The organism is Bradyrhizobium genosp. P, assembly GCF_049949265.1.
Classification (GTDB): domain Bacteria; phylum Pseudomonadota; class Alphaproteobacteria; order Rhizobiales; family Xanthobacteraceae; genus Bradyrhizobium.
Window position 1 is genome coordinate 2,536,408 of sequence record NZ_CP188195.1, and the last position, 57,062, is coordinate 2,593,469.

The 57,062-nt window shown below is 62.4% G+C and carries 50 protein-coding genes and 4 pseudogenes (2 of these 54 only partly in view); 26 read left to right on the plus strand and 28 right to left on the minus strand.

Annotated features, from left to right (window positions below; translation table 11 throughout):
- Positions 1-278 carry the 5' end (the start) of a hypothetical protein gene (locus ACP2YO_RS12295; RefSeq protein WP_426441105.1) on the minus strand. It extends 1,750 nt beyond the left edge of the window, so the window shows 278 of its 2,028 coding nt (coding positions 1-278); its start codon is at positions 276-278; the stop codon falls past the left edge of the window.
- The gene (locus ACP2YO_RS12300; RefSeq protein ID WP_426441106.1) at positions 278-1,585 is read right to left on the minus strand and encodes a hypothetical protein; all 1,308 of its coding nucleotides are present in this window, start codon (positions 1,583-1,585) and stop codon (positions 278-280) included. The genes ACP2YO_RS12295 and ACP2YO_RS12300 overlap by 1 nt, the downstream gene beginning before the upstream one ends.
- A 332-nt stretch (positions 1,586-1,917) precedes the next feature.
- Here ACP2YO_RS12300 and ACP2YO_RS12305 point away from each other — a divergent pair, with 332 nt between their 5' ends.
- From ACP2YO_RS12305 to ACP2YO_RS12315, 3 genes are all read left to right on the plus strand, one after another.
- A complete protein-coding gene (locus ACP2YO_RS12305; RefSeq protein WP_426441107.1) occupies positions 1,918-2,220 on the plus strand; it encodes a transposase in 303 nt (100 codons plus the stop codon).
- A gap of 397 nt (positions 2,221-2,617) precedes the next feature.
- Positions 2,618-4,159, plus strand: coding sequence for a Fic family protein (locus ACP2YO_RS12310; RefSeq protein WP_426441108.1), 1,542 nt, complete (start codon positions 2,618-2,620; stop codon positions 4,157-4,159).
- A 520-nt stretch (positions 4,160-4,679) separates the two neighbouring features.
- Positions 4,680-5,429, plus strand: coding sequence for a MetQ/NlpA family ABC transporter substrate-binding protein (locus ACP2YO_RS12315; RefSeq protein ID WP_426441109.1), 750 nt, complete (start codon positions 4,680-4,682; stop codon positions 5,427-5,429).
- Here ACP2YO_RS12315 and ACP2YO_RS12320 read toward each other — a convergent pair.
- Entirely contained in the window at positions 5,426-6,823 is a 1,398-nt protein-coding gene (locus ACP2YO_RS12320; RefSeq protein WP_426441110.1) for an FAD/NAD(P)-binding protein, read from the minus strand. The two genes, ACP2YO_RS12315 and ACP2YO_RS12320, sit on opposite strands and share 4 nt — an antisense overlap.
- A 1,142-nt stretch (positions 6,824-7,965) precedes the next feature.
- On the opposite strand from ACP2YO_RS12320, the gene ACP2YO_RS12325 reads away from it, so the two are divergent.
- The 4 genes from ACP2YO_RS12325 (at position 7,966) to ACP2YO_RS12340 (ending at position 10,839) form a co-directional block, all read left to right on the plus strand.
- A complete protein-coding gene (locus ACP2YO_RS12325; protein ID WP_426441111.1) occupies positions 7,966-8,919 on the plus strand; it encodes an aliphatic sulfonate ABC transporter substrate-binding protein in 954 nt (317 codons plus the stop codon).
- 305 nt (positions 8,920-9,224) lie between these two features.
- Positions 9,225-9,749, plus strand: a complete 525-nt coding sequence (locus ACP2YO_RS12330) for an OsmC family protein (RefSeq protein ID WP_426441112.1) — start codon at positions 9,225-9,227, stop codon at positions 9,747-9,749.
- An 11-nt stretch (positions 9,750-9,760) separates the two neighbouring features.
- A complete protein-coding gene (locus ACP2YO_RS12335) occupies positions 9,761-10,219 on the plus strand; it encodes an LLM class flavin-dependent oxidoreductase (RefSeq protein ID WP_426441113.1) in 459 nt (152 codons plus the stop codon).
- Complete coding sequence (locus ACP2YO_RS12340) at positions 10,204-10,839, plus strand: LLM class flavin-dependent oxidoreductase (RefSeq protein WP_426443152.1); 636 nt, start codon at positions 10,204-10,206, stop codon at positions 10,837-10,839. Before ACP2YO_RS12335 ends, ACP2YO_RS12340 begins: the two co-directional genes overlap by 16 nt.
- On the opposite strand, the gene ACP2YO_RS12345 is transcribed toward ACP2YO_RS12340, so the two are convergent.
- Both ACP2YO_RS12345 and ACP2YO_RS12350 read right to left on the minus strand, forming a co-directional pair.
- Positions 10,836-11,111, minus strand: coding sequence for a helix-turn-helix domain-containing protein (locus tag ACP2YO_RS12345; RefSeq protein ID WP_426441114.1), 276 nt, complete (start codon positions 11,109-11,111; stop codon positions 10,836-10,838). The two genes, ACP2YO_RS12340 and ACP2YO_RS12345, sit on opposite strands and share 4 nt — an antisense overlap.
- Before the next feature lie 193 nt (positions 11,112-11,304).
- Positions 11,305-12,501, minus strand: coding sequence for a Fic family protein (locus ACP2YO_RS12350; protein WP_426441115.1), 1,197 nt, complete (start codon positions 12,499-12,501; stop codon positions 11,305-11,307).
- A gap of 334 nt (positions 12,502-12,835) precedes the next feature.
- Between ACP2YO_RS12350 and ACP2YO_RS12355 the strand changes: the two genes are divergently transcribed.
- Together ACP2YO_RS12355 and ACP2YO_RS12360 are read left to right on the plus strand one after the other, a co-directional pair.
- Positions 12,836-14,254, plus strand: coding sequence for a hypothetical protein (locus ACP2YO_RS12355; RefSeq protein ID WP_426441116.1), 1,419 nt, complete (start codon positions 12,836-12,838; stop codon positions 14,252-14,254).
- Between the two features lie 216 nt (positions 14,255-14,470).
- Positions 14,471-14,935, plus strand: a complete 465-nt coding sequence (locus tag ACP2YO_RS12360; protein ID WP_426441117.1) for a hypothetical protein — start codon at positions 14,471-14,473, stop codon at positions 14,933-14,935.
- A 139-nt stretch (positions 14,936-15,074) separates the two neighbouring features.
- Here ACP2YO_RS12360 and ACP2YO_RS12365 read toward each other — a convergent pair whose 3' ends face one another.
- On the minus strand, positions 15,075-15,272 hold the full coding sequence (locus ACP2YO_RS12365) for a hypothetical protein (RefSeq protein ID WP_426441118.1): 198 nt from the start codon (positions 15,270-15,272) through the stop codon (positions 15,075-15,077).
- A 797-nt stretch (positions 15,273-16,069) separates the two neighbouring features.
- On the opposite strand from ACP2YO_RS12365, the gene sfnG reads away from it, so the two are divergent.
- From sfnG to ACP2YO_RS12405, 8 genes and pseudogenes are all read left to right on the plus strand, one after another.
- A complete protein-coding gene (gene sfnG / locus ACP2YO_RS12370; RefSeq protein WP_426441119.1) occupies positions 16,070-17,170 on the plus strand; it encodes a dimethylsulfone monooxygenase SfnG in 1,101 nt (366 codons plus the stop codon).
- Between the two features lie 22 nt (positions 17,171-17,192).
- Complete coding sequence (locus ACP2YO_RS12375; RefSeq protein ID WP_426443153.1) at positions 17,193-18,110, plus strand: ABC transporter ATP-binding protein; 918 nt, start codon at positions 17,193-17,195, stop codon at positions 18,108-18,110.
- Positions 18,110-19,000 carry a branched-chain amino acid ABC transporter permease gene (locus tag ACP2YO_RS12380; RefSeq protein WP_426441120.1) on the plus strand — a complete coding sequence of 297 codons (891 nt, stop codon included), beginning with the start codon at positions 18,110-18,112 and terminating at the stop codon, positions 18,998-19,000. Before ACP2YO_RS12375 ends, ACP2YO_RS12380 begins: the two co-directional genes overlap by 1 nt.
- Before the next feature lie 3 nt (positions 19,001-19,003).
- Positions 19,004-20,086 (plus strand): branched-chain amino acid ABC transporter permease, encoded by a 1,083-nt coding sequence (locus ACP2YO_RS12385; protein WP_426441121.1) that lies wholly within the window; start codon positions 19,004-19,006, stop codon positions 20,084-20,086.
- Positions 20,087-20,088: 2 nt separating this feature from the next.
- Entirely contained in the window at positions 20,089-21,420 is a 1,332-nt protein-coding gene (locus tag ACP2YO_RS12390) for an ABC transporter substrate-binding protein (protein WP_426441122.1), read from the plus strand.
- A gap of 60 nt (positions 21,421-21,480) precedes the next feature.
- Positions 21,481-22,266: an ABC transporter ATP-binding protein gene (locus ACP2YO_RS12395; protein ID WP_426441123.1), complete on the plus strand. Its 786-nt coding sequence runs from the start codon at positions 21,481-21,483 to the stop codon at positions 22,264-22,266.
- Positions 22,267-22,291: 25 nt separating this feature from the next.
- A complete protein-coding gene (locus ACP2YO_RS12400; protein ID WP_426441124.1) occupies positions 22,292-23,488 on the plus strand; it encodes an acyl-CoA dehydrogenase family protein in 1,197 nt (398 codons plus the stop codon).
- Positions 23,489-23,724: 236 nt separating this feature from the next.
- Positions 23,725-24,075 (plus strand): annotated as a pseudogene (locus tag ACP2YO_RS12405) (hypothetical protein); the annotation flags it as partial.
- 250 nt (positions 24,076-24,325) lie between these two features.
- Here the strand turns inward: ACP2YO_RS12405 and ACP2YO_RS12410 are convergent.
- Both ACP2YO_RS12410 and ACP2YO_RS12415 read right to left on the minus strand, forming a co-directional pair.
- Positions 24,326-24,799 (minus strand): hypothetical protein, encoded by a 474-nt coding sequence (locus ACP2YO_RS12410; RefSeq protein ID WP_426441125.1) that lies wholly within the window; start codon positions 24,797-24,799, stop codon positions 24,326-24,328.
- 18 nt (positions 24,800-24,817) lie between these two features.
- Positions 24,818-25,246: an adenosylcobinamide-GDP ribazoletransferase gene (locus tag ACP2YO_RS12415; protein ID WP_426441126.1), complete on the minus strand. Its 429-nt coding sequence runs from the start codon at positions 25,244-25,246 to the stop codon at positions 24,818-24,820.
- A 54-nt stretch (positions 25,247-25,300) separates the two neighbouring features.
- Between ACP2YO_RS12415 and cobT the strand changes: the two genes are divergently transcribed.
- On the plus strand, positions 25,301-26,314 hold the full coding sequence (gene cobT / locus ACP2YO_RS12420; protein WP_426441127.1) for a nicotinate-nucleotide--dimethylbenzimidazole phosphoribosyltransferase: 1,014 nt from the start codon (positions 25,301-25,303) through the stop codon (positions 26,312-26,314).
- 1,467 nt (positions 26,315-27,781) lie between these two features.
- Here cobT and ACP2YO_RS12425 read toward each other — a convergent pair.
- Positions 27,782-28,326 (minus strand): annotated as a pseudogene (locus tag ACP2YO_RS12425) (IS6 family transposase); the annotation flags it as partial.
- A gap of 142 nt (positions 28,327-28,468) precedes the next feature.
- On the opposite strand from ACP2YO_RS12425, the gene ACP2YO_RS12430 reads away from it, so the two are divergent.
- The gene (locus ACP2YO_RS12430) at positions 28,469-29,401 is read left to right on the plus strand and encodes a polyprenyl synthetase family protein (RefSeq protein WP_426441128.1); all 933 of its coding nucleotides are present in this window, start codon (positions 28,469-28,471) and stop codon (positions 29,399-29,401) included.
- An 11-nt stretch (positions 29,402-29,412) separates the two neighbouring features.
- Here ACP2YO_RS12430 and ACP2YO_RS12435 read toward each other — a convergent pair.
- The 9 genes and pseudogenes from ACP2YO_RS12435 to ACP2YO_RS12475 form a co-directional block, all read right to left on the minus strand.
- Positions 29,413-29,675, minus strand: a pseudogene (locus tag ACP2YO_RS12435) (IS30 family transposase); the annotation flags it as partial.
- Between the two features lie 87 nt (positions 29,676-29,762).
- Positions 29,763-30,665: a terpene synthase family protein gene (locus ACP2YO_RS12440; RefSeq protein ID WP_426441129.1), complete on the minus strand. Its 903-nt coding sequence runs from the start codon at positions 30,663-30,665 to the stop codon at positions 29,763-29,765.
- Entirely contained in the window at positions 30,662-32,212 is a 1,551-nt protein-coding gene (locus ACP2YO_RS12445) for a hypothetical protein (protein ID WP_426441130.1), read from the minus strand. Before ACP2YO_RS12445 ends, ACP2YO_RS12440 begins: the two co-directional genes overlap by 4 nt.
- Before the next feature lie 91 nt (positions 32,213-32,303).
- Positions 32,304-32,467, minus strand: a pseudogene (locus ACP2YO_RS12450) (polyprenyl synthetase family protein); the annotation flags it as partial.
- A 153-nt stretch (positions 32,468-32,620) separates the two neighbouring features.
- The gene (locus ACP2YO_RS12455; protein ID WP_426441131.1) at positions 32,621-33,964 is read right to left on the minus strand and encodes a cytochrome P450; all 1,344 of its coding nucleotides are present in this window, start codon (positions 33,962-33,964) and stop codon (positions 32,621-32,623) included.
- Positions 33,964-34,809, minus strand: coding sequence for an SDR family oxidoreductase (locus tag ACP2YO_RS12460; RefSeq protein ID WP_426443154.1), 846 nt, complete (start codon positions 34,807-34,809; stop codon positions 33,964-33,966). Before ACP2YO_RS12460 ends, ACP2YO_RS12455 begins: the two co-directional genes overlap by 1 nt.
- Positions 34,796-35,104, minus strand: a complete 309-nt coding sequence (locus ACP2YO_RS12465) for a ferredoxin (protein WP_247803975.1) — start codon at positions 35,102-35,104, stop codon at positions 34,796-34,798. Before ACP2YO_RS12465 ends, ACP2YO_RS12460 begins: the two co-directional genes overlap by 14 nt.
- 1 nt (position 35,105) lies before the next feature.
- On the minus strand, positions 35,106-36,395 hold the full coding sequence (locus ACP2YO_RS12470) for a cytochrome P450 (protein ID WP_426441132.1): 1,290 nt from the start codon (positions 36,393-36,395) through the stop codon (positions 35,106-35,108).
- A gap of 91 nt (positions 36,396-36,486) precedes the next feature.
- Entirely contained in the window at positions 36,487-37,659 is a 1,173-nt protein-coding gene (locus tag ACP2YO_RS12475; RefSeq protein ID WP_426441133.1) for a cytochrome P450, read from the minus strand.
- Positions 37,660-38,428: 769 nt separating this feature from the next.
- Here ACP2YO_RS12475 and ACP2YO_RS12480 point away from each other — a divergent pair.
- The 3 genes from ACP2YO_RS12480 to ACP2YO_RS12490 all read left to right on the plus strand — a co-directional run bounded on the left by ACP2YO_RS12480 (position 38,429) and on the right by ACP2YO_RS12490 (position 42,360).
- The gene (locus ACP2YO_RS12480) at positions 38,429-38,647 is read left to right on the plus strand and encodes a hypothetical protein (protein WP_426441134.1); all 219 of its coding nucleotides are present in this window, start codon (positions 38,429-38,431) and stop codon (positions 38,645-38,647) included.
- A gap of 392 nt (positions 38,648-39,039) precedes the next feature.
- Positions 39,040-40,014, plus strand: coding sequence for an AAA family ATPase (locus ACP2YO_RS12485; RefSeq protein WP_426441135.1), 975 nt, complete (start codon positions 39,040-39,042; stop codon positions 40,012-40,014).
- A 6-nt stretch (positions 40,015-40,020) separates the two neighbouring features.
- Positions 40,021-42,360, plus strand: a complete 2,340-nt coding sequence (locus ACP2YO_RS12490) for a S8 family peptidase (protein WP_426441136.1) — start codon at positions 40,021-40,023, stop codon at positions 42,358-42,360.
- 232 nt (positions 42,361-42,592) lie between these two features.
- Here the strand turns inward: ACP2YO_RS12490 and ACP2YO_RS12495 are convergent, their stop codons facing one another.
- The 5 genes from ACP2YO_RS12495 to ACP2YO_RS12515 form a co-directional block, all read right to left on the minus strand.
- Positions 42,593-42,988 carry a hypothetical protein gene (locus tag ACP2YO_RS12495; RefSeq protein WP_426441137.1) on the minus strand — a complete coding sequence of 132 codons (396 nt, stop codon included), beginning with the start codon at positions 42,986-42,988 and terminating at the stop codon, positions 42,593-42,595.
- 146 nt (positions 42,989-43,134) lie between these two features.
- Entirely contained in the window at positions 43,135-49,128 is a 5,994-nt protein-coding gene (locus ACP2YO_RS12500) for a DUF3320 domain-containing protein (RefSeq protein ID WP_426441138.1), read from the minus strand.
- Between the two features lie 516 nt (positions 49,129-49,644).
- A complete protein-coding gene (locus ACP2YO_RS12505) occupies positions 49,645-50,958 on the minus strand; it encodes a DUF2130 domain-containing protein (protein WP_426441139.1) in 1,314 nt (437 codons plus the stop codon).
- Between the two features lie 21 nt (positions 50,959-50,979).
- Positions 50,980-51,204, minus strand: a complete 225-nt coding sequence (locus ACP2YO_RS12510) for a helix-turn-helix domain-containing protein (protein WP_426441140.1) — start codon at positions 51,202-51,204, stop codon at positions 50,980-50,982.
- A gap of 20 nt (positions 51,205-51,224) precedes the next feature.
- The gene (locus ACP2YO_RS12515) at positions 51,225-51,581 is read right to left on the minus strand and encodes a hypothetical protein (RefSeq protein ID WP_426441141.1); all 357 of its coding nucleotides are present in this window, start codon (positions 51,579-51,581) and stop codon (positions 51,225-51,227) included.
- 83 nt (positions 51,582-51,664) lie between these two features.
- Here ACP2YO_RS12515 and ACP2YO_RS12520 point away from each other — a divergent pair, with 83 nt between their 5' ends.
- The 3 genes from ACP2YO_RS12520 (at position 51,665) to ACP2YO_RS12530 (ending at position 52,870) form a co-directional block, all read left to right on the plus strand.
- Positions 51,665-51,895, plus strand: coding sequence for a hypothetical protein (locus tag ACP2YO_RS12520; protein ID WP_426441142.1), 231 nt, complete (start codon positions 51,665-51,667; stop codon positions 51,893-51,895).
- A 337-nt stretch (positions 51,896-52,232) separates the two neighbouring features.
- Positions 52,233-52,526 carry a hypothetical protein gene (locus tag ACP2YO_RS12525; protein ID WP_426441143.1) on the plus strand — a complete coding sequence of 98 codons (294 nt, stop codon included), beginning with the start codon at positions 52,233-52,235 and terminating at the stop codon, positions 52,524-52,526.
- 200 nt (positions 52,527-52,726) lie between these two features.
- Complete coding sequence (locus ACP2YO_RS12530; RefSeq protein WP_426441144.1) at positions 52,727-52,870, plus strand: hypothetical protein; 144 nt, start codon at positions 52,727-52,729, stop codon at positions 52,868-52,870.
- 136 nt (positions 52,871-53,006) lie between these two features.
- On the opposite strand, the gene ACP2YO_RS12535 is transcribed toward ACP2YO_RS12530, so the two are convergent.
- Together ACP2YO_RS12535 and ACP2YO_RS12540 are read right to left on the minus strand one after the other, a co-directional pair.
- Positions 53,007-53,768, minus strand: a complete 762-nt coding sequence (locus tag ACP2YO_RS12535) for a hypothetical protein (protein ID WP_426441145.1) — start codon at positions 53,766-53,768, stop codon at positions 53,007-53,009.
- 2 nt (positions 53,769-53,770) lie between these two features.
- Complete coding sequence (locus tag ACP2YO_RS12540) at positions 53,771-54,310, minus strand: RNA polymerase sigma factor (RefSeq protein WP_426441146.1); 540 nt, start codon at positions 54,308-54,310, stop codon at positions 53,771-53,773.
- 184 nt (positions 54,311-54,494) lie between these two features.
- Between ACP2YO_RS12540 and ACP2YO_RS12545 the strand changes: the two genes are divergently transcribed.
- Entirely contained in the window at positions 54,495-54,986 is a 492-nt protein-coding gene (locus ACP2YO_RS12545) for a hypothetical protein (RefSeq protein ID WP_426441147.1), read from the plus strand.
- 892 nt (positions 54,987-55,878) lie between these two features.
- On the opposite strand, the gene ACP2YO_RS12550 is transcribed toward ACP2YO_RS12545, so the two are convergent.
- From ACP2YO_RS12550 to ACP2YO_RS12560, 3 genes are all read right to left on the minus strand, one after another.
- A complete protein-coding gene (locus tag ACP2YO_RS12550) occupies positions 55,879-56,151 on the minus strand; it encodes a hypothetical protein (RefSeq protein ID WP_426441148.1) in 273 nt (90 codons plus the stop codon).
- Positions 56,152-56,295: 144 nt separating this feature from the next.
- The gene (locus ACP2YO_RS12555; protein ID WP_426441149.1) at positions 56,296-56,751 is read right to left on the minus strand and encodes a pseudoazurin; all 456 of its coding nucleotides are present in this window, start codon (positions 56,749-56,751) and stop codon (positions 56,296-56,298) included.
- Between the two features lie 109 nt (positions 56,752-56,860).
- Positions 56,861-57,062, minus strand: partial view of a hypothetical protein gene (locus tag ACP2YO_RS12560; protein WP_426441150.1) — the end only. 398 nt of this gene lie beyond the right edge of the window; only the last 202 of its 600 coding nucleotides appear in the window; the start codon falls outside the window, past its right edge; the stop codon is at positions 56,861-56,863.

The following is a 57,062-nucleotide window of genomic DNA, read 5'->3' on the forward strand; positions in this document are numbered from 1 at the left end:
ATGTTCCAACGTAGGCTCCGATCGGGCGCCGCATGCCCTCGATCGACCAGCACGCAAGCAAAACACTGAGAAAGCTTTTCTTCGCGTTCGATCAGATAAGCTTTTGGCGTCTCGTTGGAATTGCTCTGAATAGACAAAAACCGAGCGAGGCACTGTTCTTCGAATAGCTCGGCATCGAAAGTGAAACTCGTTGTCACGCAGCCCAGCGGACGGCCAAACGCCTCCTCGCCACGCCACAAGTCGAGCAACCGCGCCCGCGTCTGTTCGGCGGCCTTCATCAGAAGGCCTCCAATTCGGCAAGGAAGTTTGAGAAGGTTGGAATTCTATATTCATGCACATAATCCGCATGGATGTCAGGCGGTTCACGCAACGTGTAGCCAGAGCGTAACAAGACCTTGCCGCGCGCTGTGCGTTCGAACCATGGGCGCTTCCCGTTTGGCGGTTTATCGCACTGGACTTGCTTGTGGTGATCGAGGGTAGCTTCGAACAAATCTCCAATAGTCTGAACGTTGTCGAAACGCTCCACTCCCTGTGCAAGACCGTTCTTGTCCCATTCCAACAGTGTCGGATGAGAACGAATACGCGCAAGACTGGGGCCCAGGGTCGCGAGCGCAGATTTTGCGGTCTTGGAATTAGAAAATTCAGCCACGTCGACTGGCGCGCCGCCGTTGCTCGTTGCACAATAGCGAAGCCCATCGAAAGCATTGGTGATCGATCTTCCAAATGCCTCATAGGCATCGATCGCGGTGAGCAATTGATTGAGATCGGTAGAGGCACTATTGCTCAGTTTGCGAACAAACGGCGCTTCGTCTCTGCGTGCGCCCACACCGCCGCGCGCGATAACTGCGTCTTTGAGTGGGGTGATCATCTCAAGTGGGCCGGAAAGCGAAGTGATGCGGTTCAGCAGCACTTTCCTCTCATGTTTCCCAGGCAAGATTGGGTCGAGTCTCACCGCCAACTCACGCCAAAACTCACCCGATTGATAGGTCGTATGGCCTTTGTCCATACCCTGAGATACGGCCCGACGGAGCCGATCCCGGAATGCGCGGCCGTCGCCTCCCGAGGATTCGATGATGCCTTCGAGACCCTGATCTTTTGCCCACGCTTTGATCAGCTCGTAACCGCCATCGTCGAGGAGCCCATCTTCCGTTAGAATTCCGATATTGCGCGCGAGCCGACGAAAGACGCCCGTAAAGCCGAACGCCGAGGGCGTCTTGAGATAAGCTGTTGCATTCACAGGTCGCGTGTTGCGTAAGGCCTGCCTGACCTTCAGACCGCCGGGAACGCTGGATACTCCTGAAAGCGAGTCTTTCGCGCGAACAAACGCTTCGACGACGAACCATTCCCATACCAGCCACGGCGGCGTTATGTCGTCTGCTGCGGTTGCATCGAGGTCCCAGCCGTCGCAGACGCAGGCTCCGAGCGCCATGGCTGTCAGGAAGCGCGGATGGCCCATACGGACGGTAACGGCTGGCAATAATCGATCAGCGAGGCGATCATATCCAGGCTGTAACCCCAGCGGATCGATACTGCCTTCGGCCTCTTCTGAAGGGTCGAGTTCAGAACTAAACGGCGCCTTCAGCATACAGCAATTCACCAGTCTTCTATTTTTTGGCATCTAACCGGAGCTGCACGATCACGCCCAGCTTTGTCCGGAATCGGATGCTTTATATGGTTGTATGCTAACGCGGCGCAGTTGCAATGTCTGCAACTATCAACAACATGTTGAATATTAGGAGGTTGCCGGCGCATCTTAAAACGTTCGCTATCCGAACGTGTCGGCGGCGATCGCGTCCATCGCTTTCTTGTGGTCGTCGGACTTGAAGAGATGCCCGTAGCGATCCATGGTTACTTGCAGGGTATCGCTCCGGCGAGGGCCGCCTTGCGCGGTGCGATGGAGGGTGAAGACATAGGCGTATGACTGACCATACGCCTAATTCGAAGATCTCCCGGCTGGAAATTGTCTCGACGGGCGCTCGACGCCGTTGGACATTAGAAGAAAAGCAGCGGATCGTTGCCGAGAGCTATGGCGGGCCACGATTGGTGTCAGTGACAGCTCGGCGCAACGGGTTGTCTGCGAGCCAATTGTTCACGTGGCGCCGGTTGGCGCGCCAGGACTGGCTGAGCGGGGATGCCGTGCCGGCGCTTGTTCCTGTGGAGATCGCCGTTACTGTGAATCGGCGTGGGGTCCGGACGCCGATCGGCACGTTAAGGCACTGACATCATTGGTGTGCGGGGGGGGCATTTGGATGGCGCCGAATCACAGCAAGGACTCGGTAGAGCAGCGATATTGACCGCGCGACATCCCGGTTTGGATGAGCCGCCCCCGAGCGTGCCCGCTACCCGACATATCGATGGTTAAGCTCTCGCGAGTTCCAGGCGTCGAGGCGCCCGCAGAGCCCGCGTCGGTCCGCAGCCCCAGTCCGAGAAGTCCATTCCGGCTCGTGCCAAGTTCCAATGCGGAGCGGAGTGGGGAGAAAGCTATTCCAATGCCGCAGGTGGTCGAGCGCGAAATTTCATAAGAAAGTTGGGTAGTTACGAATTTTCACAGAACGTTACGTTTTTTCATGCTAAGTCGGTTTCTAGAATATAGATTCATGCTTGGGATCGAATTTTCATGGGAAGTGCCCCTGAGTACCATTTTTCGGAGCCTGTAACGATTTTTCATGGCTCCAGGCTGCCCGAACGCGCCACGCCTGTCGGATACGCCGCGCTGATCGATGCCCATGGCTTGAAAGTCCCGATGCCTCGCACGCTGTCCGCCATCGGGCCGCGCCATAAGGAATATCAACAAGACGGCTGGCACATTTACACGCCGCGCCACGCGCCGCCGGCCAGCCTCGAAGGACATCTGACGTTCGCCCTCAAATACGAAGGACTTGACCTGCTGGTCCTGAAAGCCCTGTTTCAGGCGACGGGACCAGAACCGATCGAGGCCATGGTCAGGGAAACGCCGACCGGCACCTATGCTCGACGCAGCTGGTTCTTGTACGAGTGGCTGCTCGGCAAGACGCTCGATCTGCCGGCGGCGGAGAAAGGCGTATATGCGGAGATCGTCGATCCCGATCTGCAATGGGCGGCGGCCGGGATCACCTCCACGCGTCACCGCGTCAAAAACAATCTGCCCGGGACGCCGTCCTTCTGCCCGATGATCTTTCGGACAGACGCCTTGCGCGAATTCACGAAACGCAACCTGCCAGAGCGCGCGCGCGAGGTTATCGCCGACGTGCCTGCGGACGTACTGGCCCGCACGGCCGCCTTCCTGCTGCTGAAGGACTCGCGCTCAAGCTTTGAGATCGAAGGCGAGCATCCGCCGCAGGAGCGCATTCAACGCTGGGGCAGAGCCATTGGCGAAGCCGGGGGCAAGCCGATCGACCTCGACGAACTGCTGCGCCTGCAACGCATCGTCATCGGCGACGACCGCTTTGTGCTGCTGGGGCTGCGCAACGAGGGGGACTTTGTGGGCGACCGGGACCGCGACACGGGCACGCCCTTGCCGGACCATATCAGCGCAAGGCATGAGGACCTGCCGTCCCTGATTGAGGGTCTGGTCGCGTTCGACCGCAAAGCAGCGCCGGATCTGGACCCGGTCCTTGCCGCCGCCATCCTCGCGTTCGGGTTCGTCTATGTTCACCCGTTCGCGGACGGCAACGGCCGCCTGCATCGCTATCTGATCCATCACGTTCTGGCGGAACGCGGCTTCAATCCGCCCGGCATGGTGTTTCCAGTCTCCGCCGCGATCCTGGATCGCATTAACGATTACCGGCGCACTCTTGAAAGCTATTCGGCCCGCCTGTTGCCCTTCATCAAATGGGAGCCGACGGACAAGGGGAATGTTCGCGTCCTCAACGATACGGCCGATTTCTATCGCTTCTTCGATGCCACGCCTCACGCCGAATTCCTCTATGAATGCGTGGCAAGGACGATCGATACCGATCTGCCGGCGGAAGCCAGATATCTGGAAGTTTACGACACGTTCAGGCGTAGCGTGACAGAGATCGTCGACATGCCGGACGGCACGGTCGACTTGTTGTTTCGCTTCCTGCGCCAGAACAAGGGTGTTCTGTCGAAACGCGCCCGTGAAAACGAATTTGCCAAACTGATGGACGATGAGGTCGCCAAGATCGAGGCGAGCTACGGGAATTCCTTTCCTGAGTAGTTGCAGACGAGAACCGGCGCGATGATGAGAGCCCTTGGGCGTCCGCGGTCAACAGACCCGCGGGAAATCTTGGGCCGATATCCAGAGCTATTCTGCAATCGATCTCTTGTTCTTCAGCGAGTGGAGCGGCGTATTGCGGCTTCCTAAGCAGCGGCCAATTCGGTGGCTGTAAATAGGCGCCGAAGGTTGGGTCTGACTCACTTCCGATGATTTTCGCTGGCGACCTCGGGTTCTCCAATAGGGAATCAACGCCATGCGAACCGGCTTTCGAATACGTCACGTGTGCCTCGTGGGCTGGCGTTTGACAGCGTAAGTGATTCAACGGACTCGATAATTTTGACATTGCGTTCGGACATGGCGGCGGCCAATTGTCCGTTGTGCGGGATGCTTTCGCGCCGAATTCACAGTCGCTATCTTCGACAGGTAGCCGACTTGCCCTGTGATGAACACGGAGTGGAATTGAGACCATGAAGACTTTGTTTCGCCTGGCGCAGGCAGCAGGTGTGCTGCTTGCATTGCATTGACGGCCAGCGCCGTCGCGGATGAGTTCCTCAAGATCGCGGCCAGTGCCGGACCGGTCGGGCAACTGGCTCAGTTTGCCGCCAAGCTCGCCAAGGACAAGGGCCAGGACGTCAAGATCGTCGAACTGTCCGATTGGGTTGCACTGAACGAGGTGGTCAACAGCGGCGACGTCGACGCCAATTTATTCCAGCACGGCACCTATCTGGCGATTCAGAACAAGCAACGTGGCTTCAATCTGGTTCAGGTGGACAAGGTCGGCGTGATCGCGCCGGTCGGGCCATTCTCGAAGAAGATCAAGTCTCTCGACGAGATCAAGTCCGGCGACAGTGTCGCGATCCCGAACGAGCCGCTGAACGGCGCCCGCGGATTGATCCTGCTCGAGCGCGCCGGGTTGATCAAGCTGGCGCCGGGCAAGGGCTTTGCGGTGAGCCGGTTCGATATCGTCGAGAACCCGAAGAACCTGAAGATCGTCGAGCTCGACCCGGCGCAGACCTATCGCTCGCTCGACGACGTCACGCTCGCGCTTGTTAATATTACTTATCTGATACCCGCCGGCGGCGATCCAAAATCGGCACTGGTCATCGACCGCACTGTGGACGACGGCCTGGTGTTGCGCTTCACGGCGCGACCGGACAAAAAGGACGATCCGCGCCTGGAGGCCTTCATCCAGGTCTTCAACTCGCCGGAAGTGAAACAGTTCATCGAACAGAAGCTGCCGGCGTTCATTCCGGCCGGATTCAGCAGTTAGACGCTGGTAAGCTCTCGATGAGGCTCGGGCGATGGCTCGCTTTCGCTGCTGGCTAGCCGCGCCGCGAGGGCGGCACATTGGTTGCGGATATCGGGGATCGCAATGATCTCCCAGAAGGCGGCGCGGGTCAGCGGGCCTATTGCGAATAGCCGGTGCGATCGGACACCGTCGCGATTGATGATCGCGCAATCGGCATCTGTGTCGATGCCGATACAGAGCGGATCGACGCGAGCGAGTCCCTGGTCGAACAGGCTGCGTACCGCCGGATTGGGAGTAGCGCGCGGATCCTTGACGATGCCGGTGCAATCCACGACCGCGCCGACCTGCATGTCGCGGATATCGGCATCGCCGCGTCGGCGATAACTGATCCGGACTGCGGCGTCGTTCGGTTCGACGCGGATCGCTTTGGCGGCCATCAGGGTGAGTTGTCCCGTATAGAGCGCCTGGGTGATGCGGGCCTCGACCTCGGGTGCCATACGGTGGCGATGCACATCCCACCAGGCGCGCGCGTGCTCCAGGAAGCGGCGCCTGGAGGTCGGCGGGAGCTCGCGCCATAGCCGCTGGGTGTAGGGACGGAGGCCGTCGATGACACCGCGCCAGTCACCTCCCTCAGCGACATGCCGGTCAATGCGGTCCCGAAGCCAGCGCAGCAAGCGGCCGATGCCGGCGCCGAACGGAACCTCGGTCTCCGCGATACGCACAGCATCGACGCGGCGATGAGGTTTTGCGAGCAGGCCTCGCCGCGACATCGCGATGATCGGCCCTCGGTGCCCATCGCGGAGCAGCGACAGGACGTAGTCGACCATCGTCAGTCCGGTGCCGAGGATCAGAACGGTCGCGTCGGGGGAGATGGGAGCAGCTGAAGGCGGCGCCCAGGGATCTGCATGACCCGGACTGCTGGCTCTTGTGTCATGTCCGGTCGCGAGGACGAGGGTGTCCCCGAGAAGCGCGCGGCCATCCTCCAGAGTGACCAGGACGTCGGCGTCGCTTTCGCTGACGCCGACGCAAGTGCCATGTACGATCGAGAGAGGTGGCGCGTCCGCCTGATCCGATGCCTGCTGTTCGAGCAGGCTCGCGATGTAGTCGCCATAGATGCGCCGAGGCACAAAGCAATAGGGATCTGGACACGCCGGCACAACCACCTCGCGTGAGACCAACCAGCGCCAGAAGTGATCCGGCTGGTCCGGCAGCGCGCTCATATTGGCGACGCGCACATTGAGCAGGTGGTCGGGGTTGCCCGTATGGTATGCGATGCCGCGGCCGATTTCGGGGCGCTGCTCGAGCAAGGTGACGCGAAGGTCACGCACCGGCTGGTGCAGTAGCTGATAAGTCAGCAGGACGCCGCTTGCGCCACCGCCGATGATGATCACGTGACGCCCGCCGGAACCCGTCATGCCGTCGCTCTACCGATCAGCCGGTCGCACACGATGTGCGGTGCCAGGGATTATTTTTCAAAGTGCCGATACATGACCTAGTCGTGGTGCTGGACCGTCGGTGTCCAGCATGGAGTTGGGCAGTGCTTTCGGCCCAACCCGGTCGATGCGAGAGGCGCGGTTAGCCGTGCGGCCCGAACAGAAAGAGGTCGTGGAGACTATCCCGTCGATCGGCCGCCGCCGAACGCGCGAGTCTTCGGCGCCATCTCTGTACTCGCCGGGTCATGCGACGAAGAACCTGAAGCCAAGACGGTGCCGGCTGCATAAACTCTCCTCCGCATTGCAGGTGTCTTGGAAGATAGCATGTCTTGGTGCGGGCCGGACGCGAATGTTGGCGGTGCCAGCAACTTTGAAATCAAAAGCGCGCGCCGCGTCGCCTTGCAGGAGGATAATTTCCTCGGCGAATACGCGGATGAAAATTCATTTTCTGTAGACCGATGCAGACGCCTGTGAATCGGGCGAGATGCTGTCATGTTCGGCGTTCCGCATGTGACATCGGTGATCGTTTTCAAGCCTAAACGGCATATTGAGCTGGGAGCGGACTCGTTCCGATCCGCAAGCAGCGGGAATCGACATCGCCATAACCTTCCTGCTCTCCGGCCTGCCGCAAACGCGGTGTCGCGCCGAGGCGCCAACTTTGGATACCCATTTCATTGACGGGGGTACCATTCTGCCGGATATTCGAGCCAGCAGGTTGTGCTGCTCAGGGTCACGCGATGCGAACGAAGGACGGACAGTTGATGTGTGACATGCGACGCCGCATGCCCCATCGCTGCGTCTCGGCGGCGACCGGTGTCTGTTGTTGATCGTACCGACAAATCCAAGTCCATCGACAGTCAGACAGGAGCGCCGAAACCCGGCGATTGAGCACACATGTCCCAAGCCTATGTCATCGAAGTATCAGATCGAACTGCCGGTATCGTTGTCGCCGACGAGCGCGGCTTTTGCTTCTTCTCGTCCGAACGTGCCTTTGACAGCCTCGACGGCGGTCATTTCGGCTCCGCCCGGGCTGCCGAGCGCGCGGTGAGGGCGCTTCTTGATCGACGACGCCAGGCCGGCGGCACCGTCGCATTCACCCTTTGATCAAACCTGAAAGGACAAACATGATTACGAGACGAGTTATTATCGCCAGTGCCTTCGCGCTCACCGCGTTGGCGGTCGATCCGGCGCGTGCGGAAGACAAGCCGGCGGAGATTCGCATCGGGACGCAGAAGGGCGGCCTGTTTCCCGCAGTTCGCCAGCGTCACACCGTAGAGGACGCATTCAAGCCGCTCGGCATCAAGGTGAAGTGGATCGACTTCCAGTTCGGTCCGCCACTCCTCGAAGCCATCAATGTCGGCAGCGTCGACTTCGGCTTCGTTGGTGACTCGCCGCCGATCTTCGCACAGGCGGGGGCGGCCAATATTCGTTACGTCGCCGCGGTGAAATCGGAAGGCAACAACCAGGCGATTATCGTGCCGCCGGATTCGCCGATCAAGATCCTGGCCGACCTCAAGGGCAAGCGGATCGCCTTCGGCAAGGGATCGAGCGCGCATAACCTCTTGGTCGCGGCCCTCGAGAAGGCGGGACTCTCCTGGAGCGACATCACCCCGGCGCCGCTCGCGCCCGCCGATGCGACCGTGGCGTTCGTCAAGGGCGCGGTCGATGCATGGTCGATCTGGGATCCCTATCTCGCTTTGGCGGAGCTCAAGGAAAAGGCACGGGTCATCGCCTTCGACAAGGACGTGCACAAGCCCAACGCGTTCTATATCGCAGGATCCGACTTCGTCGCGAAATATCCCTCGGTGGTCGCAAAGCTCAACACGATCTTCGCAGCGGAGGGAAGATGGGCCGACGCTCATCGCGAGGAGGTGGCCAGTGCTCAGGCTGAGGCTACCGGCGTGGACATCGAGGCGATCAAGCGCTTCGTCGCGCGGTCGAACTATCAGGTGGTGCCGATCGATCAGGATATCATCAAGGGTCAGCAAGCCGTCGCCGATCGCTTCGCGCGGATCGGATTGATTCCGAAGCCGGTCAATGTCTCGGATATTGTTTGGAAATGGACCCCCGGCTCGTGAGCCGCCCAGCGGCGCCACGCATAGTCCCACCGTCTATCGCGACCGCCATCGTTGGCGATCTCATCGTCAACGGAACGCTGCCACTCGGCCAATACTGGATCAAGGTGCCGCGTGCGGCGAAGCGTTACGTCGGCGCTCCGGTAGCTGCGACGGTTTTGCTGTCCCCGTCCCGTATCGTGGAAGGAACATGCTGCCGTCTCTCGGCCGAAGACTGCGTTCATCGTTTTTGTTGCGGGTCGATTGATCACCGCCCTTCGCGTGCTCACATGGCAGCGACGTATCAGCTCCACATGGAGGGACTGGCGATGAGCTTCAAATTCAAGGATGTGTTTACCGGAACTCAGGCTGCGCTGGGTGCCGATCCGGCGCAGGCACAGGCCGCGTTTCACGCGCAGTCGCGTCTCGGCGACGGCGTCAACAGCACCGTTGCGATCCGCCAGTTCAATGTCGGCGTTGATGAGCCGCCCGGCCTTGGCGGACAGGACACCGCACCCAATCCGGTCGAATACATCCTCGCCGCGCTTGGCTCGTGCCAGGAGATCACCTATCGGCTCTACGCCGATGCACTCGGCATTCCTCTCAACGGGGTGTCGGTTCGTCTCACGGCCGCGATCGATCTGCGTGGCTTCTTCAACGTGCAGCAGGACGTGCGGCCGGGATTTCAAAGGATCGAGGCAGAGGTGATCCTGGATAGTCCAGCGTCCGAGGCCGAGTTGGCCCGCCTGAAGGAGGTCGTCGACGCTCACTGTCCCGTGCTGGATATTCTTCGCAATCCGACGCCGGTGAAGCTCTCGCTTCGTTCCGGCGCGTTGAGCGCAGCCGCCGAGTGATGGGTCGAGCAATGGCGTCGCCCCTGCGACTTGGCGTGTGGGCGCTCACGCATGGCAGCTGGGCATCGCGACATCATCCCCTCGATCCACCAGACGCGTCCTGGGCACGGGTGCGCCGCCCGATTCTCCTGGCTGAGTCGCTGGGTTTCGAATCCACGCTGCTGGCCCAGCACATCATCCATCCGAGCGGGGACGACCAGGACCTTCTCGAGACATGGACCGGCGCGGCGGCGCTTGCCGCGCTGACCAGCCGGATCGAGTTGATCGCTGCGATCAAGCCCTTGCTGGTGCACCCGGTGATGCTGGCCAAGATGGCGCTGCAGATCGAGAATATCAGCGAGGGGCGGTTCGGCCTCAATCTCGTCAACGCCTGGTATCGGCCGGAGCTGGAACGCTCGGCATCGGCTTTCCGGATCATGACGACCGCTACGCCTACGGACGGGAGTGGATCGAGATCGTCGAGCGGCTGACATCCGGCCAACGCGGGGATTTCCGGGGGCGGCATTTCAACATCGAATCCTATCAGCTACGCCCCGGCGATCCGTTCCGCTCGCGGCCCACCATCTATCTCGGCGGCGAATCAGTTGCGGCGCTCGCACTCGCCGCCGACGCAGCCGACGTCTATTTCATGAACGGGCAGCCGCTTGAGGATATCAGGGCGCTCATCCAGGACGTTGCGCGGAGACCACGACGCGGCGTTCCAATCCGCTTTGGAATGTCCGCCTTCGTAATCGCACGCGAGACCGATGCGGACGCGCAAGCCGAATTGACCGAGTTGTTTGCGATCGCCGAGCAGGACAAGCCGGCGCGTGCCCGGCTGGTCGCCAATGCAGGTCCCGAGGCGCAGATGTTCAAGACGGCGGCCAAGGAGGCGCGGATCGGAAGCAATGGCGGGACCTCGGCGCGCCTGGTCGGAAGCTTCGACACGGTCGCGAGCCGCATCCTCGAGTTCAACGCGATCGGGTGCGGTCAAGATCGAGGTCAACCGGACCTATCCACTGAAAGACGCGGCCAGGCTCACGCTGATCTTGCTGCGCGCAAGACCACGGGCTCGACCAGTACCACTGGTTTGAGAGGGCGCCTTCGCTAAGGGGCAGGGGCTTGAAAAGTAGCCCGGTAGAGCGCCGGGCTGGTGCCGAGGCGTGCCCTGAAATGATGCCGTATCGCGTCAGCGGAACCGAAGCCCGTTTCGGTCGCAACGCGCTCGATCGGTATCCGCGTCGCCTCCAGAAGCTCGCGCGCCCTTGACACGCGTGCCTGGACCACCACCGGATCGAAATGATCGGCATGCAGATGCGACACGACCACGAGTTCGACGCCGTCCAGGATGCCGTCAAGGTCTTCAACGACCGTATGCGTCAAGTCCAGTCGTTCGATGTTAGGGGGCACCTTCCGAAACTCCGGACGCGGTCTCCAAATGCGATATCGAAACCTAGGCCTCATAGTCTCGGCTCCATCTCCTCGGGCGAGAACTTTATGTGGACAATACCACGCGAACGTGTGTGTTGCACGGTCCGGCATGAACGACCATCAAATCATCATGGACTGACAATCGTCATGAAGGTGGGCTGGGAAGAATCGGGTCTTCGCCAAACGGGCGGTTGATAATCGACAGCGCATCAGGCGCAGTGAATACGCGGTTGCGGGCATAGCCGGTCCGCTCCACGAGAATCTTGCGCTCGACAAGTTGCTCCACTGCTTGGGAAGCTGCCTGCACAGTGATGTCGAGAAGTTTAGCCAGGCGCTTCACGGTTAGAACTGGATAATGCGGTAATACATCGAGCGCGCGAAGGCTTGCAGAGCCTTGCCGGAATTTCCGACGCTCGCGCCACATTGCGCCGAGCGTGGCCAAGGCTTCCCGCGTCCGGAGCAGCTCGTCGGTCGTGCCGACCACTGCATCTGCCACGAACCCCACTGCTTCGTGCCATTCCAGGCGTTGCTGCGCGGCCCTGAGGGAGTCGTAATAGGCAGTCTTGTGGGCCTCAATGTAGGGAGAGAGATAAATCGGCATCATTCCCTCCGCCGCCATCATCAGCGGCAGCAACAGGCGTCCAACGCGGCCGTTGCCGTCGCGGAATGGATGGACCGCCTCGAAATGCGCGTGCGCCACTGCCATGCGCACGATGAAGCTCTGGTACATCGCCTGCATCCCCTCGCAGCGCATGTATTTCATGGTGTGTTCGAGGCAGACCGCGATATCGGCGGGAGGCGTTGGATTATAGGTCGAATACGCGATGTCGCCTCTGCCGCCAATCCACACCACCCGCTCTCGGAAATCACCGGGCTTGTCCTTATAATCAGCATCGCCACGCATAACGGCACGGTGCAAATCCTGAACTAGAGCCGTCGTGAGCAGTTTCAGCTTTTCTTTGCGCGCGCGGGGTAGAAAATCATCGAGCGCGAGCGCGTAGTCGCGCACTTGCGCAGCGGCTTCTCTTTGCGGGAAATCTTCTCCTTCCTCAACTGAAAGTAGTTCGTCGAGTGTGCTGTTCGTTCCTTCGATCGATGAACTGCTCACGGCCTCGCGCCGAGGCAATATACGGCTGATAAGGTAGGGGTCCTTGAGTTCCGCCGCGAGTGTCTCAATCCTGACAAGGGCCGCGTCCGCCGCCTTTAGCCGTGCGAGGACCGGCACCACCGCAATCCCTTCCTCGGGCGGTGGCAGTGGAACGACCGCGTAATGGGAGTCGAACGGCGGCGGGAGCCTTTTCAGTCGCTCCCGGATGGCATGGCTGAGATGGTCGCGGTTCACGGAAAACCTTGGGTACGGAGGCTCTAGATATATCCATATTCAAGGTTATTCCTAAAAACTTCAATAAAGAGCCGGGATTCAGCTCTGATTGCAAGGAAATTCGACGGCTTTCGCCTTTCTGGCCTTGCGAAACGCACTTGAAACGCTGCCTCGTCGGATAGTCAGACCTTTGGGCGGCAAGTGCTCTTATTTTTCCTCATTAAACGGAGAGCTAATGCGGTTCTCGGGCTGCAGCCTACCAAATTGTGGCGGGCTCCCCTTACAACCGTGTCCTATGGAACTTACCTTTGCGGATTGCGCCACCCGTCGAATTTCCGGCTGAAGGACCTCTCTCATGCCTGCCGCAACCGCTTACGTCCTCCACGTTCCGGAGGGCCGGCGTGACATTATTCTGACTTACGCCGAGGAAAACCGGCACGACCCCACGCGGTACGTCGCCGAACCCGTACCGAGCTTTTCCTACGGTAGCAACGCGTTGGTCGTGATGGCGTGCTTTCGCGACGGCGCGATCACGCACATCGCAGACGGCAGAAAGGGTATGTCGGCGGGGACCGGATTGACCCGGCTCAACATGACCGAGTTGCAGAGATTCGAACGGCCCCTTCTATTTGAAGAACTTGTCGGCCTCGTTCCCGCAAAATTCAGAGCACCCCTTAGTCGCATCCTCGGCAACGGCGGATTGCTGCCGCCGAAGACGTTCGCGGCCGTGGTGGACGCATTGACGGCGCGCGATCCCAGCTTGGCGGCGAGGCTGGCGCGGTTTTCGGAGAACCGCGCCCGGGCCATCCGGGGTCTCACATCGAAAGAAAGAGAGAATCTTGCCGTGCAAAAGGAATCCCTGGGACTTGCGCTTGCGATCGCAGGGGTGCCGCGGGCTGAAATGCTCTCCTGGTCGCCGACGTCTGGAAGACCGGCTTCGTTCCTCGAAGGCTTGCCGGGTGCACGCGTCCGCGAAGATGTGATGATCATCAAAGATTTCACATCCTTGCCCGGGTTCAACGCCATCCGCGATGCTTCCAACGTCGCGGCCATGATCTTTCAGAATCCGACCGATCGCCGTCAGGCACTCACGGTGATCATGGCGAACCGGACGCCCCTGGAAGAACAGACCGGCGCCGACCTGATCTACTACAACGAGACCTATGGCGCCTTCGTGCTGGTGCAATACAAGGCGATGGAACAGGCCAAAGATGGCGCTGAGTTCCGCTGGCGGGACGGCGATCAATTCACGCAAGAAATCGAGCGCATGGACGCGCTGCTGGCCGAACTCGCCAAGTGCGGCGCCGACGGCGCCCCCGAGGGCTACCGTCTTTGCAACAATCCGTTCTTCCTGAAATTCTGCCCCCGCGTCGTATTCAATCCGAACGACGAGGGCTTGTTCAGGGGAATCTATCTGCCGCTTGACCTTTGGAAGAGCTTGCATGCGAGCGGACGGCTCAAGGGGCCGAAGGGCGGGAATGTTATCGGGTTCGACAACGTCGGAAGGCGGCTCTCCAACACTGAGTTCATCTCACTGGTCACCAACTCATGGGTTGGCACGACCATCCCCCAATCCGCCGAGCTTGAAAAAGTTATCCGGTCGGTTCTCGAAACCGGGCGAACCGTGATCTTTGCGGTCAAGCGGGAGTCAGCACCGGATGATTCAGACGGAACGCCTCCGACGTTACCGGTCGAGATGCCCTCGCTGCGCTTCGATGACGGGTGCAGGCCGGGCGACGATTCCTTCGACTTTGAGGATGCCGTCGAGACTTGATCACGCCCGCCGGCTACCTACTGGCTGTTAGACACAGCAAAGGGCGGCGTCAGCCTTCGCAGGCGCCCGCGACGCATTGACTGTGAGAAGTCTCCTCAAATCCATGGAATTGCGCCGATCGCACTTGGCGATGAATCCTCGAATCGGCTAATTTTGCACCATTCATACAGTACTTGTGCACTGGCGTTGCGTTTGCTTCCGAACCTGGAGCAGGCAATGGCGAGGGTTACCAAGGCTCAACGCCAACTGGCGGAAGCGCTCGAATTTCGCACGAGCGCGAGAGCTCTTTTGCATGACCGATACAACGACTGGAATGACTGGGAATTTGATTGGCTGACCGACGAATTGCGGCGGCCACCCGACTATATCTACAGCGAGAAAGAGTGGGTCGTGTTGAAGCGGCTTCAACATTATTCGCGCTCATTCGCGGAATACGCTGACCATTCTGTCTCGGAATTGACAGCGATCGCTTATGTTAGTCGATTCGATTTCCAAGAGCACGAACAGGAATTCGTTGAAAAAGTTTATCGCTGGGCGGCGACGCATCTCAAGCGGCGTCAAATCCGCTTCCTTGCCAGCCTATGTCGCCGGTTCGAAAACATCGGGTATGATCCACTTCCGGACTATGAGCCTGTCGAAGAACTCAAACCTGGAGAGGGGGCCTTATCATCAGCGGCTTAGATTTAGAGTCCGCTCGCTATCGCGTCTTACGCCTTAGCCGTCCACCGACCCAATGAAAGCAAGCCGCCAAGCCTCTGTTGCGACATCGTCAAACCAGAGTTCGCCGCGTGTTCATACGACACCGCGTCCGGGGACACGATCACGTACGCTCGTCGACGCGCGAAGCAAGGCTTCCTCGAGGCAACAGCAATGTTGCTACTGCCTCGTTCGGAACGAATAATCCGGGTTTGGCACGCCCACGAAAGAGGTGGAGGGTCAAACTGAGATCGAACTTGAGAAATCCTCCGGGCGGGATGCCGTCAAAGTTTGTAATCACTCCGCTGAAATCGACTTGCATTGAAAACCCCCTGCCTAAAAAGCAAGATCATCCTGCAACCAAAGGGAGAGCGCAAGTGGTTAGACAGCCCCTTGGCGAAATTGATCACCCTCGCACCAGTCTCGAAGGGTATCGGCCGTGTTACGGCGGCACTCGTCGAAGCGATTGATTGAATGGACTAAACTTACATCGAAATAGAAAGGGGGTTTGCCGTGAAGTGTCCTTCTGGGCCGCTTTGTCGTGCTGGATTGCGAAGTCGATCATTCCGCCTAGTAAGACATCTGACGCTCTCTCGGGAAAAATTGTATCGGACGGAACAATTTTTCTCTCTTCCATCGCTTGTTGCCGGATCACGGCTTAGAACCACGCGCTCTCGTCACAAAGGGTACCCTCTGAACGAGAGGGATTTCGGTCGCGCAGCAACAAACCCTGCGTTTTGCGTCAACAAAAGAATACCGCTTTCCCGGATTCGCTGAAAAAGAGTTTGGCTTTGACTCGCTCGTCCACGATTTCTCTGAGAGTATTGATTGCTCGCCGATGGTGCTCGCGAGGGGAATGCGAATGACCTGCACAGGCCTGTTAGATCGATCTCGAATCTGCGTCGCGCCGCTGACCTCCTGTCGCGCGGCGTCGTGTTGACGCACCGATCGTGCGCGGGCGCGGCCCAATAAACCTGATCACGCCAACCTTCCCGTAGTTCAAAACTGGCGGTGGCTCGCACGAGCCGTGTAGTAACCCGCTGACCAGGCGCAGCGTGAATGCATCGTGTTGCCTGCGTCACGTCCGTCTCAGTTCCAAATCCTCCAGGGGAAATTCCAATGACTGCCAACTATGATCAGATCAAATTCGCCTACTGGGTACCGAACGTCTCCGGTGGCCTCGTCATCAGCAAGATCGAACAGCGAACCGGATGGGACATCGATTACAACCGCCGCCTGGCGCAGATCGCGGAACAGGCCGGGTTTGACTATGCGCTGAGCCAGATCCGCTTCACGGCCGGCTATGGCGCCGAATTCCAGCACGAGCCGGTCGCCTTCAGCCACGCGCTGCTCGCGGCGACGACGAAGCTGAAGGTGATCGCGGCGCTGCTTCCCGGACCGTGGAATCCGGTGGTGGCGGCCAAGCAGATCGCAACCATCAGCCAGCTCTCCGAGGGGCGCGTCGCCGTCAACATCGTCAGCGGCTGGTTCCGCGGCGAGTTCACCGCGATCGGCGAGCCCTGGCTCGAACACGACGAGCGCTACCGCCGCTCGGAAGAGTTCATCCGGGCGCTGCGCGGGATCTGGACGCAGGACAGCTTCACGTTCCGTGGCGATTTCTATCGCTTCACGGATTACTCGCTGAAGCCGAAGCCGGCCGAGCCCCTGCCCGAAATCTTCCAGGGCGGCAGCTCGCGCGCGGCGCGCGACATGGCGGCGCGGGTGTCGGACTGGTACTTCACCAACGGCAACTCGGTCGAGGAGATCAAGAAGCAGGTCGACGACATCAGGGCCAAGGCGAAGGCAAACAATCATTCGGTCAGGATCGGCGTCAATGCGTTCGCGATCGCGCGCGACAGCGAAGCCGAGGCGCGCACCGTGCTGAACGAGATCATCGCCAAGGCCGATCCCGAAGCAGTCAATGCCTTCGGCCATGAGGTCAAGAACGCCGGCAAGGCCTCGCCGGAGGGCCAAGGCAATTGGGCGCAGTCGAGCTTCGAGGATCTCGTCCAGTACAACGACGGCTTCAAGACCAATCTGATCGGCACGCCGGAGCAGATCGCCGAGCGCATCATCGCGCTCAAGGAGGTCGGCGTCGACCTCGTGCTGCTCGGCTTCCTGCATTTCCAGGAGGAGGTCGAGTATTTCGGCCGCCGCGTCATTCCGCTGGTCCGTGCACTGGAAGCCGACGCGGTCGTGCGCGTCCAGGCCGCCGAGTGATCCGGGAAACTTTGGCGTGACGATGATCGCAGCAAGCGTGATCGTGCTTCCGCTGGATGGCGCCCTTGTCGAGCTGGCGCTCTCTCCCCCCAAGGCCGGAGGCGCCGGCACTGGGGAGCGGCTGCTTGCGCCGCGAGGGGATGACGCCGCACGGCCGGTGCTCGCGCTTGCGGACATCTCGCTCTCGTTCGGCGGCGTCGCCGCGCTGCGCGACATCGATCTCGAGGTCGCGCGGGGCGAGATCCGTGCGGTGATTGGGCCCAACGGGGCCGGCAAGAGTTCGCTGCTCAATGTCATCAGCGGGCTCTACCGGCCCGACCGGGGCCGGGTGTGGCTCGGCGAGCATTCCTTTGCTCACGTGCCGACGGCACGATTGGCGCAGCACGGCGTGGCGCGGACGTTCCAGAATCTCGCGGTGTTCAAGGGCCTCTCCGTGCTCGACAACGTCCTGATGGGACTGGCGCACCGCGTCCGTGCCGGTTTCCTGCGCCAGATCGCCGGCTCGCCCCTGGCGCGGCGGATCGAGGCGGAGAATCGTGCCGCCGCCGAAGACGTCATCGGCTTACTGCACCTGGCCGATGTGCGTGACCGCGCCGCCGGCACCTTGCCCTACGGCCTGCAGAAGCGGGTCGAACTCGCACGCGCGCTGGTGGCGCGGCCGGCGCTGCTGCTGCTCGACGAGCCGTTCGCGGGCGTCACCATCAGCGAGAAGCACGAATTGGCCGCGCATGTGCGCAATGCGCGCGACAGCTATGGCGCCACCATCGTGCTGATCGAGCATAACATCGGCGTCGTCATGGGGTTGTCGGATCGCGTCGCGGTGCTCGACTACGGCCGCAAGATCGCCGACGGAACGCCTGACCAGGTGAGGTCCGACCAAGCGGTGGTCGATGCCTATCTCGGCGTCGCGCACGCGGACGAAACGGAGCTCACCCTCTGATGTTCGACTATCAATTCCTGATCGAAGTGCTGGTCGGCGGCCTGCTGTCGGGCGTGATGTATTCGTTGGTCGCGATCGGCTTCGTGGTGATCTACAAGACCTCTGGCGTGCTCAACTTCGCGCAAGGCGCGATGCTGCTATTCGCGGCGCTGACCTTCGTCAGCCTGGTCGAGCGCGGCATCGCGTTTCCGGCCGCGCTGCTCACGACGCTGGCGATCATGGTCGCGCTCGGTGTCGCCGTCGAGCGCGTGGTGCTGCGGCCGCTGGTCAACCAGCCGCCGATCACCCTGTTCATGGCAACACTCGGGCTGTCCTACGTGATCGAAGGTGCGGCGCAACTATTGTGGGGCGCCCAGGTCCACGGCCTCGACATCGGCATCAGCGACGTGCCGCTCGACATCGCGGGCGTCTTCATCAGCCGCTTCGATCTGTTCGCCGCGGCGGTTGCGGGAAGCCTGGTGACGCTGTTCGCATTGTTCTTCCGCTTTACGCGGACAGGGCTGTCGTTCCGCGCCGTCGCCGACGATCCGTTCGCGGCGTTAGCAGTCGGCCTGCGCTTGCCGCGAGTCTGGGCCATCGTGTGGACGGTCGCCGGGATCGTCGCGCTGGTCGCCGGGCTATTGTGGGGCGCGCGACTCGGCGTGCAGTTCTCGCTTTCACTCGTGGTGCTGAAGGCGCTGCCGGTCCTGGTGCTCGGCGGCTTCGATTCGATCGCCGGGGCGATCGTCGGCGGTCTGCTGATCGGTGCGATCGAGAAGCTCGCGGAGGTCTATGTCGGCCCGCTGTTCGGCGGCGGCATCGAGGCCTGGGCGGCCTATGTCGTGGCGCTGGCATTCCTGCTGGTGCGACCGTCGGGGCTGTTCGGGCAGAAGCTGGTCGAGAGGGTTTAGGGCATGAACGTCGCCTCGACATCGCGCGGGACATCGCTCAGGACCTTGCCCGTGATCGATAGCATCCTGATCGGCATCGCTGCCGTGATCGCATTCGGCGTGATCCCGCTCGTCGGTTCGGACTACCTGATGGATGCGGTGCTGACGCCGTTCCTCGCGCTGGCGCTCGCCGCGGTCGGGCTCAACGTCCTGACCGGCTATGCCGGACAGGTCTCGCTCGGCTCCGCCGCATTCCTCGCGATCGGCGCCTATGCCGCCTACAATCTTCACCTTCGTCTTCCCGAACTGCCGCTGCTGCTCGACCTCGTGCTGGCCGGCCTCGTCGCAGCGGTGATCGGCATCGTGTTCGGGCTGCCGAGCATGCGGCTGCGCGGGTTCTATCTCGCGGTTTCGACACTCGCCGCGCAGTTCTTCGTGCAGTGGGCGCTGACCAAGTTCGGCTGGTTCTCCAACGACAACCCGTCAGGCGTGATCGACGCGCCGGCGCTCACCGTCGCCGGCTATTCCTTCACCAGCGCCGCGGGCCGCTATCTGTTCTCGCTGGCCGTGGTGACGGTGGCGACGGTCCTGACATTGCGGCTGCTGCAAGCGCAGACCGGCCGCAACTTCATCGCCGTCCGTGATCACGAGGTCGCGGCAAAAGTCATCGGCGTGCCGCTGCTGCGGACCAAGCTCTTGGCGTTTGGCGTCTCCTCGTTCCTGATCGGGGTTGCCGGGGTGCTGTGGGCCTTCGCCTATCTGCGCACGGTCGAGCCGGCCGGGTTCAATCTCGATCGCTCGTTCCAGATCCTCTTCATCATCATCATCGGCGGATTGGCATCGCTGCGCGGCGCGTTTCTCGGCGCTGCCTTCATCGTGGTGTTCCCCCTGGTGCTGTCGCGGCTGGGTGCGGCGCTGCTCGGCGGCGTGTTCGATTCGGGCGTGCTGGAGATGAGCCAGCGCATCGTGATCGGCGCGCTGATCATCGCCTTCCTGATCGCCGAGCCCCGCGGATTGATTGCGCTGTGGGACCGATTTCGGGCGGCCTCGGCCGCGTGGGGCTTCCGCGACAAGACGTTTTCTGCAACTGACACATCAAGGAGCTGACGATGACCAGGTTACGACAGTTGAAGTTCGTGCTGGGTGTGGTGGGCGCCCTTGGTTTGGCCGGCGCGCCCGGCGCACGCGCCGACGAGCAGTTCTTCCCGCTGCAAAGCTACCGGGTCGGCCCCTACGCGGCCGGCGGCACCGGCTTCTTCGGCGGCTTCATCGACTATCTGAACCTGATCAACATCCGCGACGGCGGCGTCAACGGCGTCAAGCTCACCTGGGACGAGGGCGAGACCCAGTACGAGGTCGAACGCGGCGTCGAGGTCTATGAGAGGCTGAAGAACCGGCCCGGCGTCGCTGCCTGGAATCCGCTCTCGGTCGGCATCGCCTACGCTATGATCGATCGCATCACCAAGGACAAGGTGCCGCTGATCACCATCAACCACGGCCGCACCAATTCGACCGACGGCCGCGTGTTTCCCTACGTCTTTCCGCTACTGCTCAACCCCTACAGCGAGACATCAGGCATCGTGAACTACATCGCGAGGCGCGAGGGCGGCGTCGAAAAGCTGAAGGACAAGAAGATCGTCGTGCTCTATCACGGCTCGCCCTACGGCAAGGAGACGATCCCGATCTACAAGCTCCTTGCCGACAAGTATCACTTCAGCGTCGAACAGATCGAAGTGCCGCATCCTGGCAACGAGCAGCAGTCGCAATGGCTCTCGATCCGGCGTGCCAAGCCCGACTATGTGGTGCTCCGCGGCTGGGGCGTGATGAACCCGGTGGCGCTGAAGACCGCACAGAAGGTCGGCTTCCCGGCGGACCACATCATCGGCAACGTCTGGTCCAACTCGGAAGAGGACGTGATCCCGGCGGGCGATGCCGCCAAGGGCTACATCGCGATCACCACGCAGGCCTCCGGCGCCGAATATCCGGTGCTGCAGGAGGTGATCAAGACGGTCTATGGCGCCGGCAAGGGCAATCTCGACGACAAGAAGCGGATCGGCAGCGTCTATCACAACCTCGGCATCGTGAACGGCATCCTCAATGTCGAGGCGATCAGGATCGCTCAGGCCAAATTCGGCAAGCGCACCCTGACCGGCGACGAGGTGCGCTGGGGCTTTGAGCATCTGCAGCTCGATCCGGCGCGCGTCGAGGCACTCGGCGCCAAGGGCCTGTTCCATTCGATCAATGTGACCTGGGACAATCACGAGGGCGATGGCCTAGTCACGTTCCAGCAGTGGGACGGCACGAAGTGGAAGGTGGTCTCGGACTGGATCGCGCCGGACTGGGCGTCCCTGCGACCGATCATCGAAAAGTCGGCGGCGGCTTACGCCACTGAGCACGGCATCAAGCCCCGCACCTCCGGCGACGATCCGGTCGGCCAGTAACCGATCGCCGGCTGCGGGAGCCTTGTGCCTCCCGCAGCCGGCAACCTCACGGACCGAACCATGAGCGAATTCCTGCTCTCAGTCGAAGGCCTGGCGGCGACCTACAATCACGCTATCCGCGCCGTCAGCGACGTGTCGCTCAGGATGCGGCCGGGCGAGATCGTGGCCGTGCTCGGCGCTAACGGCGCCGGCAAATCGACGACGTTGCAGGCGGTGTCGGCGCTGCTGCCCGCCCGCCGCGGCCAGATCACCGCGGGTCACATCGTGTTCGATGGCCGCGATCTTGCGGGCATATCGGCTGCCGCGCTGGTGCGCGCCGGCATCGTGCCGGTGCTTGAGGGGCGGCACTGCTTTGCGTCGCTGACGGTCGAGGAAAATCTCGTCACCGGCGCGATCGGCCGCGATGCGACGCGCGCCGAGACCGCAGATGATCTCGACCGCATCTACACACTGTTTCCGCGGCTGAAGGAGCGGCGCCGTTCGCTGGCCGGGCTGGCCTCCGGCGGCGAGCAGCAGATGACGGCGATCGGTCGTGCCCTGATGTCGCGGCCGCGGCTCTTGCTGCTCGACGAGCCGTCGATGGGGCTCGCGCCACTCGTCGTCGATGGGATTTTTCGTGCGCTCAAGCGGCTCAACGGCGAGCAGGGCCTGTCGATCCTGGTCGCGGAGCAGAACTCGGCGGTTGCGCTGCGCTTTGCCGACCACGCCGTCGTACTCGAGAACGGCCGCAGCGTGCTCGCTGGTGCAGCCGCCGAGCTGCGGCGGCGCGGCGACATCAAGACACTTTATCTCGGCGGATCGTCGCAAGGCGATCTGAACGGGCAGCCGACACAGGCTGTCGCTTGAAACTCAACCGGACAGGAGAACGACCATGGCCCACGACAATCTCGCCCGCAACATCGATGACGATGTCTATGCCCGGCTCGACGCTGCGATCGACGCCACCGTGAAGGTGAACGCCGACCGCAACGACAAGGAGAGCCGGTTTCCGCGCGAAAATCTCCGCGCGCTGTCGGAGGCCGGCTGGACCGGCGTGCTGAACGAGGCGCTGTTCGGCGGGCTCGGCCTCAGCCATGTCGACTTCGCGGAAGCCGCCTATCGCATCGGGCAGGCCGATGCCTCGACCGGCCTCGTCTATGTGATGCATGTCGGCGCGGCGCAGACCATCAATCTGTTCGGCAGCACCGATCAGAAGGAGCGGTGGCTGAAATCGAACAATGGCGGCCTGCTCGGCACCTATTCGACCAGCGAGCGGGCCACCGGCGGACACTGGTGGTACAATCTGTCCGAAGCCTCGCGCGACGGCGAGGACTATCTCGTCAATGCCGAGAAGTCGTTCACGACGAGCTCGGGCCAGGCCGACTATTACGTGGTGCAGACGCGCACGCCCGGTGCGAAGGACCAGACCGACATCGTGTTCTTCATCGTCGACGGCAAGTCGGCTGGAATCGAGTCGCGGCCGTGGGATGCCCTCGGCGTGCGGGCCAATCATTCCGGTCCGATCCGCTACAGCAATGTGCGGGTGCCGCAACGCGACCGGCTCGGCGCCGAGGGGCAGGGCAAGGAGATCATCTATGACGGCGTGTCGCCGGTCTATCTGATCGGGCTCGGCGCGGTCTGGGAAGGCGTGGCGCGCGGCGCGCTGAACGCGGCGGTCGCGCACACCACGAGCTTCGTGCACAAGGACAGGAACAAGGGTCTGTCGGACTATCAGGCCATCCGGCAGGAGCTCGGCGCCGCCAAGGTGCTGGTCGAGACCTTGCGGCCCTGGCGCAACGAGCTTGCAGGCCGGCTAGATGCGCTGTGGCGCGCCGGCGAGCCGCAGAGCGAGATCCTGATTCCGCTGACCGAGTTCAAGGTGCACGCCGCCGAGGTCGCCAACAAGGTCGCGGCCACCGCGCTGACGGTGACGGGTGGTTACGGTTATCATCGCGGCCCGATCGAACGCTCCTACCGCGACGCACGTGCTGCAATCGCTATGGGCCCATCCAACGTGATCGCGCGCGACTGGATCGGCAAGTCGTTGGTCGGCCTGCCGCTCGAGCTGTTCTACGAAGGTGGCGAGTAGCGGTTCGCTGGGCAGGAGAAGTCACTGCTCCCTGCACCGTGTGGATAGCCCATCCGATTGCTCGCTGAACGCGAGCCCAAACTTCTCTTGCGTTGTCGTTGCTGGTTATGCTCTCCACCGGTCACATCGTGAACGACCAGGTGTTTAGCTCTTGTCCACGATGACTAGCATAGCTCGATCCAAATCTCAGGGCCGAGTGAGAGGGGTGCAAGGGAAGGGCCGTTGGATGCTCATAGCTGGCCAGCGCTGTCCTCGATTTGATACCTGCACAGGGTGGAAAGATCGGCGACATGCTGGAGGTCGCGGTGGTGACCGATCCGGACGTGATCAGGGCGGCGCTCGGGCCGTATCTCGGCCGCTTGCGGCGGCTCGGCCACGAGGCGGGATCACGGTCGCCCCGGCTGCATCCGGAGTTGCGCTCACTTGGCCTGCCGGCGGTCTGACTGGAAACCTCCCACATGTGTGCCGCGCTGAAGGCGCAGCGCAACAAGACCGACCGGACGGACGCGCTCGGGATTGCCCGCATCATGCGCACCGGCTGGTTCCGCAAGGCCCATATCGTCGCAACTGCCGCCAGCCGATCACGATGCCACTGATCGAAACGATCGTGCCGATCAGCGATAGCAGCCATACCACGGCATCGCGCGATGGGTGGTAACGCAGCAGCAGCGGGAAATCCAGGCTGTGCAGCGCGTTGAAGAGCCAGCGATAGGAGCGGCGTCCGTCGTCGGTGCGATCGAGTATCTCGGCGGTGACGGGCGAAATGTGCAGCCAGGTGTCGACTGGATCGCTGAAGCCGACCCCAACACCGGAAGCGGACGGTCGTGGTGGAGCGTGTTACCAGTAGGCGTCCGGTTCATCGATCTGTCGCCAGAACGCCATCGCCGCACCGGGGATCGCTCGACCCGCGGCTTCGATGATCTGGTCGTGCGATAGGGCTGCCGGCGCGCCCGTTGCCGGGTCGGCGAGGCTCTCGCGGCCATTGTTGTGATAGAGCCCGATCCAGGCAAAGCGTGCTTCCACTGCCGGCGTCGCGGGTGCCGACCGGAATCCGGCGACGATATCAGGAGCGTCGTGGCCGCTATAGCGGACGGCGACATCTCTGGTGATGCCGGGGCCCTCGAAAGCGCCGCCGGGGTTGAGCGACAGCCAGCCGCTGAACATCCAGGTGAATACGAAGATGCCGCCGATCAGGCCAGCGATGTGATGCCAGGCCTTCCATCCGCGATACGGCGAGATGGCGCCCCGCGCGTAACGGCGTGTGAGCCGCAGTCGGAGGATTCCGATCCAGAAGCCGGCGACTGCAACCACGAGGCACACGCTGGAGATTCACAGCACGACCTCCCGCCACAGCTTTGTCGCGAAGCTCACCAGCAGGATCAGCGCGCCGTAGGTGCCGAGCCGGCTGTCGCGCATGATCTGGAGTTTCGCCGCGGTATCGCGGCCGCCGCCAAACCCGTCGGCGACATCGGCAAGCCCATCCTCGTGCAGCGCGCCGGTCAGAAGCGCTCCGCCGCCGAGCGCGAGTGCCGCGGCGGCAAGATCCGGCACACCGATCACACGCAAAAGCAGGCAGACGAGGCCGACCGCAGCGCCGATCAAGCCGCCGACCAGGGGAAACATCCGCTGCGCGCGCGCAAATTGATCCGACCGCCCCCCGTCCGGATGCGGCATCGGCAGGCGGGTCAGAAAGGCTATGGCGGTCCTGAGATCGTCGAGCCATTCACTCATGGTCGTGGCCTTCGATTTGACACTCATGGTCGTGGCCTTCGATTTGAACTATTTTGCGGTCCCGCCCGACAGGGGAATCGCATGCAGTTCAACACTCTAGACGACATCCGCGGCTTCTGTCGCGACCTCCCCGGAGGCGACGATGCCAGCGCCGAGGCCGCCGCACGGCGCCAGCAGAACCTGATCAAGCCGCCGGGCAGCCTCGGCCGGCTCGAGGAGCTCGCGCTCTGGCTGGCACGCTGGCAGCGGCGCGAGATGCCGCGGCTCGATCGCGTCACGATCGCGGTGTTTGCCGGCAATCACGGCATCGCCGCGCGTGGTGTTTCCGCCTATCCGTCCGAGGTCACCGCGCAGATGGTGGCCAACTTTGCGGCGGGCGGGGCAGCGATCAACCAGATCGCAAAGCTTGCCGGTGCCGAGCTGCGCGTCGAGGGGCTCGAGCTGGCGCGGCCGACGCGCGATTTCACGACCGCGCCGGCGATGGACACCGCCGACTTCCTCGTCGCTCTCGATACCGGTTGGCGCGCGGTGCCCGACGAGGCTGACCTGCTCGTGGTCGGCGAGATGGGGATCGCGAATACGACGGTTGCCGCGACTTTGTGCGCGGCATTGATAGGCGGGCGCGGCGCGCGCTGGGCCGGCCGCGGCACCGGTGTCGACGATGCCGGGCTGGCGCGCAAGGGCACTACGATCGATGCGGCGCTGAAATTCCATCGCGGCCTGCTCGACGATCCGCTCGCCGTTGCGGCGGCGCTTGGTGGACGCGAACTCGCGGCGATTGCCGGTGCCGTCCTGGCGGCGCGCGCCAGGCGCATTCCTGTGCTGCTCGACGGTTTCGTGGCCACCGCGGCGGTGTTGCCTTTGGCGCGGCAGGCGCCCGGTATCCTCGATCATTGCCGAGCCGGGCATGTGTCGGCCGAACTCGGCCACAGCCTATTGCTGCGTGAGCTTGAACTTGCACCATTGCTCGATTTGAACATGCGACTCGGCGAGGCCTCCGGCGCGGGCGTTGCGATCCTGCTGCTGCGTGCTGCGCTCGCCTGTCACGGCGGCATGGCGACATTTGCCGAGGCTGGCGTTTCGGGCGCAGGCTGAGCGGCCTCGTGCCAGCGGGCGAGGTGCGGGTGCACTACCGCTGCATTCGCCCGTCTTTGCGGGCGCAGCATGTGAGTACTCCACCCTTCGGGGAACTCGCCAGGAAATGGCAGCTCGTAGGGTGCAGCCTTACGAATGATTTTAAGGGCAGTTGTTGGACGATCATCGACCGCCCGGCGCTTTCGGTCGGCAGTGGCTCGGCAGGCAGCTTGGCCTTCCTGACGTTTCCGCAACCGTTCTCTTTTCCGATTGAACGTGGGTCGCAACGAGGTAGAGCACGCCGGCGATACACAGGGTCGCCAAGCTAGCGGCCGCTACGCGCCCCCCACCTTGAAGCAGCAGTTTAGCTAGCCGGATTACCATGCCCGATGGGATATAGTTGAGTCGTTAATCGTTCGCAAAGCGCCAAATCCGAACTCGCGCACTGCCGTGCGAAAACGCTATGCCAGCAATCTCGAGTTAGAGATGTTGAGGCGAGCACTGCGTGCCAGCGTTTTGATCGCAAGCGTGATTGCCTGCGTTCGCTGCCCCACCAAACAGGTGCGGGTCTTCAGCACAATCGCGTATCAAACCCAAATTGCTCAAGCTCGTCCCGAAGGGGCGAACAACGAACCGGCAAACCGTGCTGTCGTGGCTCTACTACACTTACGAGCGAAAGCCCGACGCGGATATAGACGCAAAAGACGGTGAAATCAGTCCAAAGACGTGCCGAACTCTTAATTCGCTGCGTCATCGTTGAAAAAGACGCAGCCTGTTCGTCTTAGCAATTTTGCCGGAGATCTATCATTGGCGGCCGCGGCAAGTCCGTACGCTGGTGAGTATGGTGCCGAGAACAGAGCAACTGTCATGCCGGGGCGAAAATGCTGATACTCCAGGGATGAGCATCGAATCGACGGCAATGGACGCAAAGCTGACAATCGTGTGCGATTGCGCACATTCGCAGGCGAGTTCGATCAGTTGGGATTACTCGGAGGCAGCACACCGCCGGCTGCTTGTAGGTCCTGGAAACGGCATGATGCGAGCGCCGCGTGCTGCCTTTGAAAGGTGCTCGACCCGATTAGCTCGCATATTGCTGGGTTGTCCTTCAGATTGATCGCTCAGAGATTTGACGGTGTTCATCCGTATCTGGCCGGTGACACAATGTCCGCAACTCAACCCTGAACCTCGGGGCTCGCACCGGCGAGGCGCACCCTTCGTCGCGATTGAAGCATTCACTGCACAAATGCTCTGGTGGCACACCAATTGCTAGTTAGGTCCCAGATCCCTGCCCGGTCAGTAGTTCCGGTCCAAGCTCCAGTCGCTACTATCGACCATGGCCAATAGCTTTAGATGTCAGCCCATCTGCGCAAGCTCTTTCGCGCAAAGGATAAGGCGAACAGTCATCGCCAACTTCATCGACCGCTGAGCTGAAGGAGTCGATTATCAAAGGTTCGAGATTCGGCCGTCCCTTCAGGCTCAACGGTTTCTCGATTTGAAAAGCTTCATGATCCGCTGGCGTCGCCGCGTCGGCTGATGAGAATTCTGGGCCCGATTGTTGAGAGATTTGTGCCAGCGATGTTCAACGTGAACGCCCATCTTCGCCCTCGTCGCGCCGTACGAACGGAGCTTGTCAGCGATCATCACGCGCGGCGGCGTGCCGGCGGATTTAAAGAGCTTCGTCATGAGCCGCTGCGCAGCGCGCGAGTCTCTTCGGCTTTGGATCAAGACGTCGAGAACGACGCCATTCTGGTCGACAGCGCTCCAGAGCCAATGTTGTTCGCGCGCGATCGAGATAACGAATTCGTCCAGATGCCATGTCGCCGCGAGTGGGAGTGCGCCGGGGGATCCCGATGGGAGAACGCCTTGCCGAATCTACGTCCCCACTGGCGCACGGTTTCATAGGTCACGCGCCGCCAGCGTTTCCTCGACCATGCGAAAGCTTAAGGAAAGCCGGAAATACAACCAAACTGCACAGCTGACCACTTCCGATGGGAAGCGATGGCGCCGATAAAGAGGCCCCGTGCGGTCGGCATGCCGGGCGTCTACCCCTTGGCCGTTCCCATTCGTTAACTTGACGGTGCCCCAGAACCTGAAGAGACGCAAAATTGGCCTTTAATTCGGCACCGGTTGAACCACGCCCAATTCCGGTTTTTGTCTCAAAAGTGGAGATGCGATATGATTTCGAGTCACCCAGTCGATGTGGTTGGCGGTAGCGACGAACTCATCGAGCAGGCGCTGCGAGCCGCGATGGGTAGTGCTCTGAGTCCGGTGTCGCCGACTCACCTACGGGAAGCGCTTGAAGCGGCAGTGTTTCCAGGTGGCGCCCGGATGCGCCCCAAGCTCTGCTTGAAAGTCTTCAATGCATCCGGCGCAAGCCATCCGGAGCTGGCTGCAAGAGCTGCGGCAGCAATCGAATTGCTGCACTGTGCCTCGTTGGTCCATGACGACCTGCCTTGCTTCGATAACGCCGCGCTGCGCCGCGGCAAACCGACGGTGCACCGGCTATTCGGAGAGCCGACCGCCGTTCTGGCCGGCGATGCCTTGATCGTGACGGCTTTCAAACACCTAAGCCGGCAGGGTGCGCGGGCCCCTGAGTTGGTCGCGCGCATGATCGAGGTGGTCGCGGAGGCGGTCGGCCCCAGTCATGGGCTGATCGCCGGACAGTCGATGGAGGCCGTGACGCACGTCCCAATCGACCGCTATCACCATTGCAAGACCGGCTCCCTCTTTGTGGCGGCGGCCACGTGCGGCGCCCTGACAGGTGGTGCTGACCCGGCCCCATGGGCGAAGGTGGGGGAACTGCTCGGGCATGCGTACCAGATCGCCGACGACATCGCGGACACGGTCGGCCGCGCCGAGGTGCTTGGCAAGTTGCGTGCCGTGGACACGCAACTGAATCGACCCAATATCGTTCGCAGCCAAGGGTTGGATAGCGCAGCCGCCAAATTTTACGCGTATCTCGAACAGATAAGTGACACCATTCCTGCCAGCCCTCACAAAGGGCCCTTCGTTGACTGGCTGAACCAGGCGCTTTGCAAGGGCGTAGCGGGCCCGGGAAAAGCCGGACTGATACGACAAGTGGCGCTGGAATGCGTCCAACCTTTATGAGAAATGAATTACAGCGCCTTGCAGTGCGAGGCGCCGATGGTGTCCAGCTCCCAGTCGCCGATGCGGCTGCGTTGCTCGACCACAGCGGGGCGTTCTGTCCACGTCGGTGCGTCAGCTGTCCGCGGCCATCGCGCATGCCCCGTCGACGGTGCTTACGACGGCGTTTGTGCAACTGCGTGGACAACTGACCACCACGCTTCTGGTCGGCGTAGATGTGCTGATAGATCCATTCGTGACTGGCCAAGCCGGTGCGACCGGCGATCTGTTCCGGGCTGGGCTCGCTCCATCCGTCGCATCGGGCGACGGCGTTGCGTCGGATCGGACCGACGGCAGCGCGCGCACGCCGCCGCCTCCCGCGCGTTCAGGCCGGCGCACGCTGGCCTCCCCCCGCAGCGTCGCTGCGGTAGCGGCTGGTCGAGGTCTGGTAGTACTGCGCGCGGATGGCCGCCATGGCCTCGATCAACGGTCCCCACGGCGCGGGAAAGCGTTCTTCCGCCATCACCCGGTGCAGCATGCGCGTATGGCCGGCCAGCTCGTCGTTCAGGAACTCCACCACAGGCATAGCCGGATAGCGCTGCAGCAGCAGGATCGCCGCGTTGTCGGCCTCGCCGGCCGATCTGTCCTTGTCGCGTCCATGCAGATCGTTCTGCACGCGCCCTATCGCGGAGATGAGCCGCAGGACCTGGCGAAACGCCGGACGCGCGCGCAAGGTCGCCATGTCCAGCCCCCACAGCAACGACAGGCAACAGAACACGTTCGCGTAGGCGATCGAATCGATACCGTTGTGCAGGTACTCGGCGTAGGACCAGCGTTCCGCCCCTGCCGCCTGCGCGTGTCCGGCGCGCAGCGCCGCGCAGTAGCACCGGGTATCGTCGAGAAGCTGAGCATAGTCGCGACGATCGTAGGCGAGCGCGGCCAGCGAAGCGCGCAGCACAGCGCAGCCCTCGAACCCGGGGAGTGCGCACGGCACGCCCTGCCCCAGCGCCTGCTCCACCGCGGCGAGCTGCTCCGGCGCGATCAGGCCAAGGTCGTTGCAATCGTCGAGCCAGAACAGCAGCGCCAGTTCGCGATAGAACGCCACGATCAGCGTTTCGTCCTGCGGATCGCGGCCGGTGCGGGCGCTGGTGTCGCGCAGGCTCGGGTGGATGCGCTGCAGGATGTACTGGCCGCCCCTGACCGCTTCCACGGCATGCTCGTCGGCGAACCCGGTCAGGGAACGCCCCCACTCCAGCACCTGCTGCAGCGCGCGTTCGGTCTGGATCATGGCGCCGCTCCTGCTCCCTCGGCCAGGACGCGCCGCCCCCAACGAAGCGCCAGCCACAACCCGGCGAGTTCGGCCACGCGCACGACCCGGGTCGGGCAATACAGTTCCTTACCGATCCACAGCGGCGTCTGCGGCAATGCATGCGCCGCATGGCGGGCGAGCATCCACTCCAGCGCACGCGCCACCGCCTGCGCGATCCGCCGGCGCCCTGTCGGCTCTTCGCTCCCGTCCATCACGTGCAACGCGAACAGCGCATAGGCGGTTTCCTCGAATGTGGACGCGCGACCGGCGCCCCAGCCGCCGTCGTCGCGCTGCGCCTGCAGCAGCGCCGCCAGCGCGCGCTCGTCGCGCCACTGGGGCTTGCCTTGCGCCAGCGCAGCGACCGCATGCGCGGTGGGATACAGCCACGAAACGTGCCATTTTTCGTTGTCCCATAGACCGTGCGGATTGCGATTGGCCTCGACGTAGGCGCTGGTGCCGGCGGCGGGCTTTCCCAACAGTCGCAACGCATGCAGGGCATGGATGTTGGTCGACACCGAGGCATTGCGCTCGCCGGGGAAGGTGACGAACAGCTCGCCGATTTCGAAATGGCGCAACGCATCGACCGCCGGGTCGCGGCCTGCAAGGCGCAGGACGCACAACGCAACGGCGGTGTCGTCCGCATCGGCCGCGAAGTGCAAGGCCGGGCCCAGACCGCGCACGCCCAGGCGGGCGTCGAGCTGCGCGACGATCACGCGCACCGCCTCGGCGAGCGCGGGATGCGCGAACAGCCCGGCCAGATGCAGGGTGTACAGCGACCAGCATGGCTCGAACACATTGATCGGCCAGACGTTGGGAACGACACCTTCGATGCCGCTGCGCGTCGCCTGCGATGCCGCCTGCAGATACGCGTCGGCGCGCCCGACCTGCGGCGTGCTCCCCTGTGTCACGGCGTGCGCACGCCACGCGGCGGTGGCGGCCGGACTGATGCCGATGCTGCCGTCGTCATCCGGGCATGCGGTGGTCGGCGACGTCCCCCAGGCTTCCCAGGAGTGCAGCAACGGATGGCCGCTCGGCAACGTCGCCACCGCCCCCAGCTTGACCAGGCACGCGTGCCGCAACGGCAACAGCGCCGGGTGGCGCGGAAACGCCACGCCGCCCAGCAAGGATGCGGCCTCGCCGCAAAACTGCGGCAGGATCAGCTCCGCGCCGATCGGCGCGTCTTCCGGCACCGCATGCGCGTAGGGATCGGGCTGGCGCTGGAGGAACCGGGTTGCAGCCCGGACTGCGTCGGCAGCGCCGGGAAGAGGATCGACACGCTGCAATGCCAGCAACGCCGCCCACGTGGGCGCATGGCGGAACAGCGGGAAGTCCGCGCTTCCCCATCCGCCATCGGCCTGTTGCTGCGCGATGAGCCACGCGTATGCGTCCTGCCGACCGGTGACGTTGCCGTGGAACTGCAGAGCTCGCGCCGTGTCGTAGACGGACGGACCGACGCTGCCGCCATCGCTCATCTCGCTTAGCAGGTGGCGCAATTCGGAAAGGATCTGTTCGGACTGCGCGTTCACGCGGGATGTTCCTTCTACAGACGGTTGACGAGAACCAGGATCGGGCAGACGCCGCGCACGTCGCCGCAGGCCCGTCGCGGCCCGGCGCATGTTCGACGCAGAGAAGACGCGCCAGCGCCTGTTCGACCCGCTTTGCGCCGTCCTCATCCAGATCTCCTGCAGCAGCCTGACGGATGCGCCGCGCGCCTGCGCGCGCAATCCGCCGAGCGCGGAAACGCCAGTTCGGTCGTCGTGTAGCGTGGAACCTGTCCGCATGTTGTTCATGTCCTTGTACCTGACAGGAGACGGCCACGGCGAGCGGCGAGCCGCCGCGGTGTTGCCGGCGTCGCACCCGGCGCGCGCGCCGAGTGCAGCAATGCCGCGCGTCGCCGGCGCCGCTGCCTGCCACACGGGGCATGCGATGCCAGCTCATGAGAATCCGATGCGGATTGTCATGGACGGATGTGCGGTCGGGTAATAGCGCCGGCCTTTTTCAGCGCCGTTCAGCAACCGCGGCCGCACCCCGGCCTTGTGCATGGTCAGCGCCAAGGAGATGCAGAACTGCACCAGTTCCAGCCATACCAGGTGGTAGCCGATGCAGACGTGTGGGCCGGTACCGAACTGCAGCATGTCCACCGGCCGGATCGGCTCCGTGCGTTGCAGCCACCGCGCCAGGCGGAACTGATCAGGCGCCTCGTGCAGCAGCGCCGAAGTCGAGAAATGCAGCAGCGGGATGCACAGATGGGTGCCCGCGGGAATGCGCCGTTGGCCGAGTTGCAATTCCTGCAGCGCGCGACGCGGCAGGACCGTGGTCGCCGGATGCACGCGCAGCGTCTCGCGGAAAATCGCCTCGGCGACCGGACACTGCGCCAGGTCCGCGTGCCGGGTCGGCACCGCGCCCACACGTTGCGCCTCCTCGACCAGGGCGTCCCACAGCATAGGCTGCCGCGCCAGCTCGATCACCATCCAGGCCATCGTCGAGGCGGTGGTGTCGTGACCGCCAAGCAGCAGCAAGCGGATATTGGCGACCAGGACGTCATCGGAGAGCGCATCGTCGCTGCGATCGAAGGCGCTCACCATGTCGTTGATCAACCCGGTGCGCGCGGCATGCGCGCGCGCGTCGCGGACGTACTGGCGCAACCGCGTGTCGATCCAGTCGAGGGCGGCGCGGCCGCGCCGCAAGGGCAGTCCGGGCAGGTCGACCGGGGGCGCGACGATCAACTGCAGCAGTTGCCGGTACTTGCGATGCCATCCCGGCAGGTCCTGCGCGGGGATTCCCATGAGGCTGAAGATGAGCTTGAGCATCAGGTCGCCGGTTTCGCGCAGGATGGTTACGTCGCCGCGGTCGCGCCACGCCTGCACCCGCGCCCGGATGACGGGCGCGAACAGATCGCCGATGCCGGCCTGGGTCAGCCCCTTGGGCAGGAACGCCGCCTTGATCGCATCGCGCGCCTGCCGGTGAGCGCCGCCGTCCTGAGCGACCAACGTTCCGCCAAACAATTCGGGCGCGATCTCTTCGATCAGCGCGGAGGACACGTCCTTGTGCCGGAGCAGTGCGAACGCATCCGGATCCACGCAGGTCATCAGGTGTCCGGCAGGGCCGAAATCCAGCCAGAAGTGGCTGCCCAGCGTCCGTTCCGCGCGCCGCAGCAGGCGCGGCAGGTCGCAGACGATGGCGGGAAGATGCCCGACCAGGGGGAAAGCGCCGGGCACGACCGGGATGTCGTATCGCAGCCGTTGCCGACGGTCCAGCGGGTTGAGCAGCATGTCCATCAGTAGCGCGGCGCCGCGGCCGCTTCGGCGGTGTCGCCGGCAGGCCGCGCGGCGCGGCTGTTGCCGCCGTCGGCGTACGTCGGCACATGCGCCAGCATGCCCCCGTCGATGCACACGACCTGGCCGGTGATGAACGCAGCATCGTCGGAGAGCAGGAACGCCACCAGCGCGGCGACATCCTCGGGGCGGCCGACGCGCGGCAGGAGCTGGTGCCGGCGCAGATGCCGTTGCATGCACTCGTCCAGCTTGGCGAGGAGACGCTCGGTCATGATGAGACCCGGCGCAACCGCGTTGCAGCGGATCTGCGCATGACCGTACTGGGTGGCGAGCGAGGCCGACAGCATGTTCATTGCCGCCTTCGACGCGGCGTAGGACGTGTGCGCGGTGTCACCGCTGAGCCCCTGGCACGACGACATGTTGACGATCGCGCCACCGCCGCGGGCGATCATCCGTGGGATGGCCTGCCGGCAGCAGAGCAGCGTGCCGCGCAGATTGGTCGCCATGGTCTGATCCCAGACCGCCAGGTCCAGGTCGAGGATCGCGCGGTCGCGCAGGGTCAGATGCATGGCGCTCGCGTTGTTCACCAGCAGGTCGACCCCACCGAAGTGCCGCTCCGCCGTCTCGAACAGCGTTGCCACCGCCTGCGCATCGGCGATGTCCATGGCTAGAGCCAGCGCGTGGCCCGCTTCGGCCGCGATCTGCGCGGTGCAGGCGATGGCCCCCGAGCCATCAATGTCGGCCACGACCACTCTGCCGCCCTCGCGCGCGATGGCGAGGGCGCATGCCTTGCCGATGCCGGCGCCGGCGCCGGTCACCACGGCCACCTTGCCTTCAAACCGTCCCATCATGTCCTCCGGGATTGCGTTGGTCTTTCGCGGCATGCCGCTCGGCCTCCGCCGGAGAAGGCGCAGGGTCGGCGCTGGCGCGCTCGTCATCGCCAGCGTCGCTTTCGATGACCCGAATGGCGGCGACCGGGCACTGGCTGGCCGCGAGCCGCACGGCGGCGTGCAGCGCCTGCGGGACCGTCGCCACGCACACTTCGGCCACGCCGTCCGGCTCGCGCTGGCGAAAGGTGCCCGGCAGCGTCAGCACGCACTGCCCGGTGGTTCCGCACAGATCCTGGTCGACCACGACGCGCATCTCAGCCCCCCTTCGCATGCAGCCGCACCGGCAGCGCGCGGAACGTCCTAAGGAACGCGGAGGGCTCCCGAGTCGGCTGCTCGGCCAATGCCAGCGTGGGGAAGCGCGCCTGGATCCGCGGCAGGCTCTCGGCCAACTGCACCCGGGCCAGTTGCGCACCGAGGCAGAAGTGAATGCCGTGGCCGAAGCTCAGCATGATCTTTCCGTCGGTCGACATGCCAGGACTGGTGCCGTAGAACCGCGCGGGATCGAAGCGGTCGGGATCGGCAAAGGCGTCCGGGTCGCGATTGCCGGCCGCGACCAGCACGCGCACGTCCGCGTTCTTCGGGATCACCACGCCGTCCAGTTCGATGTCGCGCTGGGCGATACGCGGAATGGAGCTGAACATAACGGGCGCGTCGCAGCGCAGGACTTCTTCGACGAATGCCTTCACCCCCACGGCGTCTCCCTGCAGCCAGTGCCGCTGTTCGGGATACGCCAGCATCGCCAGGACCGCATGGTCGATGGCCGCAGCAGTGGTGGCGAAGCCGCCCAGCAGCATGCCCCACAGCATGCTGATCAACTCCGCATCCGACAGCGTGTCGGCATCGTCGTCGTGTGCGCCGACCAGCATCGACACGATGTCGTGGCGGGGATCGGTGCGCTTGCGCTGTATGAGGTCGCCGAAGTAGGCCTGTACCCTGGCGCTGGCCGCGTCCGCCGCGGCGAGCTGGGGATCGCTGGCGTGCGGGCGCAGGCCTTCCAGAATGGCGCCGATGCCGGCGGCGAGCCCGAAGATGTCGTCCGGGGGCATGCCGAACAGTTCGGCGAAGACCCGCATGGGCAAGGCCAGCGCGAATTCCCGATGCAGGTCCACTGCCTCCCCGCGCTCCAGCGCGGGCGCCATGCCGTCCAGGCGGGCTGCGACGATGCGCGCGATGCTCGGCCGCAGGTCGTCGATCCGGCGCATGGTGAAATCGCGCGAGACCAACCGGCGCAGACGCGTATGCGTCGGTTGGTCCTTCATCGCTAGCGTGGACGCCAGCAGATTGAGCGACAGGCTGGTCGCCACACGCGGGAAATAGCGCGTCATTTCGCCCGGCGCCGGTCCCCGAAACGCATCGCCCGTGGCCTTGAGCGCCCAGTAGATGTCGGCGTGGCGGCTCAACAGAAAGAGACCCGACGCCGCGCGATGCACCGGATCGTGCTCGCGCAACCACCGCATGAACGGATACGGGTCCTGGATGCACGCTGGCGACGCCAGTTCGGCGAAGGCGTCCCGGCATGCTGCCGTGGTTTCTTGCTCGTCCATCTTGGTTACCTGTTGGCTGGCTGATCTGACCGGCGCGCGCCAGGCGCGCCGGCAAATTGTGGAGATCGCGATCCCCGGCGGCGTCCGCGCATCACCAGAGCACCGGGAACTCCTCGAATCCGCCAGTGATGATCTCCTTGCGCAACTTCAGTTCTTCGGGCGCCACAGCGAGGCGCAGCGCGGGAAAGCGCTGGAAGATCGAACCGAACACCACCTTGATTTCCAGCCTGGCCAGCGCCACACCGATGCACTGGTGCGGCCCGTAGGAGAACGCCCGGTGCGGCCTTTCGTCGCGTCCGATGTCGAAGATTTCCGGGTCGTCGAAATGGCGCGGATCGAACGACGTCGCCGGCAGGCCGACCAGCACCTTGCTCTCCGCGGGAATATGCACGCCCGCGATGGTCACGTCGGTCTTCGGATAGCGCATGATGCCGTCCCAGCCCGCGCCCGGCGGGTACATGCGCAGGATTTCCTCCACCGCCTTATCCACCAGGGATGGATCGCCGACCAGGCGTTCGCGCTGTTGCGGATGGCGGAACATGGCCAGCAGGCCGAATTCGATCTGCGCGACGGTGCTCTCGTGCCCCGCCACCAGCATGCCCGCCGCCAGGCCGATCGCCTCTTCCTCGGTCGCCTTGCCCTGGTCGACCGCCGCGAGCAGATCCGTCAGCAGGTTGTCGCCTGGATCCTGGCGCTTGTCCCGCATCTTGCCGCGAATGTAGGCGCGCAGTTCGTCCCAGGCCAGGCGCGACGCGCTGCGCGGGCCGCTTTCATGCTGGTGCGTCATCACCTCGTCGGACAGCCCGGCGAAAAAGGCGTGATCCTCGTACAGCACGCCCATCAGCGTGCTGATGACCATGGCCGGAAGCGGAAAGGAGAGGTGGCGCCGCAGGTCGGCGGGCTGGGGCTGGGCCGCCAGCGTCTCGAACAAGTCCGCGGCGATCGCCTCGGCCTGCTGCGCTAGCAGCTTCGCCCTGCGGTTGCCGAAGGCCGGCGCCACGAGCGTGCGTAACCGGGCATGCTCGCCCCCCTCGTGCGATACCAGCCATCCCGGCGAACCGAGAATCACCGAATCCGGGGTGAATGCCGCCGGCGGCATTCCCGCGGGCCGGAACGCCGCGTCGGACAGCACCGCCTTGGCCTCGTCGTAGCCTGTCACCCACCAGCCCTCGTGCCCGGACGGGAAGCGCACGCGGTGGATCGGACCGTTGGCGCGTAGCGCCAACATCTCGGGCGAGGGCTCGATGTGATCGACGCGCCACATCTCGGCAAGTGTTGTTCGGACATGCTGGCACTTCACTCTCTAAGCGATGGAAGGGCGGAAGGTGACAGGCTCTAAGCGATGGAAGGGCGGAAGGTGACAGGCGCTGCGGGCAGCGAATGACGTAAGACGGCATGTAGACGACGTCCTCCGCGGCGATGGTCAGCGCCAGATCCTCCAGCCGCACGAACAGCGCGGGGAAGGCGCATCGCAATTCCAGGCGCGCCAGCGCGACGCCCAGGCAGAAATGCGGTCCCTGGCCGAACGACAGGTGCGGGTTGTGCCGCCGGGTGACATCGAACCTGTCGGCATCGCCATAGATCGACTGACCGTAGGGATTGGTGAAGGAGGTTCGACCGTACCCGCCCACCGATGTGTCCGCCAATATAGCCTCCGGACCAGTCCCACACCGCCGGTGGCAGTTTCACTCCTGGCTCAAGGTCTGCCGCTTTGGTTGCACCGCTCGCGACGAGCGCAATTGTTGTGGCTCCCAAAAGAAGAACTCTAGATCGCATCCAACACTTCCCTGCATTTTCTCGGTCCACAACCGAGCGCCAAGTCATTGCCCCAGCAAACCGTCGGAACGGACCAGACGCGAACAGCGACGGGCGCCGTGTCCGTCCCGAAGACCATCGCACTGCGATGGTGATGTTGCCGTGAACAGAGCAAATCGCGTGCCGAAGTGAATTCGCAGGCGCAGCAGGCACTTCGTAGCGGCGCGTAGTGTCAGGTTTCTGGCATTGTGTCTCAATGCCGACTACCGGCGCAGCAAATGCCCGACAAAGGCCTGTCCTTCGACGATGCTGTTGGACGGCTTGCAGCCAGCGTGGGGCCGGCGCAGCTGCGGCCCGGCGCTCCTGCCGAGGTAAAGCGATCGGCGATCGACTTTTCTAACGAATTGCTTTCGGCCTTCTTCGGTACCGGCGACGACCCCGCGAGTTATGGTCTCGCGGCGGCGCTGACAGTGAGCCAGCGAATCTCCGCGACGTAACAACCGCGCATATGCGAAGCCAGCTTCCCACCGCTTCGCTGCGCGAGGGCGGAGTCGCCGAGGACGATGCGCTTGCCGAAAATGACAAGCGGGTCGGACCTCATCCGTGCGATCAGAGGGGTGCACAAATTCCCGGTCCGAGGGCGCGAGTCGACTGTTGCAGATTCTTGTTTTGTTCGATATTTGTTTGGACTAGCTGCATAGGCATCTGTACGTGCCGGTCCGTGCCCGCCCGATCGGCCGGAGCCAGCCCGCGAGTCGCTGTCGTCAGCCCGCATCTGGCTGTGGTTGACGTGGTTTTAACGGCTGAAAGGCATGGTGAGACCGGACGATCCAAACTATGTTTGTCGCCAAAGTAGATAAGTGGACTGCTAATGGCTCGCGGCGAGTTGATGAAAAAGCTGTTGGCGAGTTACGGCCGGGACGACGAGTTCCGAGCGGTTGCCGAACAGATCATTCTTGAGGAGGAGCAGAAGAACAACCGCGTTCTGGCGCGGTCGCTCCGCCAAACCCTCGACCATAGCTCGAACCGCGCATCTCCCCCACGGGCGCTAGCACCGCTCATTCCATTCCCGGACGCCGCCAACGATTTCGTCGAGCGCGTCGAGCCGGAGCATACCAAGGGCGACATTGTTCTTAGCAAGGCCAATATTCGGATCTTTTCCGGACTAATTCAGGAATTCCGCCGCGCCGATGACATCCGCCGCAACGGACTGCCGGTGCGATCGAAGCTGTTGTTCTGTGGACCTCCGGGCTGCGGAAAGACTCTTTGCACCGAGATCTTCGCGGGCGAGTTCGGGCTTCCGTTGTTCGTGGTCAAGATCGACCGCCTGATCTCGTCTTATCTCGGCGAAACTGCGACCAATGTTCGCAAGATTTTCGAGTTCGCGCGCAAGCAGCCCTGCGTCCTCTTTCTCGACGAATTCGATGCCCTGGCGCGCTCGCGTGACGATACGAGCGAGCACAACGAACTGCGGCGCGTGGTCAACAGCCTTTTGATATTCATCGACCGGATCAAGCCGAAGGGCTTTTTGGTCGCTGCGACCAATCTCGACCAATCTCTTGACCCTGCGGTCTGGCGTCGCTTTGACGAGGTCATCTGGTTCGAAAAGCCGGACCGGGAGATGATCGAGCATTTCTTGGCGCTGAAATTCAAGAATATCAAAACAGCTTTCGATCCGATGTCCCACGTCGTTTCGCTGGAAGGCTATTCTTTCGCCGAGATCGAACGCATTTGTGTGCAAGCGATCAAGGCCGCAGTGATCGAGCGCCGCAAAGAAGTCCGTGAACCGGACTTCCGTCACGCCGTCGCCGATGAGATCCGACGGCGATCCGGCACCGCACGCCTGCAGCATTTGGAAGACTAATCCGGCGTGCCGCGCTACGACCACCTCCAGCTCCTGCGGCTTCCCGAGCGTCTCGAACGGCGGAAGCATGGGGGAGGCGGTGCTGCCCCTCATCGAGACGTCGGCGGACATAGCCGCAAGCTTCGTGCTGAGCTCGACACCGCGATTGCAGAGCAGCAACGCCGGCGCCGCCCGGAGTTCATCGACCCGTCGCTCATTCTGCGCGTTCGAATGACCGGAATGACGATGGAGGAAGACTGGGAGCGGCTTGGACTGACACTTCTCGCCAGCGATGAAGACAAAACCCTGATCCTCTTCGCATCGAATGACGATCTGCAGAGTTTTCGTGATCGTCTGCAAGCCTATGCGCAGGGAACCCCGCCAGGACAAGCCGCCCCGTCCTATAACGGCTTCATCACCCGCATCGAAGAGATCGGCGCCGTTGAGCCCCGCGACCGTATTGGGCTGCGATTGCGCGAAGAAGGCCTGACGGTGCCCGAGGACTTCGATGCGGACCGAATCTTCGTCCTCGATCTCGAGCTATGGGACATTGGCCGACGTGAACTCCGTACCCGAAAGCTTGAGCAAATCGCCGAGTACATTGATGCGCGGGGAGGCGAAGTGCTTGACCGCTATGTTGGCCCGTCGATTACGATGCTGCGCGCGCGCATGTCGGGCGGCGTCATACAAACGCTTCTGACGGTCGAAGACGTTGCCGATGTCGATCTGCCGCCTGAACCTGATATCGCCACCGGCGAGGCGTTTGAGCTGACGATCGCTGATTTGCCGGAGATGGACGACCTTGGCAACGACGCGCCGGTCATTGGTATCATCGACAGCGGCGTCAACGATCATCCGCTGCTGGCGGGCGCCATCGTCGGTGCGATCGGCGTGCCGGAAAGGCTCGGCACGGCCGACGATTGGGGCCACGGCACACGCGTTGCCGGTGTGTCGCTATTTGGCGATCTGCGCGATCAGATTGCTGCTGGAGCGCTGGCACGAGCGGGGCGCGTTGCTTCGGCCAAGGTCGTGAACGAACGTGGTCAGTTCGACGAGCGTCGTCTTGTTCCCTCCCAGATGCGCGAAGCCCTGACCGCTCTCAATCAGCGCTTCGGTTGTCGGCTCTTCGTCGTCGCGCTCGGTGATCCCAAGCGCACCTATGACGGAGGCAAGGTTGGGCCCTGGGCCGCGACGCTCGATGAACTCGCCCGCGAACTCGATTCCGTCATCATCGTGTCGGCCGGCAATCGCGCGCCCCGCAGCGGCAACCGCCTGGAACAAGCCGTCACGGAGTATCCCGGCTATCTGCTCGAGCCGGCCAACCGATTGTGTGAGCCCGCCGGCGCCATGAACGTCCTCACGGTCGGTGCGTTGGCGAACGGCGAGGGTCTTGGGCCCGATCTTGTCGAGCATGTTCATATCCGACCTATTACACGTGCGTTCGAGCCTGCGCCCTTTACGAGGATAGGACCCGGCATCGGCGGTTCCATCAAGCCGGATCTAGTCGATGTCGGTGGCACAATGGTATTCGATCCCGCAATAGGGCGGCTGCGGCTGGGCGAAGACTTGCCGACGGCCGGTGTTCTCACGCTCCATCATCTGTATCTTGACCGGTTATTTACGGCGGGGTCGGGTACGTCCTATGCCGCCCCTCGCGTTGCCCACAAAGCAGCGCAGATTCTTGCGCGCTTTCCCAACGCATCTGCAAACCTCGTCCGTGCGTTGCTTGCAGGCGCGGCGCGCATCCCGGATGAGGCCCAGCTCAGGCTTCAAACCCTCGGTGACGATGCCATGCGTTCAATCTGCGGCCATGGCGCTGTCGATTCAGAGCGAGCAGCATATTCGGATGATCATCGCGTCGTGCTGTACGCCGAGGATGAATTGGCGCTCGACCACTTTGCGGTCTATCAGTTGCCGATCCCCGAGCTGTTCCAGAGTGGCGGCCGTCGGAGCATCCGCGTGACGCTTGCCTTCGATCCCCCAGTTCGTCACACCCGCGCCGACTATGCCGGAATTGGCATGAGTTTTCGTCTCGTGCGAGGATGTAGTCCCGATCTGATCTTCGAGCACTTCCGACGGAGAACCCAAGAAGAGGGACGTCAGCCGGATATCGACAATCGTTTCGATTGCGACCTGAAGCCGGGCCCGCGCGAGCGCGAACGCGGAACTCTGCAAACTGCGAGCGTAACGTTTACGCGCGGCACCGAAGCCTATGGTGACAGCTATTATCTAGTCGTGCGTTGCGACGGCGGTTGGGCTGGAACGTTTGAAACGCAACAACGCTTTGCAATCGTGGTGGAACTGACCCATCAAACAGAAGTGCAATTGTATGAGCGGCTGCGCGCTCGTGTCCGGCTCCAAGGTTGAGCAGCGAGTGGAATGAGTCGTTCGCCACTTTCGTCACGGATCCTGATGCGCCACCGACGTCTGTCCTTGTGAACGTCCAGCACGACATAAAGCGTCTTCTGCATGTCCCATTCTCCGACTGTCGAGACGCCGCGCCCTCATTAGCCCGGCGGCTCGACTATGGCCGAGCCGTAATACGCCGCCATGTCGGCGTAGCTGCGGTTGATCTGCGGATCGTAGAGGCTGGCCTTGATCACCGCGACCCTGGTGTTGTCCGGCAACGTGACGGCCGGTCCGCCTCGAAGGGCAGGGGGACTTCGTCCGGCTGAGTGGGCTCTATCGCCGCAAGAATTTCGGGTTCAGCCGGCGCTTCAAGACCGGTTTCCGGGAGCGACATCTGGCTTCCTTCGATCCCATCCGTTCCAGACTGGGCATTGATGGTGTCGGCCAGTTCACGAACGATATCGGCTGTCTGGATCATTTCTTGGGCCGCGGCCAGCTCCGCGTTGCTTCCTTGGGAACATAAGCGGGGTGAGGCATCGACCGAGGCCTGGCGCAGAAGCTGTTGCTCGGCACGAGCCTTGGTCAGCGCCTCGTGGATCGAAGCGCGCGGTGCCGTCGCGTTTCGGCGAGGTCGCTTCGAGCGCATCCCGAACGGTCCTGCTCAACCATATCGGCCGGGGACTTCCAAACTGATACAGACTTTTTGTCACCTCGATACTGGAAGGACGTTGGACCCGACGCAACCTCGGTCCGCGCGTTATTCCGATGGTAGCGGGGTGCATCGGCTCTCGATCAGGTCTCATCAGACGTTATAGCCGCCTCGAAGCGCTGACGCGTGGAGATTGCGAGCCGGCCGAGTCCGAAGTGTTCCTGCATGCCGCGGATCAGGTCTTCCTCCTGCTCTAGGCCCTGGGCACGAAGGACATCGGCAAGGCCCGCTAGTTCGGGCAGCGGCACATCGCCGTGCTCACGGCCGCCGCCACCACGGTAGGGCGACTTGGCGCCGGGCGCGGTGTTTTGCGGCCAGACGATCTCTCGATCGCCGTCACGGCTTGTGGGGAAGCGGCCTCGTCCAAGCGCTGAGCGGATGATGCGTTGCACCGTCTCGCCCGAACGTTGGAAGCCGTGGGCGCGAGCGATGCGGTCGATCAAAACGTCGAAATAGATCGGTCCCTCGATTTCGACCACATGGTCAATCATGCTGCGAAGATCGCCGCGGTAGACAACGTCGTAGAAGCGCTCGCGGCTGGGGACGGCGACGACGCTGGGGTCGGCCTTCGTGTAGATGCCCGACATCGCGGCAGGGTCTACCGTAGCGGGTGTTGGTCCGCGCGCGTAGAGCTTCGGCTCCTCAACGGGTTCGCAGTCGTTTGCCGGTGCAGAAGGAAGCAGCTCGGGGTATTGCGGCGCGCGCGCGATTTCTGGGGCGGGGCTCGGCTGTTGGTCGGGAGGTTCAGTCTCCGCCTCTTCTGACGCGTCTTGAACGCTGGCCGGGACATCCTCCATGTCCGTCAGCGCGCCAGTAGCAATGGCCTCGTCCGGGGAGGCGGCGGGCCCCCGCGATGCGCGGTCCGCTTCGAGATCGGCAGTCAGTCGCAGATGGATCTTTTCTGTCGCTGATAGCGCGTCCATCCACCACTCGGTGCTCCAGATGCGCCGGATCCGCCAGCCGAGATCGGTCAGGACCATCTCGCGCAGGCGGTCGCGGTCGCGGGCCGTCGCCGAGCGGTGGTAGCTGGCGCCGTCGCATTCAACGCCGGCGAGATAGCGGCCCGGAAAGTCCGGGTGCACGACCCCGAGGTCGATCCGGAAAAATGAAACGCCGACCTGTGGATGGACTTGCCACCCCCGGCTTTGCAGGGCGTCCATCACGGCATCCTCAAAGGGCGATTCCGTCCCGCGACCGGTCGGCGAGAACGCTTCGGCGATGGCGCGCGCGCCGTGCTCGGCGAATTCCAGGAAGTGCTTGAAGTCGACCACGCCCTTGGCACTGGTGCGCCCGAGATCGATCTGCTCGGGACGGAGTGTCGCGAACACCAGAAGCTCGCTACGTGCGCGGGTGATCGCGACATTGAGCCGGCGGTGGCCACCCTCGCTGTTGAGCGAGGAGATTTGCGCGGTAACTCGGCCGGTCTTGTCGGGACCGACGGCCACCGAAAAGATGATGATGTCACGCTCGTCGCCCTGAACGTTCTCGATGTTCTTGACGAGAATCGGCTCGCGAGTCTGGTTCCTGTCGAAATGGGGCTCCAGGGCGGGATCGCTGCGTCGCGCCTGGTCGAGCATGTTCTCGATCAGGCGCTGCTGGTCGCCGTTGAACGTGACGACGCCGATCGATTTGGTCGATGTCTTCAGGCGTCCGACAACCTCGGCGACCACCGCTTCGGCTTCCTTGCGGTTGACCTTGGCGCCGCCGCGTTCGTAGATGCCGCCCTCGACGTGGACGTACCGAACCGCGGTGTCGCGGGTCACCGGTGACGGAAACGTCATCAGTTCGCCACGGTAGTATTTCGCGTTCGAAAACGCGATCAGACTCTCGTGGCGGCTGCGGTAGTGCCACGACAGTCGCATGCTAGGGATGTTCGAGGCGAGACATTCGTCGAGTATGCTCTGCTGGCTCTGCACCGTCGAACCGTCGTCGTCCTCGTCGTCGACGCCGCGCTGACCGACACTGGTCGGCGGAAGCTGTTCCGGGTCGCCGACGATGATCACTTGGCTGCCGCGAGCGATGGCGCCGATGGCGTCCCAGACGGGGATTTGCGAAGCCTCGTCGAACATTACGACATCGAACGGTTTCGCTTCCGCCGGAAGGTATTGCGCGATCGAAAGCGGGCTCATCATGATGCAGGGCGCGAGCTGGGTCATGACGTTCGGGATCCGCCCGAACAGCTGGCGCAGCGGCATATGGCGCGCCCTCTTGTTGATCTCACGCGCCAGCGTCCCCCATTCCGGGTCCTTGCCGAAGTTGGTCTGGGTCGGTACCGCGGCGCCGATCCGCGCCTTGACAATCTGCCTGGCGAGCTCGCAGACCTTCTTGTCGGCGGCGACGAAGGCCTCGATCACGGCCTCATGCCTCTCGGCCAGGAAGCCGCTCAGCACCTCGTCCTCGTTCACGATGGTCTCCGCGACCCAACGCGCATAGGCGTAGTCGAACGCACCGGCGAGCTCGTCGCGCGTAACGCGGCCGTCCTCGACGGCATCCACCAGCGGGGCAAGTCCGGCGGCCCGTGCTGTCCGCGCCGCCGCCCGCCATGTCGTCCATTGCGGCGCCTTGATGATGTTGGCCTTCCAGCGTGTCGCCCGTTCCTGCAATGCATCGATCCAGCCGGGCTCCAGCCGAATGATCTGTTCCGGGCGATCGAGGCCGACGCAAGCACCGACATCCTTGGCGGCCTGATACATAGCCGGGAAGGTCCGGTGCATGGTATCGAACGCCCTGCGTACCTGGCCGCCGGAATGAAAGCGCGAGATGTCGTGCGCGAGGAGCCCGGCGACGTGGGCAGTTATCTGTTCTGATGGGACGTCGTCGATCTGAAAGGCGTCGACCGCAGTTTGCAGGTCCTGAGCCCATTTGATCAGGGCCGCGATACGCGCCGGGTCGCTATCTGGCCCCCGCCACAACCGTTCGATGCCGCGAAAATGCGGCCGGAGCGCTTCCAGTCCGCGAATCAGATCGCAAAGGTCCTGCAAGACGACGAGGTCGCGTCCGATCTCGTCGGGCACCTCGCCGCGGCAGTAGGGCTGCAGAACGAGACGTACCTTCTTTTTGCGGCCGCTTCGCACCAGCATGTTGGACGCGCTGGCATCGGTCCATTCCCGCTGCAGGGTAGATAGGTCGAGCAGCGCCGCTTTGAGATCGTATTCTACCGATAGTTCGGATGCCCTGTTGCGGATGCGGCCGATCACACCGGCCAGAGCAGTCAGCGCGCGGACACGACGAGGAGCCTCCTCGTTGAGCAGCAACATGCCGTCTGCGGCATCTGGGTTAAGCATCAGTGCAACCAATTTGACGAGTTGCGGCAACGAGCTGTCGTCAGTGACCTCGTTCAGTCCAAGGGATGTGACGAGCGCGTCCGCCGCCTCGCGCATTTGCTGCAGCGTGCCTTGCAGCCGATCGATCGCCTGCTGCAAGGATTGTGCCCAGGCGGGATTCCAACGGGTTTGCTCGATGCCCTGCAACGGATGGACAGACGGGTCCCCGACCGCCTCCAATGCGGTGCGTATGTCTGCGCAGCTCTCACGCATCCTGGCGAGTTGCTCCGGCGAATGCACCGTTCCGTTTGGCCATGTCAGCTCGATGTCCGCAAGGCGGTCGCGATCCGCGACCACGCGTCCGAAAGCCTCATAGGCCGTCATGCCGTTCGCGCGCCTGCGGTGCAGTGCCGAGACCAGCCTGTTCAACTGATCGCGCTTTTTCTTCAGGTCGCCGGCGGCCGTCGACCAGTGCTCTTCGGTGACGTGATTGCGTTCGCGCCAGGCGGTTGCCAGTTGCTCCAGCACACTGGACTTCTGGGCCTTGGTCGAGTGCACCTCGAGACAATAGTTGCCGAGGCCAATCGCCTGCATGCGCTGCCTGACGACTTCGAGCGCTGCGGTCTTCTGCGACACGAACAGCACCGTCTTCTGGTGAGCAAGGCAGTTCGTTATGGCGTTGGCGATCGTCTGACTCTTGCCGGTGCCGGGCGGGCCGAACAGCACGTAGTCCGCGCCCCGCTGGGCGGCGACGACGGCGGCGACCTGCGAGGAATCGGCCGAGAGCGGCGTGAACAGTTCGGCCGGCTCAACGACTTGGTCGATGGTTCGCGCGTCGATGAAGCCCGCGCCGGACCCCTCGTAGCTCTCGGTCGGGGTATCGATGAGGTGGCGCACCACGGGACTGCGCTTGAGCAGATCGGTGCGGTCGACGAGGTCCTTCCACATCAGGTATTTGGTGAAGGATAACGTTGCGAGCGTAACCTGCTCGGTGACCTCCCAGCCCTTGATGCTCTTGATGTGACGGCGGACGGCCTTCCAGATCCCGGCGACGTCGATGCCGGAGGCGTCCTGCGGCAGTTCGCCGTCGAACTCCGGCACCGACAGGTCAAAATCCTGCTTCAGCATCTGCAGGAGCGTCGGATTGAAGCGCGCTTCGTCTTCGTGAAGCGCGAGCCGGAAACCGGAGCGCACGCTTTTGCGCTCGAGCTGCACAGGTACCAGGATCAGCGGCGCCCTGTAGGGTCCGGCCCCGTCCTGCGGCGTCCATTTCAGGAAGCCGAGGCACAAATAGAGGATGTTCGCTCCGCCTTCCTCGAAGGCAAGCCGCGATGCGCGGTAGAGGTCGGTGAGCCGGCCTTCCAGTTCAATATCAGCTACGCTTGTGTGGAGGTCGCCTCGTTTCATCGCCTCCAGGATGAAATCGTTGCGTGCGTCCTGGTTCTGGCGGTCAGCGAGCAGCGACATGTCGCGCCCGTCGCTGCCGTCGAGCACCGTGGTCTTGCCCAGCAGTTTGAAACGCTCGCCATCGGAGAGCCTGTCCTCGAGCATTGCGCAATCAGGGCACTCGATTGCAATGGTCGATTTCGAATCCTTGAAATTGAGCAGCCGGTTCTTCAGCGAGAGGTCGAGAAGGTTGCGCTTCCAGATCTCGAGCCTGTCGAGGTTCTTTTCGGTTGCCGGCTCGCGACGTTTGTCGAGGTCCTCTTCGAAATGCGGAACGTCACCGACTTCCTGCGCGATCACCGCAGTGTCGGTGACGGGCCGGATTGCCGGTTCGGCCGAACCCGACAGGTCGAGAGGCCGGATCTTGGCACTTCGCGCACGGCGTATGTCGATGGCGAGCTCGAACGGCGAGGCGGCATCCTCGGCAATCAGTTTCCTGGCCGCCTCGACCGCCTGCCTGAAGCGCGCCGGGTGCGCACCCGTGAGCAGGGTCGTCTCGACCACGACCATTTCATCCAGCTGCACGCGCTTGCGCAACATCTGGGGGTCGTCGACGACGAGCCCGGAGAAATCCTCGTCCACCAGCCAGATGCCGGCAAATGCATGCCCGTCGGTGAGGGCAACGACAGGGTTGAGGCCCGCTTGTTCGAGGCAGGACGCGTACAGCAGCGTCAGATCGAGGCAGGTGCCGACCTTGCGTGAAAGGATATCGCCAGGGCCTCGGACCATCTGGCCAGAGCGTTCGAAGCTTTTTGGCGGCAAGACGTAGGCGATCGCATGTGACACCAGCGCTGCCCAGATCGCCTCGGCGATTTCCCAGGCGCGAGCCTTGGTGCCCTTGCGGTAGCCATCGAGGGCTTCGTCGCGACCGGCGGAGGCAAGCTTGTTGGAGGCTTCGCGCAGGATGACATCGATGCTGGGATCGGTTGGCCGGACAAAGGCCGCCAGCAGCTCCGGCGCTGAATTGACGCCGCCCCAGTGCGAGGGCGGCAGCAGATTAATCTCAACGGCTTGCTCGGCGAGCAGGGTCCCCGCCGCTTCGACCCGGATGCGAAGCTCGCCACGCCGGGAGGCGTTAATGCCGGCCAGAAAGGCAGGATCAAGCTTCAGATCGAGACTGCGGATATGGTGGACGGTTTGGTCGGCGATACGGTCGATGCGCCAGACCCCGGGGGTGAGAAATGCCGGTTCCGACGTAAGATGGACCGAAATTCCCGCCAGGTCACTGCCTAGCGCGTTTTCGATCGCGAGATCCCGGATGATCGGCACGGCATTCTGATAGAACGCGACGTTGACGTTATCTGACGTGCTGCAAACAATTTTTACGGTTCCAGTCACCGCGTTCTCTGATTGGATCCGCTCCAGCATGGTCCGCCCTCGTAAAGCCCGCGCAACCCGCACTCGCCCGATACCTGGCGTGCTTGAGAACAGCGCCGGTGTGGTGTGATCATGAGCTGCTTCGTCTATGGGAGGCGACGGATGTCTACACGACGGTTCAAATGGATACGGAGAAAGAACCCGATTGTATCATATCGTATGGCGATTTGGCCTTTTCCGGCCGAATCCCCCAACAACAAACGCCCCACATACTCTTTTGAGGCAACTATAGGTGGATTGCTCGCCCTGTTCGAGCAAATTCACAGGTCAATCCCCTAGGAAGATCGAATAAGATTCGAGCTTAGGTCGAGCGCGCCGGGACCTTCGGCAGTCCGCAACAAGCCCGCTCACCTATGAGCACCTCGCGCTCGCTATCCAAAAGCACAAGGTCACGAGACCCCCGGGCCGGCGTGACGGTCAAGTTGATGGATATGGCGTAGGGTCTTCCGCGTCCCGGACTGGCTCATCGCAGATAAGAATGAGGCCTGCGAGACGCGCCATCGTTTCTCATCCTGCCTTGCGGCCGGGGTCGATCCCATTCTCCAGCAGTGGCATGTCCAGACTTGGAATGTCCGGCATTGCCTTGCCGGCAATGGCCTGAAGATCTCCCACCATTCCCACGGTGGAGTCGACGACAGCCAATATCTGGGTTTCCCGCTTGGCCCACTGTCGGCCCATGAATTTGCGTTCCCTGTCGAGATCTTCACGCATGTCGTTGAACTTTTCGACGACGGCTTCCACGCGCTGCCTGAACTTGGTGCCGGTCAGATAGTGATAAACCTGCTCCATCTTGGTTTGCTGGCCCTGCTGGACAAGCCGCGAACCGTTGACGTCGATAAGTGCCTGGCGCAGAGCAACGGCCACCGGCAGAGCACAACGGGGGTGCGTCACCCACACGCCATCGACAAGATCGAAATGCTCAACTTGCTTGGGAAGTGCCTGGGATACGATGAGAGCGACATCAGCTCCGCACCGGCGCTGATCGTCCCGAAGCTTACCAAGCCATCCGTCACTCCAGGCTTTGGTACGCTTCGATTCCCAGAGAATGATGCCCGCCGGCTGCCCAATCGACCCGTTGACTTGCTGAACCACGTCAGCGCCAAGCTCGCCTTTTCCCACTGCCTCGACCAGATCAGTCGGAAAACGACCGCGCAGAAGCGCTTCGAGCTCAAGCTCCAGGACCTCGCCCTGTGACTGCTGCGATCCTTGTTCGGCCTTACGCTTCAACTCCTCGATCGTGCGGGACATCGACTCAATCGTCTGATCTTTCTCTGCGACCCGCAGCCGAGCAGCTTCGTCAGCCTCCTGCTTGGCCTTTGTCTGGATCTGATCAACCAAGGCCTGGACACGCTTCTCAACGGTCAAGTCCAACTCTCGCTTCTCCTCGTCGAGAGCCCGCTGCCGCCGCATGAGTTCAGCCTGTGCCTGTTGCGCCTCAGCCAGCTTGGCGTTGTTGGCCTCTAGCACCTGCCGAAGCTCCACCGCTTCATTGGTTCGGGCCTGCAACTCGGCCGCCGCCGCGTCTCGTGCTTTCTTGGCCTCTGCCGCGACAAGCCGGCTGCGTTCCTCGGCCAATCGTTGAGCCACGTGGTCTTCGACCTGCTCGCGGTCCTTTTGAAGCTGCTCACGCTCACCGCGGAGAGCTTCCGCTTTGCGGGCGATTTCCGCATCCTTGTTGGCCAGCTGTTCCTGAAACCGCTGGCGCGTCTCGGCGAGAAGGGGCGCGGCAAGCGATTCCGTCAACCGGATCTCATGACTGCAATTCGGGCAATTGAGGGTGGGTTCATGTACGGCACCAACCGCGGTCGCGTTAAATGTCATGAACCCTCCCATTCCGTGGCACTAAGCCGCAGTAACCGTGATCCGGCCAGGCTCGCCACGCTTCCGATGAGGCTTTAGCGTTATTTCAACGTCCTGGTCGAACGCCGTCAGCATGCGCAGCAGCTTTTCCACTGAAACCAGCTTGAAATGCCCTCGAAGCAGCTTGGACAGGTCCGGCTGCTTCTTCTCAACCAGCTTGGCGGCTTCAGTCTGCGTTATGTCTCGTTCTACCGCCAGCCGCTTCAACTGGACAACGAGGGCGGCTTTCAGTTGATCTTCCCGACCTTTGGCAGGCCGAGATCAGCGAAAGCGTTGCTGGAGCCCATGCTATGGGCGAACACCTCCTTCGTGCTCACCATCGGTCTTGCTTTGTCGCCGGGTGGATGGCCGTCGTTTGTCGTGTTAGTCACGGACACAACAGCATAAGCGTCGAAGCTTTCGTCAAAGAGCAGCAGGGCTGCACCGAAATCGAGGGCTGGACCGAAATCATTCGAATACCGACGCCGCTCATCAGCGGTTTCATCGTGCTGGACGAGCGTGTCATCACGACGGGCGTTGTGCTGCTTCTCGCCGCCGCCGCGATGATCGTCCGTCGTGAAAGGGCGGATCCGCCGCGCGTACAAGTAGAGACCGACAACTCCTGCTCCCTCTACAGGTACACCATCGGCTTAATGGAAATCCGCGCAATGTTCATGCAATCGCGGACGTGTTTTCGGCGGCGCAATGGGACGTTTCGGTAAAAAGGGCCGATTCTATTAGTGGCCACGGACTCGACTTCGCCTTTGGCGCGAGCGCCGCCACCGATAAATCGAAACGTTCTGCCGAGGCTGTAGAGATGATCGAACTGTTTGATCGCGCCAAAGTTGACTGGGCGATTGACACTCTTGCCTCAGTTCCCGAGGAGGGCTTCCTCTTCATTGTGGGCGAACCAAATTAGCCGCTTCACATCGATCGCGGCGGGTGTCAGCCGCGGCCCCGCTACATGCTGGTCGACACCCGACTATGTTGCCAGACTATACGAACATGGAAGAACACACAGGCCATGTTGCTGAGGCGGTATTTGGGGGCGATATCTTGTTTCAGCGTATCGATAGCGCCAAGCGGGGTCGGCACCGCACGGTCGCACCGCGACCGAAACATCTTGGTAACCCCCTCAAAGCGCGTCTCGTCCTTGTTGATCCGGGTTTTGGCATGGGACGCGCCGTGCTGACGTCCTTCTGGTCGAGGCGCTGACCGAGCGGCGGACGATCGACCGGTATGGCAGCGGCGAGGAGATGAACGCCGATGTTGGAGCGCTGGTCGATACGTTGCGGACACGGCTCGGACCGGAACGCGTCTTTCGCCTGACGCCGGTCGAGAGCCAGATTCTCGAACGCGCGGTCAAGCGCATCCCGCCGCCGCGCCCGCAACGGGTGTTTCCTGGCCGCATGATTTGCCGCGGCCCGCACGTCTTGTCTGTCCGGCCGCCTGAAGGCATCGGCGTACTGCGCGACTACCAGCGGGTCGAATGTTCAAGCGGCGAACGTTTTCTGGCTATTTCGAGACCCGCCAAAGCGGGCGGCCGCTAGTGGTTATGGGAAATTGGCGAAGCACGAGGTGAACTAAAATCGACCTCGGGATGGGAATCTCGCGCCAGTCTCGAGCCGCGGCGCGAACATCTCATTTGAATTGTAATTTGCTTTCCTTGAGTAATCGCCATCGCGCGATCCGAAATCCAGAACCTGGCCCGCCTTACTGAGTAACGACAGGCTGGATGGAGGCGTTTTGGATGCTTGAGGCGCAAGGATATATCGCAATCTCGGTCATCTATTTGGTCGTCGCCTGGGTTCATTGGCGGTTTTCAAACAAAGCTGACGTTGCGACCGGCCAATCGACGGCGAACGAATTGAATGAGCAAGGAGCCAGAGAATGAACAAGGAGACCCTGATCATCTGCGCGAGTTACGCTGCCATCGCAATGATCTACTTCGCGATGGCGATTGCTCATGCGGTGGGCATCTAGAAGAAGCCGGCGAGTGAGAGTGCACTCGCGGGCTTGATTGCTAGCTCTCAGGGCTCGATTTTGTCGGTATTGGTTGGCAATGGCGAGCACCGAACACTGCTCATATAACCGAGTTTCTCAAGGTCGATGGACGAGTTAACGTCGCGCTTCAATCTTGGCATCCCGATTACCTTCGATGTGGATGGCATCGCATGAGCCAAGGACAATGTCCGATCCTTCATTCCAGAGGCTTGAGTCTCTTGGATTGCCGGAGGGGAGAGCATGATCTGTCCTTCCCGATTGGCAAAGGAAGCCCGCGCTGTCTTGATCTGTAAGGCAATCTCGGAAATCTCATTTTGCCTGTTCTTTAGCTCTGCCGTGACTTCCTTTTGCTGCCTCACGAACGAGGCGACGACATTCGATAGCGATTCCGAGCGCGCAGGCTTCAGGGATTGGTTGATCCAGTGCATCTCGGCAACTTCAGCTTGCAACTGGAGCGAGAATACGGTCATCGTAATCGTACTCACAATTAGAGCGACGCCAGCTATTCCGAACCCTAGACGCAAGCACCATCGCGCAGTGAATATGCGTGCAATGGAGTTTGCAGCAGCGCCGAACCGCCCATGTGGGTGGAGTTCTCCCCGAGGCTTCGGATCGCCCTGAGACTTTCCCGTGAGCTCGCGCAATGCCTGCGGCATTTCGGGGCGCAGTCCCGCTGCTCGCAGTTCCTCTCGAATGACGGCGTCCGGATAATCGAGAACATCCGTATGATCTTCCGGCGGGTTCGCGTCGAGGCGAGCCAAGATCGTTTCGATAAGCGATTTATCCATGTTTACTCCTCCAGATCAGCGATCTTGGTGCCAGACGGCGGCTTACGCTTGACGCGCAAGTCGTTCCCTCCAAGCTCCAGAATGATGCGGCGCAAATTCTTCTTGAGCGCGTCCACTTTTTGAGGAGAAACACTCATGGACTCGGCTATTTCACGCGAGGTTCTCAGTCCTGCGAGCATATGCATCGCCACTTGGTTGGCCCCTGGGTCCTGTTGTTCGATGAGTCGCGAAAGACTCGCGATCGACAGCGCGTCGTCTTGAGTGGGACGCGCGGGGAAGCGGATCACCGCTTCATCATCGAAATCGAACAACCTTGCGCCTGGTGACCTCATCTGATCGCTGCGAATGCTTCGCATGATGCCGACGAGATAGACGAAGAGTTCGTATTTTTTTAAATCAACCGCCCTCGTTGTGAGGCTCCGCGTAATAGCTTCTTGCGCAAGGTGTTCGGCTTCGTGCCGCCTGTTCGCTCGGCCGACACTCATCCGATAGGCGACAGCGAGGACTCTTGGATAGAGGTCGTCCCAATCGATGTCGTCCACCCACTCCGGTCGTTTTTGCATTCTTCACCGCTTTGATCGAGGCATTCTAATGCCCGCGCCCCATCGGGTTGGCGAACAGCTGAATCTCATTCGGGTAGGCGAGCCTGCGGCACGTTTTCATCGCCACTCGACCAAATAAATTCAACAACATAAAAATCTTTGCAAAAAGCGCCGGCTTGTTCTTTTGGCAGGAGACTTCCGGCGCGACGGGCCGGCGATCCGCGAGCTCGGCTTCAAGGTGTTCAGCTATGGGCTCTTCGCGAAGGGCGCCGTCAAGGAGACGCTCGGGACGATCAATCAGCCGATCGCCGTCCAGCCGGGCGACATCGTCAGCGCGGATGATGACGGCGTGATGGTCGTGCCGAAGGCGACCAGCGCCGCGGTCGTAAAAAACGCACCCGCACGTGACGGGAAGGAAGCGGGGAATCATGAAGGCACCCTGGACGCAGGCGACATTCGAGCTTTCGGGGACGAAACGGGTGCTTTCCGCCAAGAATTGCACCTGGGACTGAGGCCGGGTGCCGGTTGCACGGGCGGCGGCAGCGCCCGTTTCGATGTCCCGATATCAAACTGTTTGGCCGGAATTACTCCGGATGCCTTGATGGGCTCAGCTCTCATTCGCGAGAGATTTTCAGATCCAATTGGCTTGCGAGCCACAACTTTCTCGATGCAGTGAGGGTGAATTGGAATACCGGCGTGCGAATCCCATTTAATGCAATGATCGGACCGTAAGTTATCCCAGCCGGCTTTGGTATAGATCGCCACAAGCTCTCCACGAGAAAACGACTTCTTGTGGCCGCATGCCAAACTCTCCTTGGGAATAGGATGGTCTGCTTGATCGAGCGTGTTGGTGAAGCAGTGGAAAACTGGCGCACCGTAACTGGCTACGGCCGGCCCGGCCGAAAGTATCGCGCTCGAACCTCGCGAGACATTCCTCAAAGCACTCGGCGCCGAGGCCGAAATCATACATCTGCCGGGCATTGGTCATTGGATCATCCACGACGCACATGAAACCATACTCACGCATCTCCAGCGGTTTGTGGTTTAGCTTGTCGCGGAACGTGAATCTTGACGACGTGGTCTCGGCGGCATCGGCGATGAGGCGCGACGCCTGTCAATTGCTTTTCGCATGTAGGCGCGCGGGCTTGATCCCATTTCCGTCCGGAATGCGAAGATGAAAGCCGATCAGCGGGGAATGCTATCGACCCATTGGTAACGCAGTTCCAATGGCGACACCGACATAGGCATAAACGAAATGCCGAGTTGGGCGTCAGCCCCGCAGGACTGACGCTGAGGCCGGAACTTGCAGGATAGGAAGAGGTGGTGTGATCGGCGCAAGCCGAACAGGGAGAGTTTCCGCTCGGTTCACGGGCAGCAAATGCCGTTCTCGTGTTTGGATCTCACTGTTCGCGAAGCCCATCCGAGCATGCTGCCCTAGCCAATCCTTGCAAGTCGGGGGCCGTCCACATATGAACCGAGCCGCTTGGGCGCGTCACGGCGTTCGGCTTCGATCCTTCGCGCAAGAGCAGATCATGCCATTCGCCGGGGTAGAAACGAAGACCGGGTCATTATGCAGCAGCCTCCTGCACACAGGTCCGGCCTTGTCTTACCTTGCCGCGATACCGAACGGCTGCAAAGGAAATTTCACATCCTTTGGAGAGGTTTCGCTTTGCGCCCAGGACGCGACCCGGAAGTGGCACCTTCTCAGTCGCGGCTGCGACTACTTCTTTTTCTTTGAGGTTTTCTTTGCCACCTTCTTGGTGGCTGTTTTCGCGGTCTTCTTCGCCTTCTTCGCTTTCTTGGCCATCTCGTCCTCTGTCAGAAATCGTCTCAGTGAACATGCGCACGCCGTGTATCGACACGCGCAACGCCCGGGACGATATCACAAATGCGAGACCGATGCCAACGCGTTGCCCGAAGTCGCCCTTGAGTCGCTCGTCGGGGGCGGTCGGTCCCGCGTCCCACCTTCGGCGGCTGGACTTCTCCTACTTGGAGGGGGTCTTGGCGGCTTCCAGTTTCTCAAACAGCGTCGCAAACATCTGCTTGGCTTTGCCGACCTGCGGCACCGCCTTGGCCTGATCGATGTTGGTCGGTGCGCCGACCACGATTACCGCCACCATGCCCATGGCGTAATGCGGCAGGCACTTCACGCCATAGACGCCGGCCTGATCGAATTTCACACTGATGTCTTCGCTCGTCTTGCCGACGAAGGGAGCCGCGCCGTCCGGCAACATGCCCTTGACGGTCTCGGCACTGTGTCCCTTGTCGGCGGCAACGAATTTGACGGTATCGCCGGGTTCGATTTTCACCAGCGCCGGCTCGAATACCATCATGCGGCCGTCCGAACCCTTGTTCAGCATCTTGACCTCGATTTCGGCGGCGGCAGCGAAGCTCGTCATGGTCAGCATCGCTGCGCCGGCCAGAAGCGACGCCTTGTGCATTGTGATCTCCTGTCATCTCGGGTTGATGGACCATTAACTAGCGCTGGATCGCCGGTCGAGATTTGAGCTGACGCAATGTTTCCGACGAATTTCCGTGTTTTTATGGACACTATGGAGCTGTCGCGGAGAGAGAAAATGCGGCAATCGACCGTTCGGTCGTGGCCGAAATCCCGTTGTTGTCCGGACTTGCACCTGGAGAGCCCGACGAGATTTCGCGCGAGGCGCGCTCCGTCCGATATGATGAGGACACCGCTGTCGTTGCGCAGCGACCGATGCGAAGTCGTTCTTCGTGCTGTTGCGCAGCCATTGGC

Excerpts from the sequence above, each read along its gene's own strand:
- ACP2YO_RS12300 (WP_426441106.1), bottom strand. The coding sequence starts at position 1,585 with ATGCTGAAGGCGCCGTTTAGTTCTGAACTCGACCCTTCAGAAGAGGCC.
- ACP2YO_RS12305 (WP_426441107.1), top strand. The coding sequence starts at position 1,918 with ATGACTGACCATACGCCTAATTCGAAGATCTCCCGGCTGGAAATTGTC.
- ACP2YO_RS12310 (WP_426441108.1), top strand. The coding sequence starts at position 2,618 with ATGGGAAGTGCCCCTGAGTACCATTTTTCGGAGCCTGTAACGATTTTT.
- ACP2YO_RS12320 (WP_426441110.1), bottom strand. The coding sequence starts at position 6,823 with ATGACGGGTTCCGGCGGGCGTCACGTGATCATCATCGGCGGTGGCGCA.
- ACP2YO_RS12325 (WP_426441111.1), top strand. The coding sequence starts at position 7,966 with ATGATTACGAGACGAGTTATTATCGCCAGTGCCTTCGCGCTCACCGCG.
- ACP2YO_RS12330 (WP_426441112.1), top strand. The coding sequence starts at position 9,225 with ATGAGCTTCAAATTCAAGGATGTGTTTACCGGAACTCAGGCTGCGCTG.
- ACP2YO_RS12335 (WP_426441113.1), top strand. The coding sequence starts at position 9,761 with ATGGCGTCGCCCCTGCGACTTGGCGTGTGGGCGCTCACGCATGGCAGC.
- ACP2YO_RS12355 (WP_426441116.1), top strand. The coding sequence starts at position 12,836 with ATGCCTGCCGCAACCGCTTACGTCCTCCACGTTCCGGAGGGCCGGCGT.
- ACP2YO_RS12360 (WP_426441117.1), top strand. The coding sequence starts at position 14,471 with ATGGCGAGGGTTACCAAGGCTCAACGCCAACTGGCGGAAGCGCTCGAA.
- ACP2YO_RS12365 (WP_426441118.1), bottom strand. The coding sequence starts at position 15,272 with ATGCAAGTCGATTTCAGCGGAGTGATTACAAACTTTGACGGCATCCCG.
- sfnG (WP_426441119.1), top strand. The coding sequence starts at position 16,070 with ATGACTGCCAACTATGATCAGATCAAATTCGCCTACTGGGTACCGAAC.
- ACP2YO_RS12375 (WP_426443153.1), top strand. The coding sequence starts at position 17,193 with ATGATCGCAGCAAGCGTGATCGTGCTTCCGCTGGATGGCGCCCTTGTC.
- ACP2YO_RS12380 (WP_426441120.1), top strand. The coding sequence starts at position 18,110 with ATGTTCGACTATCAATTCCTGATCGAAGTGCTGGTCGGCGGCCTGCTG.
- ACP2YO_RS12385 (WP_426441121.1), top strand. The coding sequence starts at position 19,004 with ATGAACGTCGCCTCGACATCGCGCGGGACATCGCTCAGGACCTTGCCC.
- ACP2YO_RS12390 (WP_426441122.1), top strand. The coding sequence starts at position 20,089 with ATGACCAGGTTACGACAGTTGAAGTTCGTGCTGGGTGTGGTGGGCGCC.
- ACP2YO_RS12395 (WP_426441123.1), top strand. The coding sequence starts at position 21,481 with ATGAGCGAATTCCTGCTCTCAGTCGAAGGCCTGGCGGCGACCTACAAT.
- ACP2YO_RS12400 (WP_426441124.1), top strand. The coding sequence starts at position 22,292 with ATGGCCCACGACAATCTCGCCCGCAACATCGATGACGATGTCTATGCC.
- ACP2YO_RS12415 (WP_426441126.1), bottom strand. The coding sequence starts at position 25,246 with ATGAGTGTCAAATCGAAGGCCACGACCATGAGTGAATGGCTCGACGAT.
- cobT (WP_426441127.1), top strand. The coding sequence starts at position 25,301 with ATGCAGTTCAACACTCTAGACGACATCCGCGGCTTCTGTCGCGACCTC.
- ACP2YO_RS12430 (WP_426441128.1), top strand. The coding sequence starts at position 28,469 with ATGATTTCGAGTCACCCAGTCGATGTGGTTGGCGGTAGCGACGAACTC.
- ACP2YO_RS12440 (WP_426441129.1), bottom strand. The coding sequence starts at position 30,665 with ATGATCCAGACCGAACGCGCGCTGCAGCAGGTGCTGGAGTGGGGGCGT.
- ACP2YO_RS12455 (WP_426441131.1), bottom strand. The coding sequence starts at position 33,964 with ATGGACATGCTGCTCAACCCGCTGGACCGTCGGCAACGGCTGCGATAC.
- ACP2YO_RS12460 (WP_426443154.1), bottom strand. The coding sequence starts at position 34,809 with ATGGGACGGTTTGAAGGCAAGGTGGCCGTGGTGACCGGCGCCGGCGCC.
- ACP2YO_RS12465 (WP_247803975.1), bottom strand. The coding sequence starts at position 35,104 with ATGCGCGTCGTGGTCGACCAGGATCTGTGCGGAACCACCGGGCAGTGC.
- ACP2YO_RS12470 (WP_426441132.1), bottom strand. The coding sequence starts at position 36,395 with ATGGACGAGCAAGAAACCACGGCAGCATGCCGGGACGCCTTCGCCGAA.
- ACP2YO_RS12475 (WP_426441133.1), bottom strand. The coding sequence starts at position 37,659 with ATGTGGCGCGTCGATCACATCGAGCCCTCGCCCGAGATGTTGGCGCTA.
- ACP2YO_RS12480 (WP_426441134.1), top strand. The coding sequence starts at position 38,429 with ATGCCCGACAAAGGCCTGTCCTTCGACGATGCTGTTGGACGGCTTGCA.
- ACP2YO_RS12485 (WP_426441135.1), top strand. The coding sequence starts at position 39,040 with ATGAAAAAGCTGTTGGCGAGTTACGGCCGGGACGACGAGTTCCGAGCG.
- ACP2YO_RS12495 (WP_426441137.1), bottom strand. The coding sequence starts at position 42,988 with ATGCGCTCGAAGCGACCTCGCCGAAACGCGACGGCACCGCGCGCTTCG.
- ACP2YO_RS12500 (WP_426441138.1), bottom strand. The coding sequence starts at position 49,128 with ATGCTGGAGCGGATCCAATCAGAGAACGCGGTGACTGGAACCGTAAAA.
- ACP2YO_RS12505 (WP_426441139.1), bottom strand. The coding sequence starts at position 50,958 with ATGACATTTAACGCGACCGCGGTTGGTGCCGTACATGAACCCACCCTC.
- ACP2YO_RS12525 (WP_426441143.1), top strand. The coding sequence starts at position 52,233 with ATGAACGCCGATGTTGGAGCGCTGGTCGATACGTTGCGGACACGGCTC.
- ACP2YO_RS12530 (WP_426441144.1), top strand. The coding sequence starts at position 52,727 with ATGCTTGAGGCGCAAGGATATATCGCAATCTCGGTCATCTATTTGGTC.
- ACP2YO_RS12535 (WP_426441145.1), bottom strand. The coding sequence starts at position 53,768 with ATGGATAAATCGCTTATCGAAACGATCTTGGCTCGCCTCGACGCGAAC.
- ACP2YO_RS12550 (WP_426441148.1), bottom strand. The coding sequence starts at position 56,151 with ATGTTCACTGAGACGATTTCTGACAGAGGACGAGATGGCCAAGAAAGC.
- ACP2YO_RS12555 (WP_426441149.1), bottom strand. The coding sequence starts at position 56,751 with ATGCACAAGGCGTCGCTTCTGGCCGGCGCAGCGATGCTGACCATGACG.